Source organism: Streptomyces sp. NPDC059788, assembly GCF_042732265.1.
Lineage (GTDB): Bacteria > Actinomycetota > Actinomycetes > Streptomycetales > Streptomycetaceae > Streptomyces.
In genome coordinates, this window is sequence record NZ_JBHWHY010000013.1 from 1 (window position 1) to 57,671 (window position 57,671).

A 57,671-nucleotide genomic window follows, 5' to 3' on the forward strand; every position below is an offset into this window, starting at 1 on the left:
CGTCTCCCAGCTGCGCAAAGGGGACGTCGACTGGGACACGGTCTTCGCGGCAGGGGTGCGCTGGTTCCACACCGGCGGCGAAGGGCAGCAGCGCGTGATGTCGTGGTGGACGGTGGGCCCCGCCCGGGGTCACATCTTCGGCATCAGGACCGTGTCGATGATGTGGACGGTGGCGTTGGCCGTGGAGACGTTGCCACAGACGACGTTGGCGGAGTCGTTGACCTTGAACGACTCGCCGGAACCGGAGGTGGTGAGCTTGCTCTTCTCCAGCGTGGCGTAGGAGCCGTTCGCCAGCTGCTGCGGCGCGAGCTTCTGGCCGACGACGTGGTACGTGAGGAGCTTGGTCAGCTGGGCCTTGTCGTCGAGCACCGCGTTCAGCTTGTCCTTGGGGATCTTGTTGAAGGCGTCGTCGGTCGGCGCGAAGACCGTGATGTTCCGCGCGTTGTTCAGGGTGTCGACCAGGCCGGCCTTCTTGACCGCGGCGACCAGCGTGGAGAGCGCCGGGTTGTTGGAGGCGGCGGTGGCGACGGGGGCCTTGGCCATGCCGTCGAAGCTGCCCTTGCCCTCCTTGGGCACGGAGGAGCAAGCCGGCCCGAAGGGACCCGACATGGTCTTCGCGCCGCCGCTGCTCTGGGACGACTTCGGCGCGGAGCTGCTGGAGCTGTCGCCGGAGGACGCGGACTTGCCGCCGTCGTCGTTGGAACAGGCGGCCAGCGAGACGGGCAGGACGAGCGCCGCGGTGAGCGCCAGGGCGGTGCGACGGGTGCTGAAGGTGTTCATGATTTTCTCCGGGAGGTGAGAGAGCGGATGAAGGGCGTACAGGGGGTTGAGGGGACGGTGGACGTACGGGGCCCGAGGGTGCTCGGGCGGTCTCAGGCCACGGTGACCACCACCGAATGCAGGCCGGAGGCGCCGTCGGGGACCGGGCGGGCGCGCTCGCTGGTCTGGGTGTAGCCCGTGCGGTCGGTGGCGCGGACCTCGACGGTGTGGGTGCCGGGCCTGGCGGGCCATTCCCACCACCACTGCCGCCAGGTGTCGAGCGGTCCCTCGGCGGCCAGCCGGGCGTCCTGCCAGGCGCCGCCGTCGACCCGTACCTCGACGCGGACGATGCCCTTGTGCTGCGCCCAGGCCACACCGGCCACGACGACCGGTCCGCCGCGGAGCCTGGCGAAGGGCTTCGGGGTGTCGATGCGGGAGGCGGTCTTGATCGGGGCCCGGCGTGCCCAGGAACGTTCGACCCAGTAGGTGTCGTAGGCGTCGAAGGTGGTGAGTTCGATGTCCTCGATCCACTTGCAGGCCGACACGTAGCCGTACAGGCCGGGGACCAGCATCCGGACCGGGAAGCCGTGCTCGAAGGGCAGCGGCTCGCCGTTCATGCCGACCGCGAGCAGGGCGTCGCGGCCGTCGAGCACCGTCTCGACCGGGGTGCCGATGGTCATGCCGTCGACGGACCGGGCGACGAGCTGGTCCGCCGGCCCGCCGCGGGACGGGGGCCGTACCCCCGCCTCGCCGAGGAGCGCGGCCAACGGCGCTCCGAGCCACCGGGCGGAGCCGACATAGGGGCCGCCGACCTCGTTGGAGACGCAGGTCATCGTGATGTCCCGCTCGATCAGACGGCGCCTCAGAAGGTCGTCGAAGCCGAGCGTCAGCGGCGTGGTGACGCCCCGGCCGTGAATGCGCAGCCGCCAGCTGCCCGCATCCAGGCGCGGCACGGTCAGGGCGGTGTCGACGCGGTAGAAGTCGCGGTTGGAGGTTCGGTACGGGGTCACGCCCGGCAGCCTTTGGTCCACGCCGCGAGGCAGCTCCGGAGCGGGCGAAGCAGGCGCGGGCAGCCGCACCGCGGCGCGGGAGGCCTCCGCGTCGGCGGCCGTACGGGCGTTCAGGCGCCGCCCCAGCAGACCGGCTCCCGTCGAGGCGACGGCCACCACACCCGCACCGGCCAGGAAGCCCCGGCGGCCGGGCCCGCCGATGCCGGGCCCGCCGTCGCCGGGAGCAGCGCCGGGGGCGTGGACGGCGTGGAGAGTGCGGACGGCCTGGGCGGTGTGGGCTGCGGCGTCGGTGGAAGCTCCGGTGCTCGCATCAGCCGCGGGGTCTCCGGCTTCCCTCGCCCCGTCGCCGCCCGCGGCGCTCCCGGCCCTGCCGTTTGTCGCGATATGTGAGGCGGTCAGGCGGCCCGCGAGCCAGTGCAGTACGACGGTGCCCACGACGGCGCCGGCCAGCGCGGGGACCGCGTCCCGTACCGACGTGGAATCGGGCCGCCCGGTCGCGGCGAACGCGCCGAGCACGCCGAAGCCCAGCACGCCCAGCGCCGCACCACGCCGGAAACGCAGAGCCGCCACGCCCAGGACCATGGCGCACAGCGCGAGCACGGCGAGGATGCCGAGTTGCAGCACGAGCTTGTCGTGGACGCCGAATGCGCGGATCGCCCAGTCCTTGACCGGTGCGGGCGTACGGTCGACGACCGCGCCGCCCACGGCCGTGACCGGGCTCGCCTCCGGCCGGACGGCGGCGGAGACCAGCTCGGCCACGGCCAGCGCGGCGTAACCGGCCAGCAGTCCGCTCGCCGCGGCGGCGGCGTTTCGGCTGATGGCTCTGCGTTGTGTGCTCACACCCCGTATTCGAGGCGGCGCCCGAGGGCGGATTGGTCGATCACCCGATGGAGATCACCCGATGAGGGTCACCCGGTTGCTGCCCGGCCGTGTTTCCGCTGGTCCGGCCGGTTCTGTGCGAGGTGTGCGGACGGGAGCCGACGAGCCCGCCGGGCCCTCGACGCTATCGGCGCGGCGCCGGGGCGCCGCGCCGATGACGTCGGGCACGATCAGGCCGGGAAGCTCATCAGACCGACCGGCTCCGAGGTGGGCTGCTCGGACCCGCCGGCGGGCTCCACGGTGACGCCTATGCCCGACGCGCCCCCGAGCCGTCCGTCCAGCACCATGGCGCCCGTACCGCCGGTGGCACTCAGCAGCCCGGCGGAGCGCATCTTCCCGCCGTCGTTGAACCACAGCTGGTACACCCGCGCATCCGGCAGGTCCGGCAGGTTCGAGGCGATGAACGCGGCGCGGTCACGGGCGCGGGAGACGACGACCGTACCGGACGCGCCGTCCTTGAGCCGACCGCTGCTGACCTTGGAGTCCGGCGCGGTGAGCACGGCGCTCAGCTGCCCGGCGCGCGCCCGGGCCTGTTGGGCTTGCGTACGGGCGTCCTGGGCCGTGTGATGCTGCCACACCGCGATCCCGCCGAAGGCCGCGGCCGCCGCGAGGCAGGCCGCCAGCGCGAGTCCGGGCACCGAGCGGTTCCAGCGCTGGAGACGGCCGCGGGCCGCTGTCCGCGGGGGCTGCTGGCGGACCGAGCCGATCCGGTGGAGCACCTGGTCCTTCATCTCGGGCGAAGGGAGCTGCGCGACGGCGAGGCCGAGGCGCTGTGTGGTCGCGGAGAACTCCCGTACTTCCTCGGCGCACGCCGGACAGGCCGCCAAGTGCCGCTCGAACGTGGCCCGCTCGGCCGGCGGGAGGGCGTGCAGTACGTACGCTCCGGTCGCGGTGTGCAGGTCGGCGATGCTCATACCTGCACTCCCAGGCAGTCGCGCAGCCGGATCAGCCCGTCACGCAACCGCGTCTTCACCGTCCCCAGTGGCAGTGTCAGCAGCTGTGCCACCTCCCGGTATGTCAGCCCCCGGTAGTAGGCGAGCGTCACCGCCTCCCGCTGGAGCCGGGTCAGCGTGCGCAGACAGCGGCGCACGCGCTGCCGCTCCATACGCACCTCGACCTGCTCGGTCACCTCGTCGTATGCGGGAGTGTGCTCCAGCAGCGCCGCCTTGTTCTCCCGCTCGGCCGCGGCGTTGGCCGACCGCACCCGGTCGACCGCGCGCCGGTGGGCCATCGTCATCACCCACGTCATCGCCTTCCCCCGGTCGGGACGGAAGCGGGCGGCGCGGCGCCACACCTCGATGAGGACTTCCTGGGCGACCTCCTCGGACTGCGCCGGGTCCCGCAGCACGCTGCGCACCAGCCCCAGCACCGGGCCGCTCACCCGGTCGTAGACCTTCTCGAAGGCGTCCCGGTCGCCACGGGCGACCTCGACCATCAGGTCGTCGAGGTCCGGCACTCCCGGTTCGTCCGAAGTGACCGGGGCGGTGTCGGGGGATCTCATGCAGCTCCTCGTGTGCGGGGTCGGCACCGGGCCGTACGTGTGGACACCCATGATTCGGTGCCGGGGCACACAGGGATTGGTCTGCGTCGTCGACAAGAGTCTGCCGTTGTATGCCGGTCAGCAGTGTGCCCAAAGGGCATACGCCCTACGCCGGGACGTTCCTGTCCGTCCGCCCCGGCGAGCCGCCTTCTGGGCGCGGCGGCCCCGCTGTGGTGGCCGCGCCGCCGCCGGAGCGCAGAGCGGTGAACACCTCGCGTCGGTCACTCAGCTCCCACCTGCACGACCATCTTGCCGACGTTGCTGCCGCCCAACATGCAGAGAAAGGCGTCCACGACGCCGTCGAAGCCCTGGACCACCGTCTGCGCGTCCACGACGCGGCCCGCCTGGAGGTGGGGGACGAGGAAGTCCTCCAGTTCGCCTTGGGCGTCGCGGTGGTTGCGTACGAGCACGCCCTCCAGACGCAGGCTCTTGTCGACGATGTCGAAGAGGTTGCGGGGCGCGGCGGGCGGCCGGGCGCTGTGGTACTGCCCGATGGCGCCGATCCAGGCGATCCGGCCGAACTCGCGAAGGCCCTGGATGGCGCCCTCCAGATGGCCGCCGCCGACGTTGTCGAGAAAGACGTCGACGCCGTCCGGGGCCGCCTCGGCCAGCAGGTCCCCGACCGGGCCGTCGTGGTAGTCGAACGCGGCGTCGTACCCGAACTCCTCGGTCAGGCGCCGGACCTTGGCCGGTGAGCCGGTGCTGCCGACGACGCGGCCCGCGCCCAGCAGCCGGGCGAACTGGCCCGCCGCGCTGCCCACCCCGCCCGCCGCCGCGGAGACGAAGACGCTCTCGCCGGGCTGGAGGCGCGCCGTACGGGTGAGGGCGACGTAGGCGGTCAGTCCCGTACCGCCGAGGACGCCGAGGTAGGTGCGGGCCGGAACACCGCGGTGGCTCGGCAAAACGCGTACCTCCTCCGCCGTCACCAGGGCGTGGGTGCGCCACCCCTTGCGGTGGAAGACGAGCGAGCCTTCCTCAAGACCCGGCGCGCGGGACGCGGTGACGCGCCCTATGGACCGGCCTTCGAGCGGTGCGCGCAGGTCCCAGCCGCCGTCCATCAGCTCCCTCATGTACGGGTCGACGGAGAGGTGGAGGTTCTCCACCAGGGCCTGTCCGGGGCCGGGCGCGGGCACGGTCTCCTCGGTGAAGGCGAAGTCCGCGGCCGTCGGGAAACCGTCGGGGCGGGAGATCTGGTGGACGAAGCGGGCAGCCGTGCCGATCACATGTACTCCTGGGCGCGAAGGGATGACGCGGCGCCGAGCAGGTGCCCGCCGGCCGCGATGTGCTCACCGTAGGAGGCGTCCGGCGGCCCGGGCAGGGGCCGCCGTCGATGGAAGCGCGCCTTCCATGAATACCGTTCATGGAATACTCCGGTCGCATGAGCGACCTCGCCCCGCACGAACTGCGCATCCTGATCGCCGTCGACCGGGAGCGCGGCTTCACCGCGGCCGCCGCGCGCCTGGGCATGACCCAGTCCGCCGTCTCGCACGCCGTACGGACCTGTGAGCGCAAGCTCGGCGCGGTGCTCTTCGAGCGCGGCCGGCACGGCGCCCGCCCCACGGCCGCCGGCGAGCGGGCGGTCGCCTACGCCCGGCGGATCGTACGGCTCATGGAGGCGATGGGGGAGGAGGTGCGCGGCGGCACGCGGGACGCCACGGTCACCGGCCCCCTGCGCATCGCGGCGTTCCGCAGCGCGGCGGCCCACCTGCTGCCCGCCGTCCTCGAGAAGCTGACCGGCCGTCACCCCGGCCTCTCACCGGAGGTGCGGATCGTACGGGAGATCGGCCGGGGCACGGCGGGCGAGGTCGCCGACGGGCGGGCCGACCTGGGCATCGCCACACTGGACGCGGCGGGCCCGCCGCCGGGCCTGACCGGTGCCCGCCTCTTCGAGGAGCCGTACGCGCTGGCGCATCCGCAGGACCGTCCGCACGTCGATCCCCGGACGCTCCCGCTCATCGACTGGGACGAGAACTGCGGTTCCTACACCCGTGAATGGTGGGCCGGCCAGGACTGGATTCCGTCGGCCACGGTCCGGGCCGAGGACGACACCGTGGTGCTGTCGATGATCGCCCGGGGCATGGGCATGTCGATCATGCCCATGCTCACCCTGGCCGGCGCACCCGCCGGTGTCGCCGTCACCTCGCTGGCGCCGCGGCCGCCCCGCCGGAGCGTCGGCTATGTGATCGCTCCCGAGTCGGCGGAGTCGGCGGCGGTACGGGCGCTGGTTCGCGAGCTGCGGGCGGCGGGGGCGCCGTCGACCGCGGCTTCCCGAAGGCCGCGCGCCGAGTGACGCAAGGCCGCGCGCCGAAGGACGCCAGGCCGCCCGCCGAGCGACGCTCCGTACAGGTGCGTCAGCGGCCGAAGCCCGTTTCGCACCTCCTCCCGCCGGGGTGGCCGCTGCCTCGCCGGATGTTCAGGTGAGCAGGGCGTCGGCGGTGGGGACGACGAGGCCGAACAGGTCGCCGATGGTGGTCAGGGCGGCGGTATGGAGGGTGGCGGCGGGAAGGACCGTGCCGTCGGGGCCGGCGAGGGCGCGGGTGGCGGTGGTCTCGGCGACGACGGTGGGCCGGTAGCCGAGGTTGAAGGCACCCTGCGCGGTGGAGGAGACGCACATGTGGGTCATGAAACCGGCCAGCACGAGATCCTTGCCGCTGCCCGGCCCGGCGCCCAGGTCGCCGAGCGTCTTCTCCAGCTCGGTGGCGTGGAAGGAGTCGGGGAACCGCTTGACCACGACCGGTTCACCGTCGGCCGGGGCGACCTGGTCGCTGATGGCGCCGATGTGCGCGCGGATGTCGTAGGGGGTGTCCTCGCCGCCGTCGTTGACGATGTGGACGACCGGGGTGCCGGCGGCGCGGGCCCGGTCCAGCAGCCGGGCGGCGGCTGCGAGGGCCTGTTCGGCGCCTTCCAGGGCCATGACACCGGTGCGGTAGGTGTTCTGGAAGTCGATCATGAGCAGGACGGACTCGCTCAGCCGCGGCGGCCGGCCGTCCAGGCCGATCACGTCGCGCAGGGGCACGGACGGGGTGATGGCACTCATCGGGGAACCTTTCGTCAGGGCACGGCGAGGCCTGCCGCCTTGCCGGATGCCGGAATATCGGGGGAGTGCGTGAAGCGGGTCAGGCGACCCGGGTACGGAAACGGCGGCGGTAGGCCGCCGGGGTGGTGGCGAGCTGCCGTCTGAAGGCGCGGTGCAACGTTTCCGTCGAGCCCAGTCCGGCAGCGGTCGCGACCTGGTCGAGCGGGCAGTCGGTGGTCTCCAGCAGGCGACGGGCCGTCTCGACGCGGGCCGCCTCCACGTAAGCGGCGGGACTGCTGCCCGTCTCCTGTTTGAAGACCCGGGCGAAGTGCCGCTCGCTGAGGCACATCCGGGCGGCCAGGGCCTGCGCGGACAGGTCCGCGTCGAGGTGCTCGGCGATCCACAGCCGCAGCTCGTCGATGTCCCGGCGCTCGGCGGCGGGCCGGCTCAGCGGTACGGAGAACTGGCTCTGGCCGCCCTGCCGCTTGAGGTACATCACCAGCTGCCGGGCCACCGTCAGGGCGGTCTGCTCGCCCAGGTCCTCGGCCACCAGCGCCAGGGACAGGTCCAGGCAGGCGCTGATCCCGGCCCCGGTCCACAGCCGCCCGCAGTCGGAGCGCACGAAGATCGGGTCCGGATCGACCGTGACGCCCGGGTGGTCGGCGGCGAGCTGCGCGGTGGTCGACCAGTGGGTGGTCGCCGTCTTCCCGTCCAGCAGGCCCGCCGCGGCCAGCACATGCGCGCCGACACACACCGACGCGACCCGCCGGGCGTGCGCGGCCGTCTCTCCCACCCACGCCACGACAGCGGGGTCGATACGGGCGAGCGGCCCGTCCTCGGTCATGTCGACCGCGCCCGGCACCATCAGGGTGTCCACCTCCGCACCGACATCGCCGAAGGCCACATCGGCCATCAGCCGCACGCCCGCCGACGTACGGACCGCACCGGCCGTCGGCCCGGCGAGGCGGACCTGATAGCCGGCGCGGCCCGCGGTCTCCCGGTTGGCCAGCGCGAAGACCTCGGCCGGGCCGGTGACGTCGAGGAGGTCGACATCGGGGAAGACCGCGATGACGACACGGTGTGCAGTGGGCATGTACCGATCCTCATCGCTCACGCCGATGGCCGCAATGACGATTACCTGTCACATCCGGACATGGGGCTTCCGGCCGTCAGCGCGGCCCACGCGTGTGGTGCCATACGAGCGTGTAGCGCCAGAAGAGGCGACGGCGAAGCCGGGCGCCGGGCAGGATGCCGCGGGCCGTACGGACGATGTCGGGAAAGCCGGTCTCCGCGGGGCGGGTCCGGGCGGTCATGGAGACCGGCCGGGGGGACGTACGGCCCCGGTTCTTGAGCCAGCCGGTGGCGGCGTTGAGCGGGGCGGCCACGGTGCCGAGCACGTGGTCGGCGAGGGTCTGCGGGCGCGACAGGCCGACGACGACCAGGGTTCCTCCGGGCGCCAGGAGCCGGCGGAAGGCGGTGAGGGTGTCGGAGAGCGGCAGGTGGTGGAGCGTGGCGACGCAGGTGATGACGTCGTAGGAACCGGCGGAAGCGCCCGGGATTCCGGTCGGCGCGTCGGCGACCGTGAAGGTCACGGGGGCCTGGGGAGAAGTCAGTTCCCGTGCGCGGGCGATGATCGCCGGATCGGAGTCGATTCCGTACACCTGGTCGGCGCGGGCGGCCAGCAGCCTGGCCAGGTCGCCGCTGCCGGCCCCGACGTCCAGCGCGAGGCCGAAGCGCCGGGGCAGCTGCCGCAGGAGCCACCGGTGGTAGTGGGCGTTGTGGTCCCAGGGGTGGGCGGCGTTGAACCGGTCGAGCGCCCGGATCACGCGGTGGGGCAGTGTCGTCATGGGGTCAGTCCATCAAGTGCCCGGCCTGCGCGTCGGCGTGATGGATGATCGGGCGTGCTGGATGGTGCGTGACGGACGGTGCGCGGCGGAAGTGGAAGGCGCCGGACAGTTCGGCGGTGGCGGTGAAGAACCGGACCGGCCGGCCACCGTCCGGCGCCCGCCCCGGGCCGGGGAACACCGCGTGCGAGGTGCCGGCCGCAGCAGCGACCGCACGCCGGTCCGCGTCCGTCGCCGCCGGGTCGTCGTCGGTGACGGCCGTGGGGCTGCCGCCCCCGCCGTCACGCCGCACGCACGCATCAACCACCGTGACATCCGGCGAGGACATCGGCCCACCTTTGACGCTCAAGGAACCGGCAACCGCCAACGGCGTTCCGGAGACAGCCGGGACCTGGCCGCAACGGCACGCTCCGAACGCGTGTCCCGGAGCGTGCCGTCCTGCCTCAGCCGGTGCCGTCCTGCACCGGATAGTCGATGACGACCACGCCGCCGGTGGCGTAGTTGACGACATCGGCGGCCAGCCGCCGGCCTTGCGGCGACTCCCGCGCCGCGGCCAGGGCGGCTGCGTCGGCGAAGTCGGCTTCGAAGACCGCGAAGTACGGCGCTTCTCCGTTGGTCGCCGCCACGTCGAAGCTGTAGCGCCACGCAAGCAGGCCGGGCCAATCCCTGACCAGTGGAAGGTGGTTGTTCACGTAGTAGTCGCGGAAGTGGTCAGGGTCGGCGGGCTTGGGATATAGGACCACCGTCTTATGCATGTCGACCTCCGTCCAGAGACGTCAGCGCGCTGTCCGACTCGTAGGGACCCCACCCGTGCATGGCGCCGGCCATCGGGAGGCTTCCGGCGACCATCCGGAACGGCCCGATCGGCGGGGCGTCCCCGGGCATCATGCGCGCGAGCGGTGTGCCGGCCTGGTCGGTGCACGGCGGTTCCAGCAGGGCTGTCCGCGACATCGGCTCTCCCGTCGAGTTCGTTTCGAAATCAGAAACGCAGGAGGGATGCTAGTGTTTCGAATAACGAAACGCAAGGAGGGTCATGCCGACGCCGCGCCCAGGAACACCGGTTCGTGGATCGACGACCGGCCGTCCCGTCATGGCCGCGATGGACCTGTTCGGCCGTCGGTGGGCGCTGCGCATTCTCTGGGAACTGCGTGCGGGTCCGCTCGGCGCCCGCGCGCTGCTGGCACGGTGCGAAGGGCTGTCGTCCAGCGTCCTCTACCAGCGGCTCCGCGAACTCGCGTCGAGCGGGATCATCGCGCCCTCGGCCGATGGCTACGAGCTCACCCGGCTGGGGACGGCACTCCGTGATGCCCTTCGTCCGCTCGACGACTGGGCGACCGCCTGGGCGCAGGAGCAAGAACACAACGATCAGGAGCCCACGGAGACGTGAAGGTCGCGCCCGGCCAGGCGGAGCGGTGAGGTGACGGCCGCCGGCTCGGGACACGGGCTCACGCGGCCTGCGAGAAACCCTCGGCCGCCGGCTCGTCGCCGCGCAGCGGGGTGAAGCCGACGTACGACTTCAGCGCCATCAGCAGCGCGATCCGGTGCCCCTCGGAGTGCGTGCTCTCCGCGGCCCGGGCTGCCTCCTCGCGACTCGGCGCGAAGAACAAGTGCAGCCCATGCGCGCTGATCAGCTGCTTGAACCGCGGATACGCGGTCCGCTCAATCGAGGTCACAGCCCACCCCGGCCCCGGACGACAGCCCAACGTCACCGTCAACGACGCCGGGCTGAACGGGTGATGGTGGCGCTCCCTCACGCCGCCAAGATCGTCCCATGGCCCGTTTGGGGCGGTATCTGGGTGACACCCCTGTCAGGGCGTGTCCTGGAGCCGTACGCGAAGCAGGAATGCGGCCCAGCTGCGGTAGGGCTTCCACCGGTCGGCGATCTTGGACAGGTGGGCGAAGTCGGCGGCCGCCGCTGCGGGAAGCCCGTACGCGGCGGCGACGGCTTGATGGACACGTGGTTCGTGACGGGGGAAGACATCGGGGTGCCCCGCTCCCCGGATGAGGATGAGCTCGGCGGAGAAGGGACCGATGCCCGGCAGGTCGCGCAGTTCGGCCAGGGCGTAGTCGGCAGGGAGGTCGCGCAGGCGGGCCGCGTCGAGTTGCCCGTCGAGGGCCGCTTCGGCCAGCGCGTGCAGCCGCTCGATCTTGAGTGCGGTCAGGCCCGGCATGTGGGTGAGGGCGAGCAGGCCGGCGGGGGTGGGGAAGGCGTGCAGCGTCCGGCCCGCGACATGGGCGTGATGTCCGTACTCGCGGGCGATGCGGGCCTTGACGGCGGCTGCCTGGGACATGCGGATGCGGTTGCCGATGATGGCCCAGGCGGCGGCCTCGTAGGGCGAGTGGAAGCACACCGGGCGCAGCCCCGGGTACTGCGCCATGAGCCCGGCCATCACGGCATCCGCGCCGAGGTCCGGGAACCCGGTGCCGTCGACGTCGAGGGAGAGGATGCGGGCGATCTGCGCCCCCAGGGCCTGGTCGGTGGGCTCGGCGGTTGTCGCCCTTTCGCCGGCCGGTGCGCTGGGGCGGACGGTGAATTCGGCCCGCACGGTGCCCGCGCCGCCGTCCGCCCCCGCCTCGGACTCCTGCCGAACGGTGGCCGCGACCACGGATGTCGTGTCGTCGGCGGGGAAGGCCAGGCGGAGGATTTCGTCCGGCGCGTGGTTGTAGCTCGCGGGGGTGAAGCGCTTCAGGAAGTGGACGCTGGAGGCGAGCGAGAAGGGGCCGGCGGGGGTGAGGGGGACGGTCGGCACGGTCAGTCTCCGCGTGTGGTGAGGATGCAGCCCTCGGCGCCCTCGAAGGAGAACTCCGGGTGCCGTTCGCGGAAGGCCGCCGCCGCCTCCACGTCGCCGGCTCGCGGGGCAACGACGTCGGGGCCGTCGACGGGGGCAGGCATGGCGTTTCTCGCTTCTTCGGTGTCAGGCTTTTGACATAGGTCACGCTAGGCTCCGGCTGTCCGCATGTCAAAAGCCTGACAAGGTGATGGGTGTGCCCGGGCCGGTCTCCCGGCGCCGCAGGCAGCTGTGAGGGTGCCCGCTATCCGGCCACGCGGACGGGTGCCGACGCGGCCGACTGGAATATGCCGGTGGAACGGAAGAAGGCACGGAAGTAGCTCGTACCGCTGCGCGCGATGTCGGCGGAGAACGCGTTGCCGCTGCCGGACCAGCGGGCCTCCACGGTGGCCGCGTCGGCCCAGCTCTTCCCGTCGCGGGAGACCTGGATGCGCACGTCGATGGTCGCGGGTTGCCGGCCGTCGGGGAAGTCGATGTCACCCTGGACGTTCACCTGGTGGGCGTCGGTGCGGACAGCCTTGAACGAGGTGAAACGCGAGGCTCTCAGGACCGCGATGTCCAGGCTCTGCCCGGAGGCTTCGGCGATGAACGGGTCGTCGCTACGGGAGGTGAGCTCGAAGTGGCCGTACTCGGCGGGGGCGTGGGTGAGCGTGACCGTACCGTCCTCGGCGGTGGTGAACTGCCCGACGGTTTCGAACTGGCCGCCCGACGGGTGGGCGAACAGCGCGCCGCCGTGCTGGCCGCCGAAGGGCACCCACCCCTTCGGCGTCCTGCGCTCCAGCATCGCGGTGAGCGTGACCTGCTGCCCGTAGTTGACGGTCCGGTCCGTCGTCCGCAGACGGCTCCAGCGCGTGGGCACCTGCCGGACGGTGATCTGCGCGGCGGGGGATTCGCCGTATATCACGCCCGCCGCGTCGGGCCGGTGGACCGCCCGGATGCCGGCCGCGTTGTCGAGACGCACGACGGCCGAGAAGCGGCCCTGCGCGTCGGTGCGCGGGGTGGCGCCGGTCGTGACGGCATCCACATCGATGTCCACCGGGCGGTCCGGCAGGGGTTTCAGCTCGCGGGTCCCCGGCCACCGGCCTTTCAGCACGCCTTCGACGCGGACGTCGCGGTGGTCGGTGTCGATCCGCGAGCGATCGGTCCGGAAGTTTTCGAACTGGGCTGCCACGAAATAGGACATGAAGCCCGCCGAATTTTCCACGGTGTGGTCGCCGTCCGCGTCCGTGGCTTCGACACTGACCGTGTAACTGCCGAGGGCGGGGAGCCGCAGAGGCTCCTTCGTGCGCCAGACGCCGTCGGTGGACGTGCCGGAGAAGAGGGCGAAGCGGTCGCCGCCCACCGTCGCGACTTCCTGCTGCGTGGCGGCGGAGACGATGTGGGCCTTGATCTCGGTGATGGCGCTGTCCGAACCGACGGCGACTTGCAGGGTGCCGAGATCGTCCGAGACGCTGTTCGCGTACCGCACGGCCGGGACTTGACCGGGCGCGGCCTGCGCGGACGGGGCGCCGCTCAGCAAGAGCAGGGCAGCCCCGGCGGCAGCCCATGTGGCACGTGATGTCGTCATGCGTATCCCCCCAGGGACGAACGGGTCCGAGGTCCGCGGGCAGCGCGAGGAGAACGGGCACGGGTGCGACTGCCGTGGACACAAGTGTTCTATCCCATCGCACTGACATCGGCCGGGGTTTGCCGATCACGGAGGAAAGGCCACGGGCCGATATCCGCCCTCCTCACACCCGGCCGTCGCCAACGGCCCCGCCGCCGTCGTCTTGGACTGCGCCCAGCCGCGGACGGTGTGGCCCGTACGGTGCGGGGCCGGTCCGCCGCCGTGCGACCGCCGTCAGGTGCCGGGCCAGGGCCGCCGTCGCGCACAGGGCCGGCAGCCCGCACACACCCGGCCAGCCCGCCGTGTCCCAGGCCCGCGCGCCCAGCCAGGACCCGGCGCTGCCACCCAGGTAGGCGCAGGTCATATAGGCCGAGATGAGGCGGCTGCGGGCGTCGGGGCGCAGAGCGTAGACCCGTGTCGTGTTGGCGACCATCCCGCACTGCATCGTCACGTCCAGCAGCAGTGTGCCGACGGTGAGCGCCGTCAGACCCGCCACCCCGCCCAGCGTTCCGGCCACGAGGACCACGGCGGAGGCGAGCGTGCCCAGCAGGCAGAACAGGTTCACCAGGTCCGGTCCGCGCCGGTCCGTGAGCCGGCCGGCGAGCGGAGTGCACACCATCGTCGCCGCCCCCACCAGGGCGAGCAGGCCCACGGCCGGAGCGCCCAGCCCGTACGCCGGGCCGGTCAGCAGCAGAGTGACGCCCGTCCACACCGCCGAGAAACCGGCGAACACCGTGGCCTGGTAGAAACACGAGCGGCGCAGCTCAGGTTCGGCGCGCAGCAGCCGCAGCGGTTCGGCGAGCAGCGCGGCGTACGGCCACCCCGCTGCCGGAACGGGCGTGGCGGGAAGCGTCTTCACGAGCATCCACGCCAGCAACAGCATCATCGCGGCGGCCGCCAGATACGGTGCCCGCCAGCCCAGCGTCTCGGCCAGCGAGCCGCCGAACGCGCGCGACAGCAGCATTCCGCCGAGGGAGCCGCTCGCCAGCATCCCCGACACCTCCCCGCGCCGGTCCGGAGCGACCAGCCCCGCGGCGAGCGCGCCGATCACGGTGGTGGCGACGCTGGTGAGGCCGACGGCGGCGGACGCGGCGGCGAGCATCGTCAGCCCGGGAGCGAGGCCCGCCGCGAGCAGCCCGAGCCCGGTCAGACAGAGCAGGGCCGCCAGCAGGGGACGCTGGGGGAGCCGGTCTCCCAGCGGTACGAGGAGGTAGTTCCCGGCCGCGTAGCCGATCTGGGTGGCGGTGACGGCGAGGGCCGCGGCGCCGGGGGAGACGCCCAGGCCGGCAGCGGCGAGCGGGGTGAGGGCTTGGGCGAAGTAGAGGTTGCCCACGGCCGCGCCGCAGGTGAGGGCGAGCAGAAGGAGAAGCCGTCGGCCCAGGACCGGCGTCCGTGGCCGGGTCGTCGCTGTCATGCCCGTACCCCACAACGCCTCGGGTCCGGAGCGGAATCGATGTAGCATATGCCTTAATGATCAGCTTTGAGCTGGGCGCCGAGGATCTCGCCGACACCCGGTTCGCGCTCTCCCCGCTGCACGAGACCGTGCTCAGCCTGCGCGTGCTGCGCGAACCCGGGCTGTCCGCGCTGCACCTGCCCTGGCGGCGGGCCGTCCTCGGCCGACTGGACGGGCCGGACGCGCGGCTGCTGCTCTCGTTGGTCGCGCAGCGCCGCACCCTGCCGGATTTCCTCACCCCGCGGCCGACCACCTTCTTCGCGCCCTTCGCCGACGAACTGGCCGTCGTCCGGCGTACACCGCCCGGCCTCGTACGGCGCGGCCTCCGCGAAACGCACGCTCCCGATCCGCTGCCGGAACCGCTGCGGGCGGCGTCGAGCGGCACGGACGCCGAGGTGTGCGCCCTGCGCGACGCGCTGTGCGATCTGCTGGAACGCTACTGGTCCGTCGCGATCGAACCGTGGTGGCCGCAGATCCGCCTCGTGCTGGAGGCCGAGATGACCTACCGGGCGCGCCGGCTGGCCACCGGGGGAGTGCGGCTGCTGTTCGCCGATATGCATCCCGATGTGCGGTGGCGGGACAACGCACTGGAGATCCACGGCATGATCGGTGACGGCTTCTGCACCCGGGCGGCGGGGCGGGGACTGCTGCTGGTGCCACTGGTGTTCGCGCACAAGCCCGCGCCGCCGGTCACGACGGAGGTCGCGCCGGTGTTGGCGTATCCCAGCCGCGGGGTGGCGACCCTGTGGGCCGACACCCCGCCGTCCGCGTCTTCGGGTGCGCTGGCCGAGCTGGTCGGGGCCACGCGCGCGCGGCTGCTCGTACAACTGGAGGAACCCCTCGCCACGGTGGAGATCGCGCGCCGCTTCCGGGTCACGCCGAGCGCCGTCTCGCAGCACCTGCGGGTGCTGTTCGCGACGGGCCTCGTCACCCGGGCCCGGAACGGACGGCAGGTGTTGTACCGGCGCACGGAACTGGGGGACCGGTTGGCGGGGAGGTAGGCGCCGTGTTCGGCGAAGAGCCCTCCTCAGCGGCTCTGGTGGTGCCCCGCCCACACCGTGGGTACGCGGCTCGCCCACGGGGCGGCCTGTTCGAGTTGTCCGGCGAGGCGGAAGAGGCGGCCTTCGAGTCCGTAACCGGCGGCGAACCGCATGCCGACCGGGAGCCCCGTACCGGCGTCGGCCGTCACCGGCACGGACATGGCGGGGGTGCCCGCGACGTTGAACGCCATGGTGAACGGCGAGCGGTCGTTGAGACGGTCGATCCAGCCCAGGCCGTCCAGCGCCTCCCCGCCCCCGGCGTAGGCGCCCAGGGGCATCGGACGTTCCGGCAGGGTCGGGGTGAGCAGGATGTCGTGGGTGTCGAAGTACCGTGCCAGGCTTCGGGCGACCCGGTTGCGGATCGTGAGCGCGGCGACGAACTGGGCGCCGCCGACCGAGCAGACCCACGGTACGCGTGAGAGCGTCGGCGACGGGTGCGGTGGTGCGCCGTCCGCCCCATGCCTGGGCGAGGACACCGATCCGCAGTGAGCCCGGGTGACGGGTGACCTCCTCCGTGTACGGCCGGGACGGCTGCTCGGCGAAGTAGGGGTCACCCGGTTCCGGGCCGCGGATCAGCTCGAAGGGGCGCAGGTCGGCACGCAGAACGCAAGCATCGATCAGGCGGGGGACCGGCTGATGAGGTGCGTCGAAGGCATCGTCGACCGGTGCCGCGCGTCCGGGCGGGCACCGGCTGTCCGATCCGGGCCGGCATCCGGAGAACCGGGAGCGGGCGAGCGGTGCCCGCCGGGGTTCTAGCGGGTGGCTAGCCGCTCCAGCAGGGCGGCGCTCCGCGCCAGCAACGCCCGCTCCTCGTCGGTGAGTTCGGCCTCGATGGCCTGCGCGAGCCAGCCGGCCCTGCGGCCGCGCTCCGCTTCGAGCGCGGCCCGGCCCTCGTCCGACAGCTCGACCAGCGACTTGCGGCCGTCCGTCGGGTGCGCCCGGCGCGTGATCAGGTTCTGCTCCATGAGCAGCCCCACCGCCCGGGCCATCGACTGCGGGCGTACGCGCTGGTCGGCGGCGAGGTCGCTGGTGGTCATGGCGCCGTTGCGGTCGAGCGCGCCGAGTACGGCGGCCTGGCCCAGCGGGATGCGGTCCTCGTGTTTGACGCGTCGGGTGAGCTTGCCCATTGCGGTGCGCAGGTCGGCGGCGATGACGGCGGTTTCCGAGGTGGGCATAGGGCATTTTACCCCGCTGACCAGCAAGGCAGTGCACCTGACCTGCGCGGCGATGCTGCGCGCCTGACCTGCGCAGCCATGCTGTACAGCCAAACTGAGCAGCAAAACTGAGCAGCATTGCTGTATGGTTTGGCACTGTCGGGCTCAGCGCCAGCGTCGTCGCAGCCGGGCCACGGCATACGACAACGGGAAAGGACCTCCCATGTCCGCAAAGGCAGTCGCCACCGTCGACGCCGCCATCGAGAACGTCACCGCCCGCCGGATCATCGACAGCCGTGGCAACCCCACGGTCGAGGTCGACGTCGTCCTGGCGGACGGGTCCCTGGGGCGCGCGGCTGTCCCCTCCGGCGCCTCCACCGGCGCCCGGGAGGCCGTGGAACTGCGCGACGGGGATTCCGCGCGCTGGCACGGCAAGGGCGTCGACCGCGCGGTGGCCCACGTCAACGGGGAGATCGCGGCGTCGGTGCGCGGCCGCGACGCGGCCGACCAGGCGGGGCTCGACGCCGCGCTGGTCGCCCTCGACGGCACCGCCACGAAGTCCCGGCTCGGCGCCAACGCGATCCTCGGCGTCTCCCTCGCCACCGCCAAGGCCGCCGCGGCGGCCCACCGCCAGCCCCTCTACCGCTACCTCGGCGGCGCCGACGCCCGCCTCCTGCCGCTGCCGATGATGAACATCGTCAACGGCGGCGCCCACGCCGACAATCCGCTGGACTTCCAGGAGTTCATGATCGCTCCGGTGGGCGCGGACACCTTCGCCGAAGCCGTCCGCATGGGCAGCGAGGTCTTCCACACCCTGCGCCGCGATCTGCTGGCCGCCGGGCACTCCACGGGCGTCGGCGACGAGGGCGGCTTCGCGCCCGCGCTGCGTACCGCTGAGGAGGCGCTCGACTTCGTGATGACCGCCATCGAGCGCACCGGCTACCGTCCCGGCACGGACATCGGGCTGGTCATGGACCCGGCGTCGTCGGAGTTCTTCCGCGACGGGGTGTACGACTACGCGGGCGAGGGAGTGCGCCGCACCCCCTCCGAGAACGCGGACTACCTGGCCAAGCTCATCGACGCCTACCCGGTCGTCTCCATCGAGGACCCGATGGCGGAGAACGACCTGGACGGCTGGCGCGAGCTGACCGCCCGCGTCGGCGACCGCTGCCAGCTCACCGGCGACGACGTGTTCTGCACCAACGAGACGCTGCTGCGCGAGGGCATCCGTACCGGCGTCGCCAACTCGGTGCTGGTCAAGGTCAATCAGATCGGGACCCTGACCGAGGCGCTGGCCGCGGTGGGCACCGCCCACCGGGCGGGCTGGACGGCCGTCATGTCGCACCGATCGGGCGAGACGGAGGACACCACCATCGCGGATCTGGCGGTGGCGACCGGCTGCGGCCAGATCAAGACCGGCTCGCTCTCCCGCTCCGACCGCACGGCGAAGTACAACCAGCTGATCCGGATCGAAGAGGAGCTGGGCGACTCGGCGCGCTTCGCGGGCCGCTCCGCACTGCGCCGGGCGTGAACAGCAGACGGAAGTAGGAACCACGCGGGCCCCCGGTCACGGCCGGGGACCCGTTCGTCCGCCGGACAGCCGCCCGGCGGATTCCGTCCGCGGACGGTCAGAACATCCGAGGCTGACCGCTGGAGGCGCTGAGCCCGCCGTCCACGGGAATGTGCGCGCCGTTGACGAAACGTGCGTCGGGGCCGGCCAGGAAGGCTATGACATCCGCGACTTCGGCGGGTTCGGCGGGACGCTGCATGGGAATGCGCCGGCGGAATCCGGCGAGTGCCTCCGCGTTGTCGAAGAGCGGTGCGGCCATCGGGGTACGGGTGAGGCTCGGATGTACGGCGTTGACCCGCACGCCCTCGTGTCCGTGGTCGAGAGCCATGGCGTTGGTGAGGTTGACCAGTGCTCCCTTGGCGGCGTTGTAGGCGGCGAGGCCCCAGTCCCCGCCGAGCCCGGACACCGAGCCCACGTTGACGATGCAGCCGCCCACGCGGCGCAGATGCGGCAGCGCGGCCCGGGAGGCGAAGAAGACCCCGTCGGCATCGACGGCGAAGACCCGGCGCCAGGTGGCGGTGTCGGTGTGTTCGACCGTTCCGGGCGCGCCGATGCCGGCGTTGTTGACCAGCACGTCCAGCCGGCCGTACGCCTCCGTCACCTCCTTGATCAGCGCGGTGACCGCGGACTCGTCGGAGACGTCCGCGACCCGCGTGCTGATCTTCGAGCCGGTCGGCGCGGCGGCAACGGCCGCCTCCAGCGTGCTCCCGGTCCGTCCGGCGATGATCACCGTGGCGCCCTCGCGAGCGAAGCGATACGCGGCGGCGGCGCCGATGCCGGACCCGCCACCGGTGATCACCACGACCTTGTCCGCGAATCGGTTCTCCTCCACGACCACTCCTCTTCATCGGGTGCTGGCGGCAGGCGGGCGAGGCGAGCGGCACCTGCGTCGACGCGGGCCGGGACAGCGCTCCCGGAGCGGTGAAACTACCTCAACAGCCGGAAGCGTCACCAGCCCGGCGGCGGGGCCGGGCCCGCTGGGCGAGGATAGCTGTGCCGACCAGGGTCCACGCGGCCAGCGCGGCCCACGCCGCCATGCGTCCCGCTTCTTCCCACAGGACCGCGCCTGTCGCCCGTCCCGCCTGCTGCGTGGCCACGGCGTACATGCCCAGGGGGAAGACCGCCGACCACCAGGACGGTTCGTAGCGCAGTGGTACGCGGTGCCTGATGTGCCGCCAGGCTCCGGCGCCGAGCAGCACCGGAATCAGAGCCGTCGCCCAGGCCGCCACCGCCACCAGCGCGATGGTGATCACCGTGGTGACCGGCCCGCTCCAGGTGGCGGAGCGCAGCAGGCCTGCCCCGGCCAGGACACTGATGGCGCCCGCTCCCATGGCGATCCAGTACACCGGGGTCAGCCCGGCCGGGGTGACGCCGTGGTGCCGCAGGCGCATCCAGACCAGCGACGTGATCGTGACGTACGCCAGGACGCCTGCCGCCCAGCAGCAGGTCCCCGCGACCGCCGTCATGGGTCCGGCCTGTAGTTCCGTGGTGGCTACGACGACCGACTGCGGGCCGACCACGAGCAGGAACCAGCTGCCGTCGGGGCGCGCCGTCCGGGCCCTGACCACGGTGACCACCGCTCGCAGGACCATGGCCACGCAGCACAGGGCGCCGCCCGCCAGCAGACCGACGGCGAGGGGACGCCAGCGGCCGGCGGCGAGGTCGGCGGCCAGGACGTCGGAAGCCGCGACGTACGTGAAGAACCCGAAGGCGCGGGCCGGGTCGGCCGCATCCCGCGCAACGCGGCTGCGGTGCGCGGCGATCCGCCACACGGTCGCAGCGACGAGACCGGCGTAGAGGAGTACGCCCAGGCTCAGCAGGACGCGGGACACCGCATGCGCGCCGATGGTGGCAGCTGCCCGGGAGACGATGCCGGCCGCCATGACGGAGGCGAAACACCCTGGCGGGAGCCGTTCGATGCCTGTTCGTATGCGTGTCCGGCAAGCGTCCTGCTGTCCGGGGGCGGCCTCGTGGCCCATGGAAGGTCCCCTCGCATCGGGCCCGTGGGGTGTACGGCGTGCACGGCTTCCCTGGTTTCGTCGGTCAGGGGTTCAGCCAGGGGTGCGGTGTGTCTCCCGTTCGCCGGCCATTCCGGCGGCCGGGCGGTAGGGGCCGCGACCGCGGGAGCGGTAGACGACGTACGGGCGGATGACGTAGCCGAGGGGTGCGGTGAAGGCGTGGACCAGGCGGCTGAAGGGCCACAGGGCGAACAGCGCCATGCCCAGGAGCGCGTGCAGCTGGTAGGTGAACGGGGCCCGGGCCATGGCCTGGACGTCGGGGGCGAGGGCGAAGAGGCTGCGGAACCAGACCGAGACGCCGAGCCGGTAGTCGTAGGGATTGCTGATGCTGGAAGCGGTGGCCAGCAGTCCGGCCAGCAGGGCGGCGGCCAGCAGGGGGTGGACCAGGCGGTCGCTGCGGCTGGTCGCGGACCGGACGGCGGGTGTCCGGAGGCGGCGGTAGAGCAGGATGGCGAGGCCCGCGACGGCGGCGAGGCCGGCTGAACCGCCGACCGCGAGGGCGGTCAGGTGGTACAGGGATTCGCTGATGTGCAGGCGCTCGGTGAAGATCTCGGGAACGAGCAGGCCCATGACGTGCCCGCCGATGACAGCGAACAGGGCGTAGTGGAAGAGGGGGCCGCCGATGCGCAGCAGACGGGATTCGTGGAGTTGGCTGGAGCGGGTGGTGAAGCCGAAACGGTCGTAGCGGTAGCGCCAGGCGGTACCGGCGATCAGGACGGCCAGCACGAGATAGGGCAGCACTCCCCACAGGGCGATGTGCACGTGGGTCACCTGCGGGCTCCTTCGGTCTGCGGTGAGCCGGTGGCGGGGAACGGGTCGAGGCCCACGTTCTCGGTGGGCGGGCCGCCGCGTGCCAGGGCGAGGGCGGCGGCGCGGTCGGCGGGGGCCGCGCCGGGCAGGGTGTCGCGCACGGCGCGCAGTACCTCGGCGTACGGGCTGCGATACGTTTCCAGCGCGCGGGCGAGCAGTTCGAGGGCGGGCCGGTGCTCGCGCAGCAGACGCAGACCGGGTTCGGGGCAGCGCGCGCTGAATTCCAGTGCGGCGGGCAGGAAGTCGGGCAGTTCACCGTCATCCTGCTGCCAGCCGTGGGTGCGGTAGAGGGCCTTGAGACGGGCCAGGGAAGCGCCGCGGCGGCGGGTGTCGCCGTCGGTGTAGTAGGTCAGGTGCAGGGTGCGGCGGCGACTGCGGTCGAAGGTGAGGACGTAGCGGGCTGCGAGGTCCAGGGCCGGTACGGTCCCGGCGTAGGCGCAGAAGCGCAGCAGCGCTGCCGGTGCTGCGCCGGACAGCTGGTTCATCGTCTCGGTGACGGCGGCCAGCCGTACGGACCAGTCGCCGTCGGGGTAGGTCAGCAGCAGTGAGGCCGCCTGGTGGACGGCGGGACGTACGGCGGTCATCGTTCGGTCTCCCGGCGGCGGGGGAACAGGCCGCGGGGCGCGCCCCGGCCGTCCCAGTTCAGCAGGTTGACGCGGCCGCGCAGTCCGTCGCCGGCTGTGGCCGGTTCGGCGACCGGCGGGGCGTGGAAGGCGTCCATGCCCGGCAGGCCGACGTCGTACATGCCGGGGCCGCCGTTTCCGTCCAGGCTGCACCCGTCGTCCGGCGTGTCCGGAGGCAGGGTTCCGGTGTAGCTGGTGGGGATGACGTAGCGGTCCTCGTACTTGGCCAGGGCGAGCAGCCGGTACATGGCCTCGATGGCGTCTTCGCCGAGGCCGACGGACCGGGCGATGGCGGGGTCCCTGGGGTCGCCGAGGTTGATGCGGCGCATGTGGGCGCGCATGGCGGCCAGCCGGCACAGGGCGGCTTCGACGGGGGCGGGGTCGCCCGCGGTGAAGAGATGGGCGAGGTAGTCCAGGGGGATGCGCAGGGTGTCGATGGCGCCGAAGAGGCTGGCCGGGTCCTCGCCGTCGTGGCCGCTGCGGGTGAGGGAGTCGACGATGGGGGACAGCGGCGGCACGTACCAGACCATGGGCATGGTGCGGTATTCGGGATGCAGGGGCAGCGCGACGCGGTAGTCGGTGATCAGCGCGCGGACGGGGGAGCGGCGGGCGGCGGTGATCCAGTCGTGCGGGATGCCGGAGGCCTCGGCGGCGCGTGCCACCTCCGGGTCGAAGGGGTCGAGGAAGCAGCCGAGTTGGGCCTCGTACAGGTCCTTCTCCTCGGGGACGCGGGCGGCTTCACCGACCTTGTCCGGGTCGTAGAGCATGACGCCGAGGTAGCGCAGCCGGCCCACACAGGTCTCCGAGCAGACCGTCGGCTCGCCCGCTTCGATGCGCGGGTAGCACAGGGTGCACTTCTCGGCCTTGCCGGTCTGGTGGTTGAAGTAGACCTTCTTGTAGGGGCAGCCGGTCACGCACATCCGCCAGCCGCGGCAGCGGTCCTGGTCGACCAGGACGATGCCGTCCTCGATGCGCTTGTACAGGGCGCCGGAGGGACACACGGCGACGCAGGACGGGTTGAGGCAGTGCTCGCAGATACGGGGCAGGTAGAACATGAACGCCTGCTCGTATTCGAGGCGGACCTTCTCGTTCATCTGCCGCAGCACCGGATCGGCGGCCAGGTGGTCGGGCCCGCCGCCGAGGTCGTCGTCCCAGTTGGGGCCCCAGGTGATGTCGGTGGGGCGGCCGTCGACGAGGGAACGGGGCGGCGCGGTGGGCAGATCGTCGCCCAGCGGCGCGGTGGTCAGGTTCGCGTAGTCGTAGGTCCAGGGCTCGTAGTAGTCGCTAAGGGCGGGCAGTTCGGGGTTGGCGAAGAGGCGGGCCAGGCGGCGGGCCCGGCCGCCGGAGCGCGGGACGAGCCGGCTGCCTTTGAGCTGCCAGCCGCCCTTCCAGCGTTCCTGGTCCTCGTAGCGGCGCGGGTAGCCCTGGCCGGGCCGGGTCTCGACGTTGTTGAACCACACGTATTCCGTACCGGTGCGGTTGGTCCAGGTCTGTTTGCAGGTGACCGAGCAGGTGTGGCAGCCGATGCACTTGTCGAGGTTCATCACCATGGCCACCTGGGCCATGACTCGGCGGGTGGGGGGTGTCCCGCGGGGCATGTCAGTACTCCACGTTCTGCGAGCGGCGTCGGATGACGGTGACGGCGTCGCGCTGGTTGCCGGTGGGCCCGTAGTAGTTGGGGGCGAAGGACAGCTGGCCGTAGCCGCCGATGAGGTGGCTGGGCTTGATCAGAAGTTTGGTGAGCGCGTTGTGGACGCCGCCGCGACGGCCGGTGGTCTCGGACTTGGGCACGTTCACCAGGCGTTCCTGTACGTGGTACATGAACACCGTGCCCGGCGGCATACGGTGTGAGACGACGGCGCGGGCGACCACCACGCCGTTGGGATTGACCGCCTCGATCCAGTCGTTGTCCGCCACTTCGATCCGTGCCGCGTCCTCGACACTGATCCAGATGACCGGCCCGCCGCGCGCCAGGGTCTGCATGAGCAGGTTCTCCTGGTACTCGGAGTGGATCGACCACTTCGAATGCGGAGTGACATAGCGGACCGTCACCGAGCGAGCGGCACCCCCCACCCCCGTAGGGGGGTGTTCGCCCAGCGCGGCCAGGTCCAGCGGCGGCCGGTAGACGGGAAGTTGCTCACCGAGCTCGGCCATCCAGTCGTGGTCGAGGTAGAAGTGCTGGCGGCCGGTGAGGGTGTGCCAGGGTTTGCGGTGCTCGGTGTTGATGGTGAAGGGCGCGTAGCGCCGCTCGGGCCCTTCCTTGCCCGACCATTCGAAGCTGGCCCCCACCTGCACCGGACGCGCCTGGGTGTCGGAGAAGACCACCCGCCGTTCGGCGACCGACTCGGCGAGGGCCTCCAGCCGGCTGTCCGGTCCGCAGCGTTCGGCGAGGTGTGCGAAGCCCTCGGCGGCCAGCCGTCCGTTGGTGGTGCCCGACAGGGCGAGGATCGCCTCGCACAGCTTCACGTCCGTGTCCAGCAGCGGCCGGCCCCGTACGGGTTCCGACTGGGCCGTTCCGCACCGGTCGGCCAGCCACCGGGCTTCCGCCCGCGGGTACACGGTCACGCCCTTGACCGTCATGCCCGCCTCCTCGGCCAGCGGCCCCAGGCTCGCCAGCTTCGCGGCCACGGCCGTGTAGTCCCGCTCGACGAGAGCGAACGCCGGGAGGTTGTGGCCGGGCCGTGGCGGGCCCGCCTCCCGCCAGTCGGGCACCAGGCCGCCGGGCTGCGCCGTCTCACCGGGCGTGTCGTGCTGCAGGGCGGTGGCCACCAGGTCGTGGCGGGTGTCCAGGCGCCCCTGGGCCAGTTCGCTGAATTTCGCCGCCAGGCCGTGGAAGATCTCGAAGTCGGTACGCGCCTGCCAGGGCGGATCGATCGCCGGGGAGAAGGCGTGCACGTAGGGGTGCATGTCCGTACTGGACAGGTCGTGCTTCTCGTACCAGGTGGCGGCCGGCAGCACCAGGTCGGCCATCAGGGTGGTGGAGGTCATCCGGAAGTCCAGCGCCAGCAGCAGGTCCAGCTTGCCGTGCGGTGCCTCCTCGTGCCAGGTGACATCGCGCGGCCGGGCCTCGGGCGGGGCTTCTTCGGCGCTCGCGTTGTCGTGGGCGCCCAGCAGGTGCCGCAGGAAGTATTCGTTGCCCTTGGCGGAGGAACCGATCAGATTTGCCCGCCATACGGTCAGTACTCGCGGCCAGTTCGCCGGATCGTCCGGGTCCTCGCACGCGAAACGCAACTGCCCCTTCTGGAGCTGGTCGGCGACCCACTGCCCCGGATCGCGTCCGTCGGCGCGGACCCGTTCCCCCAGAACCAGGGGGTTGTCGCTGAACGTGGGGGCGGAGGGCATCCAGCCCAGCCGGGCGGACTGCGCCACCAGGTCGGCGGTGTGCCGGCCTGCGAAAAGCCCGCGCCCTGTCGCGGAGGCGAGCGCATCGGCGCGGTAGGACTCGTAGCGCCATTGGTCGGTGTGGAGGTACCAGAACGGTGTCCCGGCCATCTGCCGTGAAGGCCGCACCCAGTCGGCCGCGGTGGACAGCTGCTGCCAGCCCGCGTACGGGCGCACCTTCTCCTGGCCGACGTAGTGCGCCCAGCCGCCGCCGTTGACGCCCTGGCAGCCGGTCAGCAGCAACAGCGTCAGAAACGAGCGGTAGATGGTGTCCGAGTGGAACCAGTGGTTGGTGCCCGCCCCCATCACGATCATGCAGCGGCCACGGGTCTTCTCCGCCGTACGCGCGAACTCCCGGGCCGCCCGCACCACCGCACCGGCTGGAACCGAGGTCAGCGACTCCTGCCAGGCAGGCGTGCACGGCACGTCCGCGTCCTCGTAAGAGTCGGGCCACTGCCCCGACAGACCCGGACGGTGTACGCCGTACTGGGCCAGCAGCAGGTCGAAGACCGTCGTCACCAGCCGCCCGTTCAGCTCGCGCACCGGCACGGCCCGGCGCACGGTGCCTCCGGTCCCCGACACGCCTTCCGCACCCTGGTCGAAGCGCGGAAGATCGACCTCCACGCCGGCCCCGCCCCGTTCCTTATGGAAGCTGAGCAGGGGGTCCACGTCGCCCAGGTCGAGATGCCAGCGGCCCGCGCCGTTCTCGGACCACCGTTCCCCCAGCGTGCCGGGCGGCGCCACGGGAGCTCCACGGCCCGCGTCGAAGACCACCGGCTTCCACCGCCCGTCCGCCTCCGCCTGCCCCGTCCCGGCCAGTCCCAGCGCCGCCGCCGTGACGAACTTGCCCGGCACGAAGGACGTACCGCGTTGTTCCACTTCCACGAGGAAGGGCAGGTCGGTGAAGGTTTTGACGTAGTCGGTGAAGTAGGGGACGCGGCGGTCGACGAAGCATTCGCGCAGGATGACGTGGCCCATGGCCAGGGCGAGGGCGGCGTCGGTGCCGGGGTGGGGGTGCAGCCATTCGTCGGCGAATTTGGTGGCGTCGGCGTAGTCGGGGGAGACCACGACGACTTTCTGGCCGCGGTAGCGGGCCTCGGCCATCCAGTGGGCGTCCGGGGTGCGGGTGACGGGGACGTTGGAGCCCCACAGCATCAGGTAGGCCGCGTCCCACCAGTCGCCGGACTCCGGTACGTCGGTCTGGTCGCCGAAGACCTGCGGGGAGGCGATGGGCAGGTCCGCGTACCAGTCGTAGAACGACAGCATCGGCGCGCCGATCAGTGCCATGAAGCGGGCGCCGGCCGCGTGCGAGGCCATCGACATCGCCGGGATCGGGGAGAAGCCGGCGATGCGGTCGGGGCCGTGCTCGCGCAGGGTGTGCACATGGGCGGCGGCCGCGATCTCCAGGGCCTCGTCCCAGCCGACGCGCACCAGCCCGCCCTTGCCGCGCGCCCGCTGGTAGCGCAGCCGCTGTTGCGGGTCCCCGGTGACCTGCGCCCAGGCGGCGACCGGGTCGCCCAGACGCGCCCGCGCCGCCCGGTACATCTCCAGCAGCACCCCGCGCGCATACGGGTAGCGCACCCGGGTCGGCGAATAGGTGTACCAGGAAAAGGACGCCCCGCGCGGACAGCCCCGCGGTTCGTATTCCGGACGGTCCGGACCCACCGACGGATAATCCGTCTGCTGCGTCTCCCAGGTGATCAGACCGTCTTTGACATATACCTTCCAAGAACAAGAACCCGTGCAGTTCACGCCGTGTGTCGAGCGCACCACCTTGTCGTGCGCCCACCGTTCACGGTAGGGAGCGTCGTTGACTTCCTGGTCCGTGCGGTAGACCGCGCGCCGGTCCGAGGTCGTCGTGGTTCCCTGAAACTGCTGGCCGAGCTGCAGCAACCGCTCCGCCGCCGCACCCGCCACACGTTCCGCTGCCTTGCGTGCCCCGCGTTGGATCACGACCGGACATCCCTTCTCTCCGCGCGGCGGCACACCGTGTCCTGTCAGCGGGCAGCGCGCATTTCCGGCCCAAGCCTGACCCCGAAAGTCCTTCCGGAACCGCTTTCGTGAGCACAATTGGGCAGAGTTATACGCAACCTTCCATGTGCTTTGCTCTACCTGCCAAACGCATATGCGAATAGCGATTGCTTGTGTGATTTGAGATATATACCTCACCGGCGATGTGCTGCCGCGGGCTTTATTCGACGCCGGAGACGGGAAGCGGGCGGCGCGGGCCGAGATAGGCCACCCAGCCGCCCGTACCGGGAAGCCGGTGCGCGGGCCAGTCGCGGGCCAGGGGCGGGGGAGGGGAGCCGTGCCCCGCGGTCAGGACGACGGTCGGTTCGCGAGTTGCCCGCCGTCGCAGGTCCAGCGGGGTGAGGGAACGGTTGTTGCCCTGGATGTCGCCGGACGCGCAGCCCGCGTCGTAGCCGACGGGCTGGGCGTGTGGGCCGGCGATCAGGCAGGGCGGTCGGATGCCGAGCCGGCGGAGCGTACCGGCGGCTTGCCGGTAGCGGTCGGAGAGAACGGCGGCCTGAGCGGTGGTCTGGGTGAGAACCCCCAGCTGGCTCGCCAGTTGGGCCACGAGCAGCAACCCGATGACGGGGGCAGTGGCGGGGCGCCACCAACGCGACAGCGGGAGGCTGCCGGGGCGTGGACGGCGGGTGTCGCGCACTGCCCTCGCGGCCATCGCGGCGATGGGCGGGGCCAGTAGCGCGTAGGCGGGGAGGAGGAAGCGCGGCGCGGAGTAGTCGAGGAGGAAGAGGTAGGGAACGGCGAGGGACGCGGCGCAGCCCAGTGGCAGCGCGGTGACCGCGAGCGGGCGACGCCGACGCCTGGCGAGGACCAGCGCCGCCACCGCGAGCAGCGGCAGGGCCAGCCACCACAAGGTGAGCGCGGGCGCGTGCAGCGGAATACGGCAAGGACGGCAGAGCAGCGGCCCGTTGAGGCTGCGCAGGGCCGCCCCGGCCCCGGACTCGAAGCCGTGCCCGATGCCGACCCCGCCCTCGGTGAGCTTGGCGACGTGCAACCGCGCGCCGACCCCGCCGAAGCGGTCGTACGCCTCGGCGACCCACTGCGCGCCGCCGAGGCCGAGTCCGCCGACGATCGCGGGGACGGCCGGCCGGTACGCCCGTACGCACACCGCGGTCAGCAGCAGGGGAAGCCCGAGCCAGCCCCCTTCGGGAAACCGCAGGAGCGTGACGCAGCCGAGAGTACCGGCGAGCCACCACGACGCATGAGGTTGCGCCGTGATCCGCAGGAACCAGCCGACGGCCGCCGTGGCGCACAGCGCCACCCACAGGTTGGGCATCACCTGGGAGCCGTTGAACACGCTGGTCCACAGTCCGGCGAACAGCAGCGCGGCGAGTGCGGCCGTACGGTGACCGAGCAGCGGGGACCACACGCGGAACGCGCCGTACAAGGCCGCCGCCGACGCGAGCGCCAGAACGCTGCGCAGCAGGGTCACCGACGGGGAGAGGGCGAGAACGGGCGCGACCAGGAAGCTGATGCCGCGTGACCGGGGAGCGCTGAAGTAGGCGGCAGGGGTACGCGGGTCGCTCTGGGAGACGTACACCGTTTCGTCCCAGCCGAGCGCGGTGTGCGTGTGCGGAACGACGAAGGCGAGCTGGACCAGGGCGTAGGCGAGCGCGACCAGGGCCGGCCACGGTACGGGGCGGGCCCGGCCGGTACGGGGCGCCGGACCCCGGAGTGGGGACGACCGATGGCACGGTGGCGTGACCATACGATTCCTTCCGGTTCGTATGGATTCTCACCGTCATCATGAGGCTCACGGCGGCGGGACGGCGTGACGCGTGCCCGTATTGCCCACTGATGGCCGAGAAGGGCGCGGCGCGGAAGGGTGAGCCGTTTCTCTGGAGGGTCCGGGCTCCCGGGCGGGATGCGGGAGCCGCCCCGGGCGCGTCGGAGGCCGGTCTCCCGCGCCTTCGTCGCCGAACTGCCGACAAAGGAGCCGAGTCCCCAACTCTGCTGAAAAACCACCGGATCACTACCTGAATCGGCTCCTCGGCGCGGGCGTGGAGCGGCACACCTTGGGGATCTTCCTAGGTTTGAAGACTGGGATCTTTTGTTGATTGGTTGCTCAGTTAGCGTCGTTCTTTGTGCGGTCCGGTTCGGAACGGCCGCCGCACAGTGGGCATTCGAGACGCGGGCGATCGGCCTGCTCAGGCTCTGGGAGGGAGGGGAACGACGAGTGCGGCTTCTCGTGGACCTGGTACGGGCCGAGGGCGCCGGTGTGCTCAGACGAGTCACACCGGACACGGCCATCGATCGCCGGGACTTCAGCCGTTCGACGTCGACTCCCTCACCGCAATGGGCCTCCCGGCGCCGGTAGGAGAGCACGCGCGCCGTCGAAGCAGACGGCCATTCCCCCGCCGGGCAGCACGCTGCACGGACGGCGCGGGCGACCGCGCGTAAGGGCGAGCCCGCCGACCGCAGGGCCCGGCCCCCTCGTGTGCCTTTGTGTCTTTGCCTCTTCATCTCATCCGTCACTGTTGGAAGGAATCACGTCGCCATGTCCTGCGAACTTCCCGAACTCACCACCGAAGCGTCCACCGTGCTGAGAATGAGTCCGCTGCTACGCGCTCTGCAGGAAAGAAGTCCGCTGTGCCGGGTCAAGACCCCGGCCGGCGACCAGGCGTGGCTGGTGACCCGTTACGCCGAGCTCAAGGCCCTGCTGCTGGACGAACGGCTCGGACGGTCCCACCCCGACCCGGCGAACGCGCCCCGCTACGTCAAAAACCCGTTCCTGGACATCCTCATCACCGACGCCGACCCCGAGACCGCGCACAAGGTGCACGCCGAGACGCGCGGGCTCCTGACGCCGAACTTATCGGCCAAGCGGATTCGTGACCTGGAACCCAAGGTGGAGGCCATCGCGGAGGAGGTGCTGAAGGGGTTCATCGCCCAGGGGCAGCCCGCCGATCTGCACGAGCAGCTGTCCCGGCCGTTCTCCCGTACGGTGCTCTGCGAACTCCTCGGGGTGCCTCCCGAAGAGCGGGCTCATCTGGAGGAACTGCTCTCCGGACTGGCCGGCGTCGACGACCCGCGGGCCGTGGACGGACAGCGGGTCTTCTACGCCTACCTGGAAGAGCTGGCGGCCCGTAAGCAGGCCGACCCCCGCGACGACGTGATGTCCCGGCTGTGCGAGGCCGGGGTCCCCGCCGAGCGCGTCGGCGCCCTGGCCGCGATGCTGCTGTTCGCCGGGCTGGACGCCGTCGCGAGCCATATCGACCTCGGCGTGGTGCTGCTCGCGACCAACCCGGAGGCGCGCCGGGCCGCGCTGGGGGACCCGCGCGTCATGATCGGCGCCGTGGAGGAGGTCCTGCGGTCGGCCAAGGCCGGTGGTTCGGTGCTGCCCAGGTATGCCCACGCCGAGGTCGAGATCGGCGAGGCGACCATCAAGCCGGGTGAGCTCGTCCTGCTCGACTTCACCCTGCCCAACTTCGACGAGCGGGCCTTCGACGACCCGGAGCTCTTCGACATCGGCCGCTCGCCCAACGCACACCTGACCTTCGGCCACGGCATCTGGCACTGTGTCGGCGCCCCGCTGGCCAGGCTGGAGCTGCGGACGATGTATCAACTGCTCTTCACCCGATTGCCCGAGCTGAGACTCGACCTGCCGCTGGAGGAGCTCCAGGTGCTGGGAGGCCGCCTCGGGGACGGCTTCTCCGAGTTGCCCATGCGGTGGTAGCGAGTCCCCGATGTGAGACGGGCCGTGCGTGAGTCTGCGCACGGCCCGTTTCGTCGGCCTGCGACTTCCGCGGCCGGTCTCCGTCCCCGGGCGGGCGCTACGGCAGGCCGCCGCACGGTCCGGCACGGCACGCGTACGGTGAGGGCCGGGACCGCCGCGCAGCCGCGGTGTGCGGGGAGGGCGGCGGCACCATCCGGGCGGTGCGAACACTCGGCCGAACGACGGAACCAGGCGGGGCGAACAGGATAAGTGCCGTGCCGCGCGGTACCTGACGAGGGCGGCCGATCCCGCGCTGCCGGTGCCGTGCGTGGTGAGTGCCGTACACGGTGAGTGCCGTACACGGTGAGTGCCGTACACGGTGAGTGCCATACGTGGCGGGTGCCGGACGAAAGATCGGCGCCGGCGCCGGAAGGAAGGACGAGAGCCGGAGAGAACCCCGGCGCCGGGGAAGAGACCAGTGCCGGAGAGAAGTCCAGTGCCGGAGAGAAGTCCAGTGCCGGAAGGAAAGCCAGCGCCGGAAGCAAAGCCAGCGCCGTAAGGAAAGCCAGCGCCGTAAGGAGGAACCAGTGACCACGCACGAAACCGTGTCCGCCCCCGGCGGGGTGGTGCTCGACAGCGACCTGGAACTGCCGGATTCGCCGCGCGCCGTGGTGCTCTTCGCGCACGGCAGCGGCAGTTCGCGGCGCAGTCCCCGCAACCGCGCGGTCGCCCTGGCGCTGTGCCACTCCGGTCTGGCCTCCCTCCTGCCGGACCTGCTGACCGTGAGGGAGGCGGAGCAGGACGCCGTCTCGGCCGAGTACCGGTTCGACATCCCGCTGCTGGCCGAGCGGCTGGTCGCGGCGGTCGACTGGCTGAGTGGGCATCCGGCCACGCGTGACCTGCCGCTGCACCTGTTCGGCGCCAGTACGGGTGCGGCGGCCGCCCTGGTCGCGGCCGGACGGCGGCCCGCGCGGGTCCGGTCCGTGGTGAGCCGGGGCGGCCGGCCCGATCTGGCGGGGGAGGCCCTGGAGCACGTACGGGCCCCGGTACTGCTGCTGGTCGGTGAACTGGACACCGAGGTGCTGCGGCTCAACCGCGAGGCCGCGTCCCGGATGGGGGCGCCGAGCGAGGTGGAGGTGGTCCTCGGCGCGAGCCACCTGTTCGAGGAACCCGGGACCCTGAAGCGGGTCACCGAAGCGGCGCGGGAGTGGTTCCTGAACCCGTCGCCACCCGACGACGAACCCTCCCCGCCCCCGGGGAGCCCCGGGGGCGGCGATGGCCGCTGAACCGGCGGACCCCGACCTGACGCGGGCGCTCGGCACCGCCCTGCCGCTGCCGGCCCCCGCCGCGCCGGACCCGCTGACGGAACGCATCGGCGACGCCCGCTACGTCTCCCTCGGCGAGGCCTCGCACGGTACCGCCGACTATTGATGGTGGCGGGCACGGCTGACCCGGCGCACCGAGGGCAAGGAGCAACCATGCGTTTCACCAACCGCCGGCACGCAGGCCGGGCCCTGGCCCAGTGGCTGCGCGCCCCGTCCGACGCCGCCGCGGGCGGGGCGCCGGACACCGAGGGCGCGGCACCCGATGCCCGGGCCGGTGCGCCGGACGCCGTGGCCTGGCCGTACGGCGCCGCCGACCCGCTCGTCCTCGCCCTGCCGCGCGGCGGCGTCCCTGTGGCCGCGGAGGTCGCCCGGGAGTTCCGGGCACCCCTCGACGTGCTGGTGGCCCGCAAGATCGGCGTACCCGGCTCGCCCGAGACGGGCATCGGCGCCATCGTCGCCGAGGAACCGCCCGTCCTCGACCACCGGGCCCTGCAATTCCTCGGCCTGGCCGAGGAGGAACTCGCCCCCTCCGTGGCCCGCGAACGCGCCGAACTGCACCGGCGCGAAAACCTCTACCGCGAGGGCCGCCCCGAGCCCCGTATCACCGGCCGGGCCGTCCTCCTCGTCGACGACGGCCTCGCCACCGGTCTGACGGCCCTCGCCGCGCTGCGGCACCTGCGCCGGCGGCAGCCCGCCCACCTGGCCCTCGCCGCGCCGGTCGGCTCCCGCAGCGCCGTCGCGGAACTGTCCGAAGAGGCCGACCGCGTGCTCGTCCTGCACCGGCCCGAGTACTTCCGGGCGGTCGGCGAGTGGTACGACGACTTCCGCCAGGTCGGTGACGACGAGGTGATCGCCCAGCTGCGCGGCGCGTCCTCCGTGGCCTGACCCGGGCGGGCCGGTGCCACCGGGCCATGGGGTGCCGTGCGGACCACCCGTCCGATCACCGTGGAACCGGCTTGCGGGAGAGGAGGCCACGTACCCGGCCGGTGACCGACGGCCCGCCCGCGAAGCACCACAGCGCCAGCACCGGGTCGCAGACGGCGCAGCGAGGTTGCCCAACAGGACGATGAGCGAAGCGAGTTCGAGGGCGGCGGCGATCCGGAGGGCCGGTCTGTCGCGGTTCACGGTCACGCTCCCGTGGTGGAGCCGGGACGGACGATCATGAGAACGGTCACGACCGCCCAGAGCAGGTTGAAGACGCCGGTGAGCATCGCGAGCCGGGCGGTGGCGCCGCGTTCCACCGGGGCCCGGTGCCGTCGAGCCGGCCGAGCAGCCCCTCCTGGCCCGGTAGGACCAGCATCGCGAGCACACCGGCCGCCGCGGCGGTGAGCACGATCGAAACGATCAGCCACGCGTCGCCGAGGACGCCCAGGCTGCCGGCGGTGGCGAGGCCGAAGACCGGTACGGCCAGGCCGACACCGGCATAGACCCGGCAGACGCGGTGCAGCGGCCGGACCCCCAAGAGGGCGGCGGCGTCCGGAGCGGACGCCTGGGCGCTGCGCACCGCGGCCGGGAACATACTGGCCGCCACGGTCACCGGACCGACGGCAATGATCGCCGCCAGGACGTGGACGGCGAGGAGGCGCTACGGGGTGAGCGGGTGGGTCGCCGAGATGCCGGCGAGGATGAGGGAGATCCCGGCGAGGAACTGCTCGCGGTCGTCGTGCTCCCGCGCCTGGTTCGCGACGGCCCGGGTGAACGGGTAGTCGTCGGGGTCGAGCCCTTCCCACGCCGTCGATACGGCGTCGAGGAACTGGGCGCGGTCGACGTCGGCCCCGAGGGTGCGGGCGTTCGCCGCGTTCTGTCCGGCGGCGCCGAGGATGTAGTGCATCAGGGCCGAGGTCGCCGTGAACCAACTGCTCTCGGGCACGCCCAGGGCGCGGACCTGCCGGCCGATGCTCTCGAAGATCCGCGGCGCCACCGTCCCCCAGGGGCTGCGGGAGAGCTGGGTGGCCAGCTGCGTCGCGAGCCACGGGTGTCCTGCGATCGCGTCGTGCAGGCCGAGCGCGACGGCGCGGATGCCGTCCTGCGGGGAGCCCGGGGACTCGCCGGACCCGATGGCCACGGCGCGGGCGACGACGGCGTCGGTGGCGGCGTCGAGCAGCTCGCCCTTGTTCGCCACGTGCCAGTAGATCGCCCCGGGCCCGGTGGCCAGGCGCTCGGTCAGCGCCCGGAACGTCAGGCCGCCCTCGCCGGCCGCGTCGAGCAGCTCGACCGCGGCGTCGATGATGCGCCCGCGGGAGAGCGCCTCTGTGCGCCGCTGCGACCGGCGCGTCCGGGTTGCCATGCTGCCATTTTGACATGTCTGGAGCGACGTTCCAACGGGGGAGCGGCGCACCGGCGGGGCCGTCGACAGCACGAGGGCGCCCTGTCCGTGGCCGTGGTGACGGCCGGTCCCGTACGGGGCCCGGTGCGCGGGGCGCGTCGGCCGCCCTGCTCCCGGCGCGCCGGCAACGGGCCCCCCGCCGGTCCCCCCTTTCGGGTTTGGCCTCCGGGGCGGTGAAGGGATGACGAGACCGAGAGCACGGCCGGCGCCCGTTCGCCATGGGCCGCTTCCGCTTCGTACTCCCCGACCGAAAGGCAGCCACGTGACCGTTCGATACCACGCCGCGGGCACCGACACGGCCCACCGTGACACCCGCGACTGGTGGCGGCAGGCCGTCGTCTACCAGGTGTACCCGCGCAGCTTCGCCGACTCCGACGGCGACGGCATCGGCGACCTCCCCGGTGCGACCTCCCGGCTCGGTCACCTCGCCGCCCTGGGCGTGGACGCCGTCTGGCTCAGCCCCTTCTACCCCTCCGAACTCGCCGACGGCGGATACGACGTCGCCGACTACCGCGACGTCGACCCGCGTCTGGGCACCCTCGACGACTTCGACGCGCTGGTCGCCGAAGCCCACCGGCTGGGCCTGAAGGTGATGGTCGACATCGTCCCCAACCACTCCTCCGACCAGCACGCCTGGTTCCAGGAAGCGCTGCGCTCCGCGCCCGGCTCCGCCGCGCGGGAACGCTACGTCTTCCGCGCCGGAAAGGGCGAACACGGCGAACTGCCGCCCACCGACTGGGTCTCCTGCTTCGGCGGCCCCGCCTGGACCCGGCTGCCCGACGGCTGGTGGTACCTCCACCTCTTCGCGCCGCAGCAGCCCGACTTCAACTGGGACAACCCCGAGGTCCGCGCCGACTTCCGCACGACGCTGCGCTTCTGGTCCGACCGCGGGGTGGACGGCTTCCGCGTCGACGTGGCCCACGGCCTGGCCAAGGACCTGGCCGCCCCGCTGCGCGACATCGGCGCCGTCGAGGCGTGCGAACCGCGCGACCTGCCCGAGGACGGCAGCCACCCCTTCTGGGACCGCGACGAGGTGCACGAGATCTTCCGCGACTGGCGCGGGGTCTTCGACGAGTACGACCCGCCGCGCGTCGCCGTCGCCGAGGCGTGGGTACGCAACTCCCGCCGTACCGCCTACGCCACACCCCAGGAACTCGGCCAGGCCTTCAACTTCGACTTCCTGGAGGCGGCCCTGCGCGCGGGCGTCCTGCGTGCCTGCATCGACACCGCGCTCGCCGACGCCAGGGCGGCCGGGGCCACCGCGACCTGGGTGCTCTCCAACCACGACGTGATCCGGCACGCCTCCCGGCACGGCCTGCCGGAGGCCTGCGACGCGGAGGCGTGGCTGCTCTCCGACGGACGGCGGCCCGCCCTCGACCGGGAGGACGGCCTGCGCCGCGCGCTCGCCGCGACGCTCCTGATGCTGGCGCTGCCCGGCTCCGGCTACCTCTACCAGGGCGAGGAACTGGGCCTGCCCGAGGTGGCCGACCTCGACCGCGCCGCCCTCCAGGACCCGGTGTGGACCCGCAGCCAGGGCCGCTCGAAGGGCCGGGACGGCTGCCGGGTGCCGCTGCCCTGGCGGCGCGACGGCAGCTCGTACGGCTTCGGCAGCGGCGGGTCCTGGCTGCCGCAGCCGCCGTACTGGGGCGAGGTGTCCGTCGAGGCGCAGGAAGGCGACCCCGCCGCACCGCTGGAGGTCTACCGCACGGCGCTGCGCCTGCGCCGTCGGCTGCTCGCCGACGAGGCACTGGAGTGGCTCAGCGGTCCCGACGAGGCAGCCGGCGGCCTGCTGCACTTCCGCCGCTCGGGCGGCTGGCACTGCGTCACCAACCTGTCGGACACCCCGCAGCCGCTCCCCGGCGGCACGCTGCTGCTGTCCTCCGCACCGGTCACGGGCGAGCGGCTGCCGCCGTGGACGACGGCCTGGGTGCGTACGGCGACGGAGTGACCCGGGGAGCCGGCACCGGGAGGCGACGCGGGACGGGCGGCGCCGAAGCGGTGCCCGTCCCGCGCGGGCTCCGGTCAGCTGCCGACGTAGGCCGCCAGGTGCTCCCCGGTGAGCGTGGAGCGGGCGGCGACGAGGTCGGCCGGGGTGCCCTCGAAGACGACGCGGCCGCCGTCGTGGCCGGCGCCGGGGCCGAGGTCGATGAGCCAGTCGGCGTGCGCCATGACCGCCTGGTGGTGCTCGACGACGATGACCGACTTGCCGGAGTCCACCAGCCGGTCGAGCAGGCCGAGCAACTGCTCGACGTCGGCGAGGTGGAGGCCCGCGGTCGGCTCGTCGAGGAGGTAGACGCCGCCCTTGTCGGCCATGTGCGTGGCCAGCTTGAGCCGCTGCCGCTCGCCGCCGGACAGCGTGGTGAGCGGCTGCCCGATACCGAGGTAGCCCAGCCCGACGTCCAAGAGCCGCCCGAGGACGCGGTGCGCGGCCGGTACGCGCGTATCGCCCGCGCCGAAGAACTCCGCGGCCTCGGCCACCGACATCGCGAGCACCTCGCTGATGTCCCGCCCGCCGAAACGGTGGTCGAGGACCGACGCCTCGAACCGCTTGCCCTCGCACTCCTCGCAGGTGGTGGCGACGCCCGCCATCATCGCCAGGTCGGTGTGGATGACACCGACGCCGTTGCAGAGGGGGCAGGCACCCTCGGAATTGGCGCTGAACAGCCCCGGCTTGACGCCGTTGGCCTTCGCGAACGCCTTGCGGATCGGGTCGAGCAGCCCGGTGTACGTCGCCGGGTTGCTCCGCCGCGAGCCGCGGATCGCGCCCTGGTCGACCGACACCACGCCCGCCCCCGCCGGGACCGACCCGTGGACGAGCGAACTCTTGCCGGAGCCGGCGACGCCGGTGACCACACAGAGCACCCCGAGCGGGATGTCGACGTCGACACCGCGCAGGTTGTGCGTCGTCGCGCCGCGGATCTCCAGCTTTCCGGTGGGCCTGCGCACCGTCTCCTTGAGAGCGGCCCGGTCGTCGAAGTGACGGCCGGTGACCGTACCGCCGGTGCGCAGTCCCTCGACGGTCCCCTCGAAGCAGACGGTGCCGCCCGCCGTACCGGCGCCGGGGCCGAGGTCGACGACGTGGTCGGCGATCGCGATCGTCTCCGGCTTGTGCTCGACGACGAGCACCGTGTTGCCCTTGTCCCGCAATCGCAGCAGCAGGTTGTTCATCCGCTGGATGTCGTGGGGGTGCAGACCGGTGGTGGGCTCGTCGAAGACGTAGGTGGTGTCGGTGAGCGAGGAGCCGAGGTGGCGGATCATCTTGACGCGCTGTGCCTCGCCGCCCGACAGGGTGCCCGACGGCCGGTCCAGCGAGAGGTAGCCGAGGCCGATCTCCACGAACGAGTCGAGGGTCCGGCGCAGCGTCGCGAGGAGCGGCGCGGCCATGGCGTACCCCTGGCCCGAAGAGGCCGGGGAGGGGCCGGTCAGGCCGCGGACCCACTCGGCCAGGTCGCTGATCTGCATCGCGCAGGCGTCGGCGATGCTGACGCCGCCGATCCGGGACGAGCGGGCCGCCTCGCTGAGCCGGGTGCCGTCGCACTCGGGGCAGGTGGTGAAGGTGACCGCGCGCTCCACGAACTCCCGGATGTGCGGCTGCAGCGCCTCCTTGTCCTTGGCCAGGAACGACTTCTGGATCTTCGGAATCAGCCCCTCGTAGGTCAGGTTGACGCCGTCGACCTTCACCTTGGTCGGCTCCCGGTGCAGGAAGTCCCGCATTTCCTGCTCGGTGTAGTCACGGATCGGCTTGTCCGGGTCGACGAAGCCCGACTCCGCGTAGACCCGTACGGTCCAGAAGCTGTCCGACTTCCAGCCGGGGATGGTGAACGCGCCCTCGGCGAGCGACTTGGAGTCGTCGTAGAGCTGGCCGAGGTCGATGTCGGAGACCGCGCCGCGGCCTTCGCAGCGCGTGCACATGCCGCCGGTGCGGGTGAAGGTCGCCTTCACGGTCTTCTTGGTGCCGCGTTCGACGGTGATGGCGCCGCTCGCGCGGACCGAGGGGACGTTGAAGGAGAACGCGTTGGGCGAGCCGATGTGCGGCTGTCCGAGCCGGCTGAACAGGATGCGCAGCATCGCGTTGGCGTCGGTGGCGGTGCCGACCGTGGAGCGGGGGTCGGCGCCCATCCGCTGCTGGTCGACGATGATCGCGGTCGTCACCCCTTCGAGGACGTCGACCTCCGGCCGCGCCGGCGTCGGCATGAAGCCCTGCACGAACGCGCTGTAGGTCTCGTTGATCATCCGCTGCGACTCCGCGGCGATCGTGTGGAACACCAGCGAGCTCTTGCCCGAGCCGGAGACGCCGGTGAACACCGTCAGACGGCGTTTCGGGATCTCGATGCTGACGTCCTTGAGGTTGTTCTCGCGCGCGCCGTGCACGCGGATCAGGTCGTGGCTGTCGGCGACGTGCGGCGCGGGCGACTGCGGCTCCGTGCTCCTGGCCTGGCTCATCGTGTCTCCATCTGTCGGGCGGGCCGCGTGCGCGGTCCCCGCAGGCGCGGCCCCGGCCGGGGCCGCGCACGGGCAGCGTGTGCGCCGGACGGCTCAGCGCAGTTCCTGGATGCGGACCAGGTTGCCCGCGGGGTCGCGGACGGCGCAGTCGCGTACGCCGTACGGCTGCTCGGTCGGCTCCTGCGCGATCTCGGCACCACCGGCCCGCAGCTGCGCGAAGGTGGCGTCGAGGTCCTTGGTGGCCAGGAGAATCCAGCCGTACGTGCCCTTGGCCATCATCTCGGCGATGGTGCGGCGTTCGGCGTCGGTGATGCCGGGGTCGACGGCCGGCGGCGCCAGGAGGAGGGTCGGAGCGCTCAGACCGGCCCGGCCGACGGTGATCCAGCGCATCTTCCCTTCGCCGACGTCGTTGCGGACCTCGAAGCCGAGGAGGTCGCGGTAGAAGGCCAGGGAGGCGTCCGGGTCGTCGTGCGGGAGGACGCTCGTGTGCAGGGTGATGTCCATGCAGGTCACGCTAGCCGCAGCCGGCCGACCGGGGCTTCTCGAAAACTGATCGGTCCGCTCACCCCGCCCGTACCGGGGCCGACCCTGTCGTGGTTCCCCGCGGCCGCCGGACCCGTTGGCCCCACAGCAGAACAGGTTCCGGGAACCGGAACGGCGCTTCGCGTCCGCCGGGCCGTGACGTCTGATCTTGCTCGGGCGCAGGACCGTTTGCGAGGCGGCCTCGGGGAACATCGGTACCGAGGTGTGGTCGGGCACCACCCTCTCCGGCTCACGCCGCCGTGCAGGTCCAGCAGCACGTCCAGCATGTGCGGGACAGCCTGTCACTCAGCCATGGCCAGCACATCGCGGACCAGACGTCGCGCGTACTCGCGATCGACGGGCAACGCGAATACGACGTGGTGGTACAGAGGCGCGATGACATGGTCGAGGATCTGCGGGACGCTCGGTGTCTTCTCACCGCGTTCGCGGGCCCGGCTCACCACCTCCGATGCCTGCTCGCGCCGTTTCTCCGTGACCGGGCAGCTCGCGACGGTCTCGGTGCGGGCCGACACCATCGCGCGCAGGTATCGGGCTCGGTGGGGACGTGTGATGTCGCGGGCGATGACCTGCGCCCACTCGGTCAGATCCTGCTGGAGGGAGCCGGTGTCGGGCGCTGACTCGCCGTCCCGGGTCAGGGCGGCGACAGTGACTTCCTCAAGGAGGGCGTGGACGCTGTCCCAGCGTCGGTAGAGCGTCGTCGGGTTGACCCCGGCCCGTTCGGCGACCACGGGAAACGTGATCTTTTCGGCGCCCTCGCCCACGAGTTCACCGACCGAGGTGTAGATCGCGGTCAGTACTCGACTGCTCCGCCCTCCGGGGCGGCTGGCGGCTGCATGGTGAGACACGTCACCAGTATACGCAAAGATCTTTGCTTTTACTATGATGGGCCGCCCGGCTTAAAGCAAAGATCATTGCGTTTCGATGGAGGTCGCGTGCTCAACCGTTCGGTTTCGTTCTTCCTGGCCGGGGCCGTGGGCGCGGCCACGCTCACGGCCGCTTCGGCGCCGTCCCCCCTCTACCCGGTCTATCAGCGCCTGTGGGACCTCTCCACGTTCACCTTGACGGTCGTTTTCGCCGTCTACGTCTTCGCCCTGCTCGCGGCCCTGTTGACCGTCGGATCGGTCTCCGACCGGGTGGGCCGCCGGCCTGTCGCCTGCGGCGCCCTCGTGCTGCTCGCTCTGGGCATGCTGCTCTTCGCCGTCGCCACAGGCGTCGGCGGCCTGATGGCCGCGCGCATTGTGCAGGGGCTTGCCGTGGGGACAGCCGCCGGCGCCACTACGGCCCTGATCATGGAGTCCGCGCCGAACCCCCGGCTCGGCTCGACCGTCAGCAGCGCGGTCCCTCCCTTGGGGATAGCGATCGGCGCTGTCCTCGCCGGCGCCTTGGTGGAGTTCGCGCCGCTGCCCCGCCAACTCGTCTACTGGATACTCACCGTCGTGTACCTGGTGCTCGCGGCACTCGTCTGGCTGGTTCCCGAGAGCGCCCGATCCGACTCGCCAGCCCGGGAAAAGATCTGGCGGTCACTGCTGCCCAGTGCTCAACTCCCGCGGGCCACGCGGCCGGTCTTCGTCGCACTGCTGCCGTCGATCAGTGCGACGTGGGCCCTTGGCGGCCTGTACCTCTCGCTCGGATCGTCGATCCTCACCACCGTCCTCGACGTGCACAGCCACTTCGTCGCGGGCGTCATCCTCGGCGTCTTCTTCGTCGCAGGGACGGCGGGCACCGTCGCGTCGGCCTTCGCTCCGCCACGACACCGCGCACGGTTCGGCCTCGGGCCCCTCGCCGTCGGCGTCCTGGTCACTGTCGCAGCCATGCCGACGGGTGTACTGCCGCTCTACGTCGTCGGGTCGCTGATCGCGGGATTCGGGTTCGGGGCGACGTTCCGGTTCGCCGTCCACGCCCTCGGTGAGGCGGCCCCGATCGCCCGACGGGGCCAGGTCTTCGCGACGATGTACATCGTCAGCTATCTCGCCTTCAGTGTGCCTGCGCTCGCCGCCGGGCTCGCTGTCGAGCGATTCGGGCTCAAACCGACAGCCGTCGTGTACGGAGCCCTGGACATCGCGTTGGTCCTGTTCGCTCTCGTTGCCGGGACCGCCCACGCGCGTCGACGGGACGGCGAGGACGATGTCCGGCGCGACATCGCACCGCCGTTGGTCTCGCGCACTTTCGGCACGCCTCGCCACACCACGCACTACCTGGAGTGCGGACCAGCCGACGGACCGCTGATGTTCTTCCTCCACGGGTGGCCGGGCATCGGGTTGTTGTGGCGGGCCCAGATGGAGGCGTTCGCTGCCGACGGGTGGCGCTGCGTCGCGCCCGATCTGCGTGGGTACGGCGAATCCTCCGCTCCGGCGGGTACCGACGCCTACACCGTCGAGGAGGCCGTGCTGGACCTGACGGAGCTGCACGACCATCTCGGCGGCAGAACCGCGGTCTGGGTCGGCCACGACTGGGGCAGCGTCGTGGCGGGAGCAGTGGCCGCGCACGAGCCGGAGCGGTGCCGCGGCGTGGTGCTGACCTCGTGGGCCTACTACCCCACCGCCAACAGCCTGGCCACGCTCGTACCCCTGGTCGACCGTCAGCTCTACCCGGCCGACCGGTATCCGGACGGACAGTGGGACTACTACCGCTACTACACGACGCACTCCGAAGCGGCGGTCGCCGACCTTGACGCGGCTCCGGCGGCAACGCTGGCATCGGTTTATCAACCGGGCGGCCCCGCCGCGATCGGCGCCGTCTCACCGACGGCCACGGTCACACGCGACGGCGGACGCTTCGGCGCCGCGCACCGCGCACCGCCGACGCCGGCCGATCCGGCCCTCTGGCCACCCGCGGACTTCGACACCCTGGTGCAGGCCTTCGCAATTCACGGCTTTCGTCCTCCCTCCGCGTGGTACACAAACGACGACGCCAACATCGCTTACGCGCGCAAAGCACCCGACGGCGGGCGCCTGACGCAGCCGGTGCTGTTCGTCAACGGCGAGTGGGACGCGATCTGCAACATCTCGGGAAACCGCCAAGGCGACCCGATGCGCGCGGCCTGCGCAGATCTCACCGTGGTGCGGGTGCCTGCCGGACACTGGCTGCCGCTGGAGAGCAAGGCTCAGCACATTGAAGCCATCCGCACCTGGCTCCGCTCCAAGAATCTTCGATGAGCCCTCCACCGCCCGGCCGATGCCGTCCTCGACCCTCTCGCGGAACGCGACGCGGACCGCCGGCCAGCCGGCCGGCCGGCTGCGCGTCGATGTCGCATCACACGTCACATCGGCATCACTTGTCCCTCTGTTGCGCACTTTGTGCAAAGATTCCCTGCCCGGCCCGGGTGGGCCGGGGTGACAAGGGGAAAATTCGTGAAATCAACGATCCTCAGATCCGCTGTCGGCACGGTGCTCACCGTGGCCGCCGCGGCCATGTGCCTGCCCGCCTCGCCCGCCGTGGCGGCGCCGCGGACCGCCGGCGTGGACCAGACGACCGCAGAAACGTTCAGCCGCACCGCCGACGCCCTGCTGACGCAGCGTACGGCGGCGCTGCTCGACAACCGCTCGGGGCGCATAGCCCCGCTGCCCCGTAAGCAGGTGCGCCTGTCGGCCCGCCTGGCGCGGGCCGAGGACACCGGAATGTCCTCGCTGCGGGCCCGCAAGCAGCGGCTCGCCGCCCTGGGGGAGGCCTACACCGGCGCCGACACCCGGGTCATCGTGGACGACACCCGGCTCACCGGCCGGCGCGCCACCGTGCAGGTCACCGAGAGCACCACGCTCACGTACAAGAAGGTCCGCGGCGACGAACCCGCCACGACCGGCTTCAAGGCCCGCCACGAGCTGGACTTCACCGCCGTCGAGGGCGGGAAGTGGGAGCTGACCGGTATCCGGTCCCGGGACGAGGGACCCGGCGCGATCAACGCCCCCACGCTGCGGACGGCGGCGGTCGCGGGCGACGGGAACCCGATGCCCGACGCGCCGACCGCCGCCACCTCCCGCCCCTCGCGCCCGGCGCCCAGGAAGCAGGCGAGCGCCGGTTACGGCTACGCCGCCATGGCCGCGTACTCGGAGAAGTACTGGCGCAACTACAACCCCGAATACCGGAAGTTCAACGCGGCCGGCGGCGACTGCACGAACTTCCTGAGCCAGGCACTGAAGGCGGGCGGCTGGAAGCCGGAGGGCGGGTCCGCCTCGGACTACCGCAAGTGGTGGTACGACACGAATTACCAGTCCGACAGCTGGGTGGGGGCCAACGAGTGGTCCTGGTACGCGCTGAACTCCCGGCGCGTGACCAGCCTGTCGAACGTCTACCAGATGGACGTCGGTGACGTCATGCAGATGGACTTCGACGGCGACGGGTCCAAGGACCACTCCATGATGACCACGTACCGCAGCAGCTCCGGCGTGCCGTACCTGACGTACCACTCGACCAACACCTACCGGAAGTCGGTGGCGAGCATCATCGCGTCCTACCCGGACTCGGTCTACTACGCCTACCGCACCTGACGGCACGGCCCGTTCGACGGGTACACGGGCCCGGCCGTGCGCCGGGCCCGCACGTCCGTCTGCCGCGACAGGGGGTGGCGGTGGCTGATGAGCGGCATGACGCCTCTGTGATACTTGGGCCAGAACACGTGTTTTGGTGCCAGGGGGTAGGGAAATGTCGAAGAGGAGCGTGCTCCGCACGCCGGCTCTGGTCACCGCGGCGGCACTCGCCCTCGGCCTGTCGGCCTGCGGTACCGACGATCAGGGCGGGGAGGGCAAGGCGGCGCCGTCGCAGGACGCCGCCCGGCAGCGGCCGGCCCCGCCGGAGGGCGGCGCGGGCAAGGCCGGTCCGTCGCCGAAGCCCGAGGAGAAGTGGGACGGCAAGGTCAGGGTGCTCGGGGACGGTTCGACGTCCTACACCGGGCCCCAGCCCAAGCAGCCCAAGCCCACGAAACTCAAGCCGGGCGAGAAGCCGCCGCAGTTCGTGGTGTTCTCCTGGGACGGCGCGCTGGAGGGGGACGACCACCTCTTCTCGCATTTCCGGCAGGTGGCCGAGGAGAACAACGCCAAGATGACGTTCTTCCTCACCGGCACCTACCTCCTGCCGAAAGCGAAGGCGACGATGTACAAGCCGCCGCAGCACAAGCCGGGTGCGTCGGCGATCTCGTACGCGACCAACGAGCACATCAAGGACACCCTGCGGCAGGTCCGGGGCGCGTGGCTGGACGGAAACGAGATCGGCACCCATTTCAACGGCCACTTCTGCGGGGCCAAGGGCGGCGGTGACTGGAGCGTCGCGGAATGGAAGAGCGAGATCGAGCAGTCGTACTCCTTCGTCCAGAACTGGAAGACCAACACCGGCTACACGAGCCTGCCCGCGCTGCCCTTCGACTACAAGAAGGAGCTGGTGGGCGGGCGCGCCCCGTGCCTGGAGGGCCAGGAGAACCTGCTCACCGCGGCCAAGGGCTTCAACTGGCGCTACGACGCCAGCTCGCCCGGCGACTTCCAGATATGGCCGTCGAAGAAGAACGGCATATGGAACTTCCCGTTGCAGCTGCTGCCCTATCCCAAGAGCGAGAAGCAGGTCCTGTCCATGGACTTCAACTTCCTCTACAACCAGTCCGGTGACAACACCAAGGGCGACCCGGCCAAGTACGAGCAGTGGCGCAAGCTGACGCGGGACGGATATCTCAACGGATTCAATCGCGTCTACCACGGGAGCCGGGCGCCGCTGTTCATCGGAAACCACTTCGAGGACTGGAACGGCGGCATCTATATGAAGGCCATCGAGGACGTCGTGAAGGCGGTGTGCAAGAAGGAGGGCGTGCGCTGCGCCACCTTCAAGCAGGTGGCCGACTGGCTGGACGTCCAGGACCCCGAAGTCCTGGAGCGGATGCGCGGTCTGGACCCGGCGCAGATCACGGACTGGGCGTCGGTGGTGAAGTAGCCCCGGGCCGCGGCCTCCGAGACGGACGGAGCCCCCGTACCGCGAACCTCCGGCCGGACGGCAGAGGTTCGCGGGCCGGGGGCTCCGCGGCGCGTGGTCCTACCGGGCGGTCATGTACCGCGTCCAGATGTCGGCCGGGTACGGGCTTCCGGCCTTCTCCTTCGCCTGCCCGCCGATGCCGTCCAGGGGCAGCAGTTCCTGGGTCTTCGGATCGATGCGGGCCAGCGAGACGGCGGTCGACAGGGTGCCGCGGTAGCCGACGAACCAGGCGGACTTGTTGTCCTGCGCGGTGCCCGGCTTGCCGGCCACGTCGGGCCCGGCGGCCCGGGCCGCGGTGGCCGAACCCCGGCGGACGGACTCGCGCAGGGCGTCGTCCACCGCGCCCGCCACGTCCCGGGGCAGCACCTGTCCGGCGGTCGGCTTCCCGATCGGCACACCGGTGCCGTTGCGCATCAGCCTGCCGACCGAGTACGGCTCGCTGTGCTTGCCCCCGCCCGCGAAGGTGGCGTACGCGTCGGCCATCCGGATGGCGCTGGGCGTGGCGGTGCCGAGGGCGAAGGACGGCAGCTTCTCGCCGAGGCTGCTCTCCAGGAGCCCGGTCTGCACGCCCAGTTTGCCGACCCGCTCCAGGCCGACGTCCATGCCCAGCTGCATGATCGTGGTGTTGACGGACTGCGCGACGGCGCTCTTGAGGGGAATGCGGCCCCAGGACTTCCCGCCGTCGTTCTCCGCCTTGGCGATCTTGCCCGCGCGGTCCCAGTACGGCCCTTCCGGAGTGCGCAGCGTGATCTTGTTGTCGCCGTCGTAGACCGTGGCCGGTGTGACGGGGGTGCGGGGCTTGCCGCGCTCGCGCTCGACGCCGTCGCGCAGCGCCGCGGCGTAGACGAACGGCGCGAAGGCGCTGCCCGCGGGAACCACGGAGGAGTTGGCGTCGTTGAACCCCTGCCGGAGGTAGTCGGGACCGCCGTACAGCGCCACGATCCGTCCGTCCGTCGCCACCGAGGCCGCGCCGATGCGTACGTCGCGGTCCGCCTTGCGGGCGCCCGGGTCCAGCTTGGCCCGTACGGAACCGACCGCTCCGGACAGCGCCGTCATCCGGGACTTCTCGAAGGTGGTGTGGATCTGGTAGCCGCCGAGGGCGAAGTCCTTCTCGGAGATCTCGGTGTGCGCGCCGACATAGGCCCGGGCGGTCTCCACGAGGTAGCCGTTCTGGCCGACCAGCCCGGCGGGCTTGGGCGGGGCCTGCGGTTCGGGGAAGCGGGTGCAGCGGGCCCGCTCCTCGGCGGAGAGCTTGCCGATGGCCACCATCCGGTCCAGCACCCAGTTCCAGCGCTCGACCGCGCGCTCGCGGTGCTCGGCCCCGAGGGCCGGGTCGTACAGCGCGGCGCCCTTGAGGAGGGAGGCGAGGAACGCGCCCTCGCTCACGTTCAGCTGTGCGGCGTCCTTGCCGTAGTAGGCGTGCGCGGCGCGCTGAATGCCGTAGGTGCCGCGCCCGTACCAACTGGTGTTCAGGTAGCGCTCAAGGATCTCGTCCTTGGTCATCTTGTTGTCGAGCTTGATGGCGATGAACATCTCGCTGAGTTTGCGGGTGAAGGTCTGGTCCTGGTTCAGGTAGGCGTTCTTCACGTACTGCTGGGTGATGGTGGAGCCGCCCTGGGTGTTGCCGCCGGTGACCATCCGGGTCACGGCCCGGACCATGCCGCTGGGCGAGATGCCGCTGTCGGAGTAGAAGGTCTCGTTCTCGGCGGCCAGCGCGGCCCAGCGGACCTGTTCCGGTACGGCGTCGAGGGGCGTGTCCTGCCGGTTGATGTCGCCGGTACGGGCCATCTCGGTGCCGTCGGCCCAGTAGTAGACGTTGTCCTGCTGCGTGGCGAACGCGTTCAGGTCGGCGGGTATCTCGGTGCGCGCGTACATGATCGCCAGCAGGCCGGCCAGTACGCCGACGAAGGAGCCGGTCAGCCCCAGCGTCTGGCGCCAGGACGGCACCCAGCGCCGAAAGCCCGAGCGCCCCGGGCGCGGGTAGGCCGGGCGGCGGAGCCGCAGTCTGCGGCGGTTTGCGGCCCACCACCGGCCGAGAACGGGCCAACGGCCGCCCGCGGAGGAGGCGGTGGTCCGGGCATGTGCCCCTTTTCGACGTTCGATCACCGCTCGACCTTATGGGATTACTCCCCGTACGAATGTTCTGCTCTGCCACGAAAACGTTACGTTTCAGGGGCGACGGGGCGACGGGGCGACGGGCCGGGCGGTCCGGTCCGGCGCGGCCGGACCACCCGGCGCGGTACGGGCCGCCGGAGACCCTGGGTGCGGCGCCCCGGCCGGCGGTCGTGCGCACGGGGGACGGCCGTGACGGGCCGCGTGGTCTCCGGCGGCCCCGGGGGTGGACGCTGAATTCGGCCTTTGTCATGTTCGGCGTGGTGCTTGGGCCGGGTTTTCGAACGGTGGCCGGAATTCATGGTTGGTGTGCGAATCTTCCATTATGGCGGGCGGGTGGTTACGTCGCGGTTACAGGTCTGTTTACGCGGAATTCGGGCAGGCCGAGAATGTCCAACCGCCCAATGGGGGCGGTTGGACGTGGTGCCGCCGGGTCAGAACTCGGAAGGCAGACTCGGCGCCTTGGGCGCCGTGGGGCAGTCCTCGGTGCAGGTGAAACCGAGCGCCGGTGTCTCGGGCGTCACCGCGGTGGGCTCCTTCGGCAGGCCGCTGCCCGAAGGCAGCTTCGACGCGCAGGTCTTGGCCGCGGACCGGTACGCCTTGGAGACCGGGTTGATGTTGCCGCCGGACTTCAACTGGAGCTGACCGTTCTCCTTGATGGTGATCCCCGGGAAGTCCTTGACCCCGTTGTCACGCATGCACTGCGTGAAGGCCTCGGCCTGACGCTCCCGTGTCGCGGAGTCGCCCGCGGACTCGCCCGTGCCGCCCGAAGCCGACGCCGAGGACGTGGCCTGCGCCGCTCGGGCGCCGATCTGCGCCGACGACGCGGCCGGGGCCGCGGACGACGAGCCGGTCTGCAGGACGAGCACGGTCCCGCCCGCGGCCAGGGCCGCGATGAGCAGCGGGACGGCGAACCGCCTGCGCTTCTTTCGTGGTGCTTCTTCTTCGGACGGTGCCGACATGTCAACTCCTCTGGGACGCTGGACGTCTGGAAGCCAGTTCACCAACCGGGTGGTTACCGCGACGGAACGTCGGGTGTTAGGCGTCTGTAACCCGAGCCGGGGGCTTACGCCGCTGTAACCGCCGCACGAGCAAGATCACAATCAACGGTGCCGAACCGACGGTGGGGGCCATGCGGATTCTGGTGGTGGAGGATCATCGCGATCTCGCGGAGACGCTGGCCGCGGGCCTGCGCCGGGAGGGCATGGCGGTCGACGTTGTCCTGGACGGGACGGCCGCGCTGGAGCACACCGCGGTCAACCGGTACGAGGTCGTCGTCCTCGACCGCGACCTGCCCGGCGTCCACGGCGACGAGGTGTGCCAGACGCTGATCACCGAGGGCTACCCGGCCCGGGTCCTGATGCTGACCGCCGCCGCCACGATCGAGGACCGGGTCGAGGGCCTGACCAGCGGCGCCGACGACTACCTGCCCAAGCCGTTCGCCTTCGCCGAACTGGTCGCCCGGATACGGGCCCTGGGCCGCCGCAGCCAGCCCGCGCTGCCCCCGGTCCTGAGCCACGCCGACCTCAAACTGGACCCCGGCAAGCGCACCGCGCTGCGGGCGGGCGTCCGGCTCGACCTCAGCCCCAAGGAGTTCGCGGTCCTCGAACTGCTGCTGGCGGCGGGCGGGCGCGTCGTCTCCGCGGAGGAACTGCTGGAGCGGGCCTGGGACGAGGCCGCCGACCCGTTCACCAACACGGTCAAGGTCACCGTGAGCCGGCTGCGGCGCAAGCTGGGCGACCCACCGCTCATCGAGACCGTCGCCCAGGCCGGTTACCGGATCTGAGGGGAGGCCGGGGATGCGCCGCATACGCCGTCCGGCCCGCCCCGCGCCGGGCTCCTTCGCCAAGGTCCGGTGGACCATCCGGCTGCGGCTGACCCTGCTGTACGGGGCGCTCTTCCTGGTCACCGGCGTGCTGCTGCTGACCGTGGTCTACCTGCTGGTGGCCGGCCGGCCGCCGTGGGCGGGTGTCGATCCGCCCTCGCCGCCCGCCGCTTCCGTGACGCCCAGCGGCCTCGGCGCCGCCGACGTACCGGCCCCGACGGTGGACTTGGAGCAACAACTCCAGCAGCAGCGCAGCGACTACTTGGAGAAGCTGCTCACGTCGTCCGGTATCGCGCTGGTGCTGCTGACCTTCCTGTCGGTGTGGCTGGGCTGGCTGATGGCCGGGCGGGCGCTGCGGCCCCTGCGGACCATGGCCGACACCGCGAAAGCGATCTCGGCGAACGACCTGCACCGGCGGCTCGGCGCGCCCGGCCCGTCCGACGAGATCAAGGACCTGGCCGACACGTTCGACGCGCTCCTCGACCACCTGGAGGACGCGTTCGAGGCGCAGCGCAGATTCGTCGCCAACGCCTCCCACGAACTGCGCACCCCCCTCACCTTCGAGCGCAGCCTGCTGGAGATCACCCTCGCCGACCCGGACGCGAGCGCGGCCGAACTGCGGGAGACGTGTGTGCGCGTGCTGGGCAGCAACGCCCGGCAGGAGAAGCTGATCGAGGCGCTGCTGACGCTGGCCCGCAGCCAGCGCGGCCTGGACCGCCGGGTGCCGGTGGACCTGGCGGGGCTGGCCGCCGAGTATCTGGGCCGGCCTCGTGACGCCGACGGTCCGCCGGGGGTGCGGATCGGCAGCGACCTCGCGCCGGCCGCCGTGCTCGGCGATCCGCCGCTGGTCGAGCGGCTGATCATCAACCTCGTCGACAACGCGGTCCGGCACAACGTGCCCGACGGGCGGGTACGGGTGTGGACGGGCGTGCACGGGGGCCGGCCCGCGCTGAGCGTGCGCAACACCGGGCCCGAGGTCCTGCCGTCCCAGGTCGAGCTGATCTTCCAGCCGTTCCAGCGGCTGCGGGCGACCCGGCTCGGCGGCCACGACGGCCAGGGCATCGGCCTGTCGATCGTCGCCGCCATCGCGGCCGCCCATGACGCGGAGCTGCACGCCGAGCCGCTGCCGGAAGGCGGCCTCGAAATACGCGTCAATTTCCCACCCGTCGCATCCTGAAGCCGACCAGAATTCCTCATTTCTGGACGTCAATATTCCGCTGTCTGGACACTGCGCGGCTCCGCTGCGGTACGGGTATCTTCGCCGCAAGAGCTACCGCCGCGCGCCCCCGGAAACGTTGTGGCCGCGCGGCGTTGTCATTTCACGGGGGGAGCTCGGCGTGCGCGGAAACCGGAATAACCGCGGTGACCGTACGGAACCGACGGGGATTCCGTTGTCGTTCGGTCAGCAGCGGATGTGGTTCGTCAACAGGCTGGAGAACGCGGGCGCGGCCTACACCATGGCCATGGCGGTCCGGCTCGTCGGCGAGCTGCGCAGGCCGGCCCTGGAGGCGGCCTGGGCCGACGTGGTCGAGCGCCACGAGGCACTGCGAACGGTCTTCTCCGAGGCGGACGGGGAGGCGTGGCAGTGGGTACGGGACACCCCGCCGGCCGGGCTCGGGGAGCGGAGCATCACCGAAAGCGAGTTGGCCAAGTCCCTCGCCGCCGACGCGGGGCGGGAGTTCGACCTGCGGGCCGAACCGCCGTGCCGGGCGACGCTGTACGCCCTGTCCCCGCGCGAACACGTACTGCTGCTGGTGGTGCACCACATAGCGGTGGACGGCCGGTCCCTGGAAGTGCTGGCCCGTGACCTGTCGCGGGCCTACGCCGCCCGGTCCCGGGGCCGGGGACCGAACTGGCCGCCCCTGCCCGTCGCGTACACGGATTTCGCCCGGCGGCAGCAGGAACTCCTCGGCGCGGAACAGGACCCGCAGAGCGTGTACGGGCGGCAGCTCGCCTACTGGCGCCAGGCCCTGGCGGGGCTGCCCGCCCAGCTGGAGCTGCCCTGCGACCGCCCCCGGCCCGCCGAGCCCCGGCACGAGGGCGGTTCGGTGCCGGTGCGCATTCCGGCGCGTACCCACCGGGCGCTCCTGGAGATCGCGCGTGACTGCGACGCCACCCCGCTCATGGTGGTGCGGGCGGCGCTCGCCGTACTGCTCTCACGGCTGGGCGCGGGCGACGACATCCCCATCGGTTCCCCGGTCGACGGGCGCACCGACGAGACGCTCGACGACCTCGTCGGGTTCGTGGCCAACACCCTCGTCCTGCGGACGAGCCTGGGCGGCGACCCGTCCTTCGCCGACCTGGTCCGGCGGGTCCGCGCCACGGAACTCGCCGCCGAGGCCCACCAGGACCTGCCGTTCGAACACCTCGTCGGGGTGCTGAACCCCGACCGGTCGCTGGCCCGGCACCCGCTCTTCCAGGTGCTGCTGGTGATGGAGGACTCGCCCGGCTCCGCCTGGGACCTGCCCGGCCTGACCGCCGTACCGGAGCGGGTCGGCATCGAGGCCGCGCGGGACGACCTGACGTTCGGCCTCTTCGACCTCTACCTCAACCTGACCGAACGCCACGGCCCCGACGGACGGCCCCGCGGCATCGACGGCGGCCTCTGGCACAACGCGGAACTCTTCGACCGGGCCACGGCCGTCACCCTGGCCGCCCGGCTCACCACCGTCCTCGCCCAGCTGACGGCGGACCCGGCGCTGCGGGTGAGCGAGGCCGGGGTCCTCCTCGACGGTGAACGGGAGCGACTGCTCACCGAGGTGAACACCGGCCGGGCCGCCGCGCCGGACACGACCGTCCCCGAGCGCTTCGCGGAGACGGCCGCCCGCTTCCCGGAGGCGCCCGCCGTCGTCTCCGGCGCGGACACGCTCACCTACGGCGAACTGGACGCGCGCACCAACCGCTTCGCCCGGTACCTGCGAGCCGGGGGAGTGGTGCCCGGGGACCGCGTCGGCGTCCTGCTGCACCGGTCCGCCGAACTGGTCGTCGCGCTGCTCGGCATCGCGAAGGCCGGCGCGCTGGCCGTACCGGTGGACCCGTCCTACCCGGCCGAGCGGGTGCGGTACTTGCTGGAGGACTCCGCTCCCGCGTTGGTCGTGAGCGGGGAGGAGGCGCTGCGGGAGGCCGCCCTGCGGGACTTCTCGGCCGCGCCGTCGCCGGTACGGATATCGCCGGAGTCGGGCCTGTACGTGATGTACACCTCCGGTTCGACCGGCGCGCCCAAGGGCGTGACGGCCACCCACGGCAGCGTCGCGGCCCTCACCCGCGACACGTGCTGGGGCGACATCGGCACCGGCCGCGTCCTGTTCCACGCGCCGCACGCCTTCGACGCCTCGACGTTCGAACTGTGGGTGCCGCTGCTGAACGGCGGCTGCGTGGTGGTGGCGCCGGACGCCGACCTGGACGGGAACACCCTGGCCCGGCTGGTCGGCGAACACGACCTGACGGCCGTACACGTCACCGCCGGGCTGTTCCGCGTGCTCGCCCAGGAGACGCCCGCCTGCTTCACGGGCCTCCGGCACGTCCTGACCGGTGGCGACGTCGTCCCCGCCGAAGCCGTCGCCCGCGTCGCCGAGGCGTGCCCGGACGCGACGCTGCACCACCTGTACGGACCGACAGAAATCACCCTCTGTGCCACCACCCACACCCTCCCGCCCGGCACCCGGGCACCCGCCGCGCTCCCCATCGGCGGGCCGCGCGACGGCGTACGCCTCTTCGTCCTGGACCGCGCCCTGCACCCGGTCCCGGCCGGGGTGACCGGCGAACTGTACGTCGCGGGGCGCGGTGTGGCCCCCGGCTACCTGAACCGCCCCGCGCCGACCGCCGAGCGGTTCGTGGCGTGCCCGTACGGCGGCGGGCGGATGTACCGCACCGGCGACCTCGTCCGCTGGGACCGCGACGGCAACCTGCATTTCGTCCGCCGGGCCGACGACCAGGTGAAGGTCCGGGGTTTCCGCATCGAACCGGCGGAGGTCGAGGCCGTCCTCGGCCGGTGCCCCGGCGTGGACCAGGCCGCCGTCGTCGTACGGGAGGACCGGCCCGGCGACAAGCGGCTGGTCGCGTACATCGTCGGGGACGCGACGGGCGTACGGGACTTCTTGGGCGAGCGGCTGCCCGACTACATGGTCCCCGGCACGGTCGTCACCCTGGACGCGCTGCCGCTCACGGCCAACGGCAAGGTCGACCGGGCCGCGCTGCCCGCGCCCGACCACGCCGTGACCACCTCGGACCGCGCGCCCCGCACCCCGCAGGAACAGATCCTGTGCCGCCTGTTCGCCGAGGTTCTCGGCCTCGACCGGGTCGGCGTCGACGACCGGTTCTTCGACCTCGGCGGCGACTCCCTGCTGGCCATGCGGCTGACCAGCCGGGCCCGTACCGCCCTGGGCGTCGAGATCCCGATGCCCGTGATGTTCGAGTCGCCCACGGCCGCCGGCCTGGCCGGGCGGCTCGGTGAACTGGGCGCCGGCCGCCCGCCCGTGGTCGCGGCCGAGCGGCCGGAGACCCTGCCGCTGTCGTTCGGACAGCAGCGCATGTGGTTCGCGAACCAGCTGGAGGACACCAGCGGCGCCTACAACATGGCCATGGCCGTCCGCCTCACCGGCGACCTGGACCGCACCGCCCTGCGCGCCGCCTGGGCGGACCTGATCGCCCGCCACGAGCCGCTGCGCACGGTCTTCCCCGAGAGCGGGGGCGTACTGCGGCAGCTGGTGCTGGACGGGAGCGGGCCGCGACCGCAGGGCCACCCCGGCGCCGCGCATCCGGACGGCCGGACCGACGCCCCGGAGCCGCTCATCGTCGCCACCACCGAGGAAGACCTCGACACCGTACTCGCCGAGCACGTCGGCCGCCGGTTCGCACTCGACGAGGCACCGCCCCGTCGGGCCACCCTGTTCGAACTGTCCGCCCGTGAACACGTGCTCCTGGTCGTCGTGCACCACATCGCCGCCGACGGCTGGTCGATGGGCGTCCTCGCGCGGGACCTCTCGACGGCGTACGCGGCGCGGAGCGCGGGCCACGCGCCGGGCTGGGCGCCGCTGCCCGTCCAGTACGCCGACTTCGCCCTCTGGCAACACGCACTCCTCGACAGCGGCAACGACCTGCTCGGCACGCAACTCGCCTACTGGACCGACACTCTCGCCGGCCTGCCGGACCAGATCGAGCTGCCCACCGACCGGCCGCGCCCCGCCACGGCCAGCCACCGAGGCGCCGTGCTGCAGTTCACCGTCGACGCCCGGGTGCACCGGCGGCTTAACGACATCGCGCGCGCCTGCGACGCCACCCTGTTCACCGTCGCGCAGGCCGCGGTCGTGCTGCTGCTGTCCCGGCTCGGCGCGGGCGAGGACATCCCGCTCGGCACACCCGTCACGGACCGCACCGACGAGTCCCTGGACGGGGCCGTCGGGTTCTTCCTCAACACACTGGTGCTGCGGACCGACGCCGGGGGCGATCCGTCCTTCACCGAACTGGTGGCGCGCGCCCGGGACGCCGACCTGGGCGCGTACGCCCACCAGGACCTCCCCTTCGAGCACCTCGTGGAGGCGGTGAACCCCGCCCGGTCGACCGCCCGGCACCCGCTGTTCCAGGTGCTGCTGGTGATGGAGGACGAGCTGAACCCCGCATGGGACCTGCCCGGCCTCGGCGCGGTACCGGTCCCCGTACCGCCCGCGACGGTCGAGTTCGACCTGGTCTTCGGCCTGGGGGAGCGGACCGGCGGCGCCGGCCTGGACGGCTATCTGGAGTTCGCCACCGATCTCTTCGACCCGGATGGCGCGCGGCGCCTGGTCAACCGGCTGCTCGCGGTGCTCGACCAGGTCGCCGACAACCCCGGCCTGCGCCTGGGCGAGGTCGAACTGCTGGCTCCCGAGGAGCGCGACCGGCTGGTGTCCGGCGTCAACGTGGGGGCGGCGGACGCCGGGGACCGCACGGTCCTCGACGTGTTCGACGCGACCGTACGGCGGTCCCGGGCCGAGACCGCCGTGACGGCGGACGGCACCTCGCTGACGTACGGCGAACTGGACGCGCGGGCCAACCGCTTCGCCCGGTACCTGCGCGGCAGGGGAGTGCACCCCGGCGACCGCGTGGCCGTCACGCTGCCCCGGTCGGCGGAACTGGTCGTCGTCCTCCTCGGCATCGCGAAGGCGGGGGCCGTGTTCGTACCGGTGGACACGGCGTATCCGGCGGAGCGGGTGCGGTTCCTGCTGGAGGATTCCGCGCCGGTGCTGCTGGTGGGAGAGGAGGAGGTGCGCGAAGCCGCTCTCGGGGGCTTCCCGGCCGCTCCCCTTCCGGTACGGCTGTCGCCGCAGGCGGGGCTGTACGTGATGTACACCTCGGGTTCGACGGGGGTGCCGAAGGGTGTGGTGGCCACGCACGGGGGCGTTGCGGGGCTGGCGTCGGATTCCTGCTGGGGCGACATCGGAACGGGCCGGGTGCTGTTCCACGCGCCGCATGCTTTCGATGCTTCGACGTTCGAGTTGTGGGTGCCGTTGCTGAACGGCGGTTGTGTGGTGGTGGCGCCGGAGGCGGCGGATATGGACGGCGGCACGCTGGCCCGTCTGGTCCGCGAGTACGCGCTGACGGCGGTGCATGTGACCGCCGGGCTGTTCCGGGTGCTGGCCCAGGAGACGCCCACCTGCTTCGCGGGCCTCCGGCACGTCCTGACCGGCGGCGATGTCGTCCCCGCCGAAGCCGTCGCCCGTGTCGCCGAGGCGTGCCCGGGCATCGTGCTCCGCCATCTGTACGGGCCGACCGAGACCACGCTGTGCGCGACGACGTTCGTCATCGAGCCGGGGGCGGAGGTCCCGGATGTCCTGCCGATCGGCGGACCCCGCGACGGGCAACGCCTCTTCGTGCTGGACGGTTTCCTGCGGCCTGTTCCGGTGGGTGTGGCGGGGGAGTTGTATGTGGCGGGGCGTGGGGTGGCGCGTGAGTATCTGGGCCGTGCGGCGCTGACGGCGGAACGCTTCGTGGCGTGCCCGTACGGGGGCGGGAGGATGTACCGGACGGGAGATGTCGTCCGGTGGAACCAGGACGGCAACCTCGTGTTCCTGGGCCGGTCCGACGACCAGGTGAAGATCCGGGGCTTCCGGATCGAACTGGCGGAGGTCGAGGCCGTCCTCGGGCAGGCTCCGGGCGTGGCCCAGGCCGCCGCCGTCGTACGGGAGGACCGGCCCGGGGACAAGCGGCTGGTCGCGTACGTGGTCGGAAATGCGGAACGCGTAAGGGAATTCGCGGCGGGGCGGCTGCCGGATTACATGGTGCCCGCCGTGGTCGTCGCGCTGGACGAGTTGCCGCTCACGGCCCATGGGAAGGTCGATCGGGCTGTGTTGCCCGCGCCTGATTATGGGGTGGTTGTTTCGGAGCGTGTGGCGCGTACTCCGCAGGAGCAGATTCTGTGCCGTTTGTTTGCGGAGGTTTTGCATCTGGAGCGGGTGGGTGTTGATGACGGTTTCTTTGCTCTGGGTGGGGATTCGTTGTTGGCGACGCGGTTGGCGAGTCGGGTCAAGGGTGCGTTGGGTGTGGAGATTTCGGTGCGGGCGTTGTTCGAGGCGCCGACGGTGGCGGGGCTGGCGGGGCGGTTGGATGAGTTCGAGGCGGTGCGGCCGGTGTTGGTGCCGGTGGGGCGGCCTGATCGGTTGCCGTTGTCGTTCGGTCAGCAGCGGATGTGGTTTCTGCACAGTCTGGAGGGGCCGAGTGCGACCAACAATATTCCTCTTGCGGTCCGGCTGACCGGGGAGTTGAATGCCGCGGCGCTGGAGGCGGCGTGGTCGGATGTCGTGGCGCGGCACGAGACGTTACGCACCCGCTATCCGGAGAACGCCGGCCACGCCCGCCAGGACATCACCGACGCGGCCGAGGTGACCGTACAGCTCACCACCGTCAAAATCGGCGCGGACGAGGGCGACGTGGCGCGGGCGCTGGCATCCGGTGTCGAAGAGGGATTCCGTATCGAAGCGGAACTGCCCTGGCGCATCACG

General features: G+C 71.9%; 44 protein-coding genes and 2 pseudogenes (1 of these 46 running past the window's edge). 15 read left to right on the top strand and 31 right to left on the bottom strand.

Annotation, left to right across the window (positions count from 1 at the left end; translation table 11 throughout):
- Nucleotides 1-129 precede the first annotated feature (129 nt).
- From ACFV57_RS13610 to ACFV57_RS13630, 5 genes are all read right to left on the bottom strand, one after another.
- Nucleotides 130-780 (bottom strand): fasciclin domain-containing protein, encoded by a 651-nt coding sequence (locus tag ACFV57_RS13610; protein ID WP_385230035.1) that lies wholly within the window; start codon nucleotides 778-780, stop codon nucleotides 130-132.
- 92 nt (nucleotides 781-872) lie between these two features.
- A complete protein-coding gene (locus tag ACFV57_RS13615; RefSeq protein ID WP_385230038.1) occupies nucleotides 873-2,609 on the bottom strand; it encodes a molybdopterin-dependent oxidoreductase in 1,737 nt (578 codons plus the stop codon).
- 209 nt (nucleotides 2,610-2,818) lie between these two features.
- On the bottom strand, nucleotides 2,819-3,562 hold the full coding sequence (locus tag ACFV57_RS13620) for an anti-sigma factor domain-containing protein (RefSeq protein WP_385230041.1): 744 nt from the start codon (nucleotides 3,560-3,562) through the stop codon (nucleotides 2,819-2,821).
- Complete coding sequence (locus ACFV57_RS13625) at nucleotides 3,559-4,149, bottom strand: sigma-70 family RNA polymerase sigma factor (protein WP_385230044.1); 591 nt, start codon at nucleotides 4,147-4,149, stop codon at nucleotides 3,559-3,561. Before ACFV57_RS13625 ends, ACFV57_RS13620 begins: the two co-directional genes overlap by 4 nt.
- A gap of 260 nt (nucleotides 4,150-4,409) precedes the next feature.
- Nucleotides 4,410-5,411 carry a zinc-binding dehydrogenase gene (locus ACFV57_RS13630; RefSeq protein ID WP_385230047.1) on the bottom strand — a complete coding sequence of 334 codons (1,002 nt, stop codon included), beginning with the start codon at nucleotides 5,409-5,411 and terminating at the stop codon, nucleotides 4,410-4,412.
- Between the two features lie 155 nt (nucleotides 5,412-5,566).
- Here ACFV57_RS13630 and ACFV57_RS13635 point away from each other — a divergent pair, with 155 nt between their 5' ends.
- Nucleotides 5,567-6,478 carry a LysR family transcriptional regulator gene (locus tag ACFV57_RS13635; protein ID WP_385230050.1) on the top strand — a complete coding sequence of 304 codons (912 nt, stop codon included), beginning with the start codon at nucleotides 5,567-5,569 and terminating at the stop codon, nucleotides 6,476-6,478.
- A gap of 123 nt (nucleotides 6,479-6,601) precedes the next feature.
- Here ACFV57_RS13635 and ACFV57_RS13640 read toward each other — a convergent pair whose 3' ends face one another.
- The 5 genes from ACFV57_RS13640 to ACFV57_RS13660 form a co-directional block, all read right to left on the bottom strand.
- Complete coding sequence (locus ACFV57_RS13640; protein ID WP_385230053.1) at nucleotides 6,602-7,225, bottom strand: isochorismatase family protein; 624 nt, start codon at nucleotides 7,223-7,225, stop codon at nucleotides 6,602-6,604.
- A 79-nt stretch (nucleotides 7,226-7,304) separates the two neighbouring features.
- Nucleotides 7,305-8,297, bottom strand: a complete 993-nt coding sequence (locus tag ACFV57_RS13645) for a GlxA family transcriptional regulator (RefSeq protein WP_385230056.1) — start codon at nucleotides 8,295-8,297, stop codon at nucleotides 7,305-7,307.
- Between the two features lie 76 nt (nucleotides 8,298-8,373).
- A complete protein-coding gene (locus ACFV57_RS13650) occupies nucleotides 8,374-9,051 on the bottom strand; it encodes a class I SAM-dependent methyltransferase (RefSeq protein ID WP_385230059.1) in 678 nt (225 codons plus the stop codon).
- Between the two features lie 4 nt (nucleotides 9,052-9,055).
- Entirely contained in the window at nucleotides 9,056-9,376 is a 321-nt protein-coding gene (locus ACFV57_RS13655) for a hypothetical protein (protein WP_385230062.1), read from the bottom strand.
- A 115-nt stretch (nucleotides 9,377-9,491) separates the two neighbouring features.
- A complete protein-coding gene (locus ACFV57_RS13660) occupies nucleotides 9,492-9,803 on the bottom strand; it encodes an EthD family reductase (protein ID WP_385230065.1) in 312 nt (103 codons plus the stop codon).
- A 335-nt stretch (nucleotides 9,804-10,138) separates the two neighbouring features.
- Here ACFV57_RS13660 and ACFV57_RS13665 point away from each other — a divergent pair, with 335 nt between their 5' ends.
- Entirely contained in the window at nucleotides 10,139-10,435 is a 297-nt protein-coding gene (locus ACFV57_RS13665) for a winged helix-turn-helix transcriptional regulator (protein ID WP_385230068.1), read from the top strand.
- Between the two features lie 58 nt (nucleotides 10,436-10,493).
- Here the strand turns inward: ACFV57_RS13665 and ACFV57_RS13670 are convergent, their stop codons facing one another.
- From ACFV57_RS13670 to ACFV57_RS13690, 5 genes are all read right to left on the bottom strand, one after another.
- On the bottom strand, nucleotides 10,494-10,721 hold the full coding sequence (locus tag ACFV57_RS13670; RefSeq protein ID WP_385230071.1) for a hypothetical protein: 228 nt from the start codon (nucleotides 10,719-10,721) through the stop codon (nucleotides 10,494-10,496).
- A 135-nt stretch (nucleotides 10,722-10,856) separates the two neighbouring features.
- Nucleotides 10,857-11,798 carry a DNA-3-methyladenine glycosylase family protein gene (locus ACFV57_RS13675; RefSeq protein ID WP_385230074.1) on the bottom strand — a complete coding sequence of 314 codons (942 nt, stop codon included), beginning with the start codon at nucleotides 11,796-11,798 and terminating at the stop codon, nucleotides 10,857-10,859.
- A 2-nt stretch (nucleotides 11,799-11,800) separates the two neighbouring features.
- Complete coding sequence (locus tag ACFV57_RS13680) at nucleotides 11,801-11,941, bottom strand: hypothetical protein (protein WP_385230077.1); 141 nt, start codon at nucleotides 11,939-11,941, stop codon at nucleotides 11,801-11,803.
- A 140-nt stretch (nucleotides 11,942-12,081) separates the two neighbouring features.
- Nucleotides 12,082-13,404: a hypothetical protein gene (locus tag ACFV57_RS13685; RefSeq protein WP_385230080.1), complete on the bottom strand. Its 1,323-nt coding sequence runs from the start codon at nucleotides 13,402-13,404 to the stop codon at nucleotides 12,082-12,084.
- Between the two features lie 163 nt (nucleotides 13,405-13,567).
- Complete coding sequence (locus ACFV57_RS13690) at nucleotides 13,568-14,857, bottom strand: MFS transporter (RefSeq protein WP_385230083.1); 1,290 nt, start codon at nucleotides 14,855-14,857, stop codon at nucleotides 13,568-13,570.
- A gap of 56 nt (nucleotides 14,858-14,913) precedes the next feature.
- On the opposite strand from ACFV57_RS13690, the gene ACFV57_RS13695 reads away from it, so the two are divergent.
- Nucleotides 14,914-15,897, top strand: coding sequence for an ArsR/SmtB family transcription factor (locus tag ACFV57_RS13695; protein WP_385230086.1), 984 nt, complete (start codon nucleotides 14,914-14,916; stop codon nucleotides 15,895-15,897).
- Between the two features lie 26 nt (nucleotides 15,898-15,923).
- Here the strand turns inward: ACFV57_RS13695 and ACFV57_RS13700 are convergent.
- Nucleotides 15,924-16,509 (bottom strand): annotated as a pseudogene (locus ACFV57_RS13700) (amidase family protein); the annotation flags it as partial.
- A 179-nt stretch (nucleotides 16,510-16,688) separates the two neighbouring features.
- Nucleotides 16,689-17,111 carry a MarR family winged helix-turn-helix transcriptional regulator gene (locus ACFV57_RS13705; protein WP_385230089.1) on the bottom strand — a complete coding sequence of 141 codons (423 nt, stop codon included), beginning with the start codon at nucleotides 17,109-17,111 and terminating at the stop codon, nucleotides 16,689-16,691.
- Nucleotides 17,112-17,313: 202 nt separating this feature from the next.
- Here ACFV57_RS13705 and eno point away from each other — a divergent pair, with 202 nt between their 5' ends.
- Nucleotides 17,314-18,621 carry a phosphopyruvate hydratase gene (eno, locus tag ACFV57_RS13710; protein ID WP_385230092.1) on the top strand — a complete coding sequence of 436 codons (1,308 nt, stop codon included), beginning with the start codon at nucleotides 17,314-17,316 and terminating at the stop codon, nucleotides 18,619-18,621.
- Between the two features lie 97 nt (nucleotides 18,622-18,718).
- Here the strand turns inward: eno and ACFV57_RS13715 are convergent, their stop codons facing one another.
- From ACFV57_RS13715 to ACFV57_RS13745, 7 genes are all read right to left on the bottom strand, one after another.
- Entirely contained in the window at nucleotides 18,719-19,492 is a 774-nt protein-coding gene (locus ACFV57_RS13715) for an SDR family NAD(P)-dependent oxidoreductase (RefSeq protein WP_385230095.1), read from the bottom strand.
- Between the two features lie 100 nt (nucleotides 19,493-19,592).
- Complete coding sequence (locus ACFV57_RS13720) at nucleotides 19,593-20,639, bottom strand: tellurite resistance/C4-dicarboxylate transporter family protein (protein ID WP_385230098.1); 1,047 nt, start codon at nucleotides 20,637-20,639, stop codon at nucleotides 19,593-19,595.
- Nucleotides 20,640-20,711: 72 nt separating this feature from the next.
- Complete coding sequence (gene narI / locus ACFV57_RS13725) at nucleotides 20,712-21,449, bottom strand: respiratory nitrate reductase subunit gamma (protein ID WP_385230101.1); 738 nt, start codon at nucleotides 21,447-21,449, stop codon at nucleotides 20,712-20,714.
- Nucleotides 21,446-22,072: a nitrate reductase molybdenum cofactor assembly chaperone gene (narJ, locus tag ACFV57_RS13730; protein ID WP_385230104.1), complete on the bottom strand. Its 627-nt coding sequence runs from the start codon at nucleotides 22,070-22,072 to the stop codon at nucleotides 21,446-21,448. Before narJ ends, narI begins: the two co-directional genes overlap by 4 nt.
- Nucleotides 22,069-23,676 carry a nitrate reductase subunit beta gene (gene narH / locus ACFV57_RS13735; protein WP_385230107.1) on the bottom strand — a complete coding sequence of 536 codons (1,608 nt, stop codon included), beginning with the start codon at nucleotides 23,674-23,676 and terminating at the stop codon, nucleotides 22,069-22,071. Before narH ends, narJ begins: the two co-directional genes overlap by 4 nt.
- A 34-nt stretch (nucleotides 23,677-23,710) precedes the next feature.
- Nucleotides 23,711-27,442 (bottom strand): nitrate reductase subunit alpha, encoded by a 3,732-nt coding sequence (locus ACFV57_RS13740; protein ID WP_385230403.1) that lies wholly within the window; start codon nucleotides 27,440-27,442, stop codon nucleotides 23,711-23,713.
- Between the two features lie 241 nt (nucleotides 27,443-27,683).
- A complete protein-coding gene (locus ACFV57_RS13745) occupies nucleotides 27,684-29,228 on the bottom strand; it encodes a hypothetical protein (RefSeq protein WP_385230110.1) in 1,545 nt (514 codons plus the stop codon).
- A 789-nt stretch (nucleotides 29,229-30,017) separates the two neighbouring features.
- Here ACFV57_RS13745 and ACFV57_RS13750 point away from each other — a divergent pair.
- The 4 genes from ACFV57_RS13750 (at nucleotide 30,018) to ACFV57_RS13765 (ending at nucleotide 33,385) form a co-directional block, all read left to right on the top strand.
- Nucleotides 30,018-31,196: a cytochrome P450 gene (locus ACFV57_RS13750; RefSeq protein ID WP_385230113.1), complete on the top strand. Its 1,179-nt coding sequence runs from the start codon at nucleotides 30,018-30,020 to the stop codon at nucleotides 31,194-31,196.
- Between the two features lie 566 nt (nucleotides 31,197-31,762).
- On the top strand, nucleotides 31,763-32,461 hold the full coding sequence (locus ACFV57_RS13755; protein WP_385230116.1) for a dienelactone hydrolase family protein: 699 nt from the start codon (nucleotides 31,763-31,765) through the stop codon (nucleotides 32,459-32,461).
- Nucleotides 32,451-32,606, top strand: coding sequence for a hypothetical protein (locus ACFV57_RS13760; RefSeq protein ID WP_385230119.1), 156 nt, complete (start codon nucleotides 32,451-32,453; stop codon nucleotides 32,604-32,606). The genes ACFV57_RS13755 and ACFV57_RS13760 overlap by 11 nt, the downstream gene beginning before the upstream one ends.
- Before the next feature lie 47 nt (nucleotides 32,607-32,653).
- Nucleotides 32,654-33,385, top strand: a complete 732-nt coding sequence (locus ACFV57_RS13765; protein ID WP_385230122.1) for a phosphoribosyltransferase — start codon at nucleotides 32,654-32,656, stop codon at nucleotides 33,383-33,385.
- 242 nt (nucleotides 33,386-33,627) lie between these two features.
- Here ACFV57_RS13765 and ACFV57_RS13770 read toward each other — a convergent pair.
- Together ACFV57_RS13770 and ACFV57_RS13775 are read right to left on the bottom strand one after the other, a co-directional pair.
- A pseudogene (locus tag ACFV57_RS13770) lies at nucleotides 33,628-34,064 on the bottom strand (hypothetical protein).
- 21 nt (nucleotides 34,065-34,085) lie between these two features.
- Nucleotides 34,086-34,787 (bottom strand): TetR/AcrR family transcriptional regulator, encoded by a 702-nt coding sequence (locus ACFV57_RS13775; RefSeq protein WP_385230125.1) that lies wholly within the window; start codon nucleotides 34,785-34,787, stop codon nucleotides 34,086-34,088.
- Between the two features lie 301 nt (nucleotides 34,788-35,088).
- Here ACFV57_RS13775 and ACFV57_RS13780 point away from each other — a divergent pair, with 301 nt between their 5' ends.
- A complete protein-coding gene (locus ACFV57_RS13780; protein WP_385230128.1) occupies nucleotides 35,089-36,774 on the top strand; it encodes a glycoside hydrolase family 13 protein in 1,686 nt (561 codons plus the stop codon).
- Nucleotides 36,775-36,848: 74 nt separating this feature from the next.
- On the opposite strand, the gene ACFV57_RS13785 is transcribed toward ACFV57_RS13780, so the two are convergent.
- The 3 genes from ACFV57_RS13785 to ACFV57_RS13795 form a co-directional block, all read right to left on the bottom strand.
- Nucleotides 36,849-39,269, bottom strand: coding sequence for an ATP-binding cassette domain-containing protein (locus ACFV57_RS13785; protein WP_385230131.1), 2,421 nt, complete (start codon nucleotides 39,267-39,269; stop codon nucleotides 36,849-36,851).
- Nucleotides 39,270-39,362: 93 nt separating this feature from the next.
- Entirely contained in the window at nucleotides 39,363-39,773 is a 411-nt protein-coding gene (locus ACFV57_RS13790) for a VOC family protein (RefSeq protein ID WP_385230134.1), read from the bottom strand.
- A gap of 320 nt (nucleotides 39,774-40,093) precedes the next feature.
- The gene (locus ACFV57_RS13795) at nucleotides 40,094-40,657 is read right to left on the bottom strand and encodes a TetR/AcrR family transcriptional regulator C-terminal ligand-binding domain-containing protein (RefSeq protein WP_385230137.1); all 564 of its coding nucleotides are present in this window, start codon (nucleotides 40,655-40,657) and stop codon (nucleotides 40,094-40,096) included.
- Here ACFV57_RS13795 and ACFV57_RS13800 point away from each other — a divergent pair.
- From ACFV57_RS13800 to ACFV57_RS13810, 3 genes are all read left to right on the top strand, one after another.
- Nucleotides 40,646-42,967 carry an alpha/beta fold hydrolase gene (locus ACFV57_RS13800; RefSeq protein WP_385230140.1) on the top strand — a complete coding sequence of 774 codons (2,322 nt, stop codon included), beginning with the start codon at nucleotides 40,646-40,648 and terminating at the stop codon, nucleotides 42,965-42,967. The two genes, ACFV57_RS13795 and ACFV57_RS13800, sit on opposite strands and share 12 nt — an antisense overlap.
- A gap of 195 nt (nucleotides 42,968-43,162) precedes the next feature.
- Nucleotides 43,163-44,296 (top strand): amidase domain-containing protein, encoded by a 1,134-nt coding sequence (locus tag ACFV57_RS13805; RefSeq protein WP_385230143.1) that lies wholly within the window; start codon nucleotides 43,163-43,165, stop codon nucleotides 44,294-44,296.
- A gap of 154 nt (nucleotides 44,297-44,450) precedes the next feature.
- Entirely contained in the window at nucleotides 44,451-45,722 is a 1,272-nt protein-coding gene (locus ACFV57_RS13810; protein WP_385230146.1) for a hypothetical protein, read from the top strand.
- A gap of 99 nt (nucleotides 45,723-45,821) precedes the next feature.
- On the opposite strand, the gene ACFV57_RS13815 is transcribed toward ACFV57_RS13810, so the two are convergent.
- Entirely contained in the window at nucleotides 45,822-47,867 is a 2,046-nt protein-coding gene (locus ACFV57_RS13815; protein ID WP_385230149.1) for a transglycosylase domain-containing protein, read from the bottom strand.
- Between the two features lie 440 nt (nucleotides 47,868-48,307).
- Nucleotides 48,308-48,835 (bottom strand): hypothetical protein, encoded by a 528-nt coding sequence (locus ACFV57_RS13820; protein WP_385230152.1) that lies wholly within the window; start codon nucleotides 48,833-48,835, stop codon nucleotides 48,308-48,310.
- 170 nt (nucleotides 48,836-49,005) lie between these two features.
- Between ACFV57_RS13820 and ACFV57_RS13825 the strand changes: the two genes are divergently transcribed.
- From ACFV57_RS13825 to ACFV57_RS13835, 3 genes are all read left to right on the top strand, one after another.
- Nucleotides 49,006-49,659, top strand: a complete 654-nt coding sequence (locus ACFV57_RS13825) for a response regulator transcription factor (protein WP_385230155.1) — start codon at nucleotides 49,006-49,008, stop codon at nucleotides 49,657-49,659.
- Nucleotides 49,660-49,672: 13 nt separating this feature from the next.
- Nucleotides 49,673-50,875, top strand: coding sequence for a sensor histidine kinase (locus ACFV57_RS13830; protein ID WP_385230158.1), 1,203 nt, complete (start codon nucleotides 49,673-49,675; stop codon nucleotides 50,873-50,875).
- 214 nt (nucleotides 50,876-51,089) lie between these two features.
- Nucleotides 51,090-57,671: the 5' portion of an amino acid adenylation domain-containing protein gene (locus ACFV57_RS13835; RefSeq protein WP_385230161.1), read on the top strand. It continues 4,242 nt past the right edge of the window; only the first 6,582 of its 10,824 coding nucleotides appear in the window; it begins with the start codon at nucleotides 51,090-51,092; its stop codon lies beyond the right edge, outside the window.

What these genes read in the sequence shown, in the direction of transcription:
- ACFV57_RS13610 (WP_385230035.1), bottom strand. Translation starts at nt 780, where the DNA reads ATGAACACCTTCAGCACCCGTCGCACCGCCCTGGCGCTCACCGCGGCG.
- ACFV57_RS13620 (WP_385230041.1), bottom strand. Translation starts at nt 3,562, where the DNA reads ATGAGCATCGCCGACCTGCACACCGCGACCGGAGCGTACGTACTGCAC.
- ACFV57_RS13625 (WP_385230044.1), bottom strand. Translation starts at nt 4,149, where the DNA reads ATGAGATCCCCCGACACCGCCCCGGTCACTTCGGACGAACCGGGAGTG.
- ACFV57_RS13635 (WP_385230050.1), top strand. Translation starts at nt 5,567, where the DNA reads ATGAGCGACCTCGCCCCGCACGAACTGCGCATCCTGATCGCCGTCGAC.
- ACFV57_RS13640 (WP_385230053.1), bottom strand. Translation starts at nt 7,225, where the DNA reads ATGAGTGCCATCACCCCGTCCGTGCCCCTGCGCGACGTGATCGGCCTG.
- ACFV57_RS13645 (WP_385230056.1), bottom strand. Translation starts at nt 8,297, where the DNA reads ATGCCCACTGCACACCGTGTCGTCATCGCGGTCTTCCCCGATGTCGAC.
- ACFV57_RS13650 (WP_385230059.1), bottom strand. Translation starts at nt 9,051, where the DNA reads ATGACGACACTGCCCCACCGCGTGATCCGGGCGCTCGACCGGTTCAAC.
- ACFV57_RS13655 (WP_385230062.1), bottom strand. Translation starts at nt 9,376, where the DNA reads ATGTCCTCGCCGGATGTCACGGTGGTTGATGCGTGCGTGCGGCGTGAC.
- ACFV57_RS13660 (WP_385230065.1), bottom strand. Translation starts at nt 9,803, where the DNA reads ATGCATAAGACGGTGGTCCTATATCCCAAGCCCGCCGACCCTGACCAC.
- ACFV57_RS13665 (WP_385230068.1), top strand. Translation starts at nt 10,139, where the DNA reads ATGGCCGCGATGGACCTGTTCGGCCGTCGGTGGGCGCTGCGCATTCTC.
- ACFV57_RS13680 (WP_385230077.1), bottom strand. Translation starts at nt 11,941, where the DNA reads ATGCCTGCCCCCGTCGACGGCCCCGACGTCGTTGCCCCGCGAGCCGGC.
- ACFV57_RS13685 (WP_385230080.1), bottom strand. Translation starts at nt 13,404, where the DNA reads ATGACGACATCACGTGCCACATGGGCTGCCGCCGGGGCTGCCCTGCTC.
- ACFV57_RS13690 (WP_385230083.1), bottom strand. Translation starts at nt 14,857, where the DNA reads ATGACAGCGACGACCCGGCCACGGACGCCGGTCCTGGGCCGACGGCTT.
- ACFV57_RS13695 (WP_385230086.1), top strand. Translation starts at nt 14,914, where the DNA reads ATGATCAGCTTTGAGCTGGGCGCCGAGGATCTCGCCGACACCCGGTTC.
- ACFV57_RS13705 (WP_385230089.1), bottom strand. Translation starts at nt 17,111, where the DNA reads ATGCCCACCTCGGAAACCGCCGTCATCGCCGCCGACCTGCGCACCGCA.
- eno (WP_385230092.1), top strand. Translation starts at nt 17,314, where the DNA reads ATGTCCGCAAAGGCAGTCGCCACCGTCGACGCCGCCATCGAGAACGTC.
- ACFV57_RS13720 (WP_385230098.1), bottom strand. Translation starts at nt 20,639, where the DNA reads ATGGGCCACGAGGCCGCCCCCGGACAGCAGGACGCTTGCCGGACACGC.
- narJ (WP_385230104.1), bottom strand. Translation starts at nt 22,072, where the DNA reads ATGACCGCCGTACGTCCCGCCGTCCACCAGGCGGCCTCACTGCTGCTG.
- narH (WP_385230107.1), bottom strand. Translation starts at nt 23,676, where the DNA reads ATGGCCCAGGTGGCCATGGTGATGAACCTCGACAAGTGCATCGGCTGC.
- ACFV57_RS13745 (WP_385230110.1), bottom strand. Translation starts at nt 29,228, where the DNA reads ATGGTCACGCCACCGTGCCATCGGTCGTCCCCACTCCGGGGTCCGGCG.
- ACFV57_RS13750 (WP_385230113.1), top strand. Translation starts at nt 30,018, where the DNA reads ATGTCCTGCGAACTTCCCGAACTCACCACCGAAGCGTCCACCGTGCTG.
- ACFV57_RS13760 (WP_385230119.1), top strand. Translation starts at nt 32,451, where the DNA reads ATGGCCGCTGAACCGGCGGACCCCGACCTGACGCGGGCGCTCGGCACC.
- ACFV57_RS13765 (WP_385230122.1), top strand. Translation starts at nt 32,654, where the DNA reads ATGCGTTTCACCAACCGCCGGCACGCAGGCCGGGCCCTGGCCCAGTGG.
- ACFV57_RS13775 (WP_385230125.1), bottom strand. Translation starts at nt 34,787, where the DNA reads ATGGCAACCCGGACGCGCCGGTCGCAGCGGCGCACAGAGGCGCTCTCC.
- ACFV57_RS13785 (WP_385230131.1), bottom strand. Translation starts at nt 39,269, where the DNA reads ATGAGCCAGGCCAGGAGCACGGAGCCGCAGTCGCCCGCGCCGCACGTC.
- ACFV57_RS13790 (WP_385230134.1), bottom strand. Translation starts at nt 39,773, where the DNA reads ATGGACATCACCCTGCACACGAGCGTCCTCCCGCACGACGACCCGGAC.
- ACFV57_RS13800 (WP_385230140.1), top strand. Translation starts at nt 40,646, where the DNA reads ATGGTGAGACACGTCACCAGTATACGCAAAGATCTTTGCTTTTACTAT.
- ACFV57_RS13810 (WP_385230146.1), top strand. Translation starts at nt 44,451, where the DNA reads ATGTCGAAGAGGAGCGTGCTCCGCACGCCGGCTCTGGTCACCGCGGCG.
- ACFV57_RS13820 (WP_385230152.1), bottom strand. Translation starts at nt 48,835, where the DNA reads ATGTCGGCACCGTCCGAAGAAGAAGCACCACGAAAGAAGCGCAGGCGG.
- ACFV57_RS13825 (WP_385230155.1), top strand. Translation starts at nt 49,006, where the DNA reads ATGCGGATTCTGGTGGTGGAGGATCATCGCGATCTCGCGGAGACGCTG.
- ACFV57_RS13830 (WP_385230158.1), top strand. Translation starts at nt 49,673, where the DNA reads ATGCGCCGCATACGCCGTCCGGCCCGCCCCGCGCCGGGCTCCTTCGCC.